The sequence below is a fragment of the Methylobrevis pamukkalensis genome (assembly GCF_001720135.1).
Classification (GTDB): Bacteria; Pseudomonadota; Alphaproteobacteria; order Rhizobiales; family Pleomorphomonadaceae; genus Methylobrevis; species Methylobrevis pamukkalensis.
In genome coordinates, this window is record NZ_MCRJ01000007.1 from 1 (window position 1) to 55,833 (window position 55,833).

At 69.1% G+C, this 55,833-nt stretch carries 46 protein-coding genes, 1 tRNA gene and 8 pseudogenes; 35 read left to right on the plus strand and 20 right to left on the minus strand.

Features of this window, described 5'->3' with window-relative positions:
- Positions 1-231: 231 nt before the first annotated feature.
- Positions 232-792, minus strand: a complete 561-nt coding sequence (locus tag A6302_RS02170; RefSeq protein ID WP_069305668.1) for an SH3 domain-containing protein — start codon at positions 790-792, stop codon at positions 232-234.
- 373 nt (positions 793-1,165) lie between these two features.
- Here A6302_RS02170 and A6302_RS02175 point away from each other — a divergent pair, with 373 nt between their 5' ends.
- The 4 genes from A6302_RS02175 (at position 1,166) to A6302_RS02190 (ending at position 5,153) form a co-directional block, all read left to right on the plus strand.
- Positions 1,166-2,152: a 2-hydroxyacid dehydrogenase gene (locus A6302_RS02175; protein ID WP_069305669.1), complete on the plus strand. Its 987-nt coding sequence runs from the start codon at positions 1,166-1,168 to the stop codon at positions 2,150-2,152.
- A 273-nt stretch (positions 2,153-2,425) separates the two neighbouring features.
- Positions 2,426-2,515 (plus strand) — tRNA-Ser (locus A6302_RS02180).
- A gap of 569 nt (positions 2,516-3,084) precedes the next feature.
- Positions 3,085-4,224 (plus strand): DUF3421 domain-containing protein, encoded by a 1,140-nt coding sequence (locus A6302_RS02185; protein WP_141703368.1) that lies wholly within the window; start codon positions 3,085-3,087, stop codon positions 4,222-4,224.
- A gap of 23 nt (positions 4,225-4,247) precedes the next feature.
- A complete protein-coding gene (locus A6302_RS02190) occupies positions 4,248-5,153 on the plus strand; it encodes a hypothetical protein (RefSeq protein WP_069305671.1) in 906 nt (301 codons plus the stop codon).
- Positions 5,154-5,250: 97 nt separating this feature from the next.
- On the opposite strand, the gene A6302_RS02195 is transcribed toward A6302_RS02190, so the two are convergent.
- Together A6302_RS02195 and A6302_RS02200 are read right to left on the minus strand one after the other, a co-directional pair.
- A complete protein-coding gene (locus A6302_RS02195; RefSeq protein WP_069305672.1) occupies positions 5,251-6,033 on the minus strand; it encodes an SDR family oxidoreductase in 783 nt (260 codons plus the stop codon).
- The gene (locus A6302_RS02200) at positions 6,030-6,353 is read right to left on the minus strand and encodes a nuclear transport factor 2 family protein (RefSeq protein WP_069305673.1); all 324 of its coding nucleotides are present in this window, start codon (positions 6,351-6,353) and stop codon (positions 6,030-6,032) included. Before A6302_RS02200 ends, A6302_RS02195 begins: the two co-directional genes overlap by 4 nt.
- Before the next feature lie 79 nt (positions 6,354-6,432).
- Between A6302_RS02200 and A6302_RS02205 the strand changes: the two genes are divergently transcribed.
- Positions 6,433-6,852 carry a winged helix-turn-helix transcriptional regulator gene (locus tag A6302_RS02205; protein WP_083255426.1) on the plus strand — a complete coding sequence of 140 codons (420 nt, stop codon included), beginning with the start codon at positions 6,433-6,435 and terminating at the stop codon, positions 6,850-6,852.
- Between the two features lie 27 nt (positions 6,853-6,879).
- Here A6302_RS02205 and A6302_RS02210 read toward each other — a convergent pair whose 3' ends face one another.
- The 4 genes and pseudogenes from A6302_RS02210 to A6302_RS02225 all read right to left on the minus strand — a co-directional run bounded on the left by A6302_RS02210 (position 6,880) and on the right by A6302_RS02225 (position 10,422).
- Entirely contained in the window at positions 6,880-7,779 is a 900-nt protein-coding gene (locus A6302_RS02210) for an HNH endonuclease (RefSeq protein ID WP_069305674.1), read from the minus strand.
- A 199-nt stretch (positions 7,780-7,978) separates the two neighbouring features.
- Positions 7,979-8,676, minus strand: a pseudogene (locus A6302_RS02215) (OmpW/AlkL family protein).
- A gap of 497 nt (positions 8,677-9,173) precedes the next feature.
- A complete protein-coding gene (locus A6302_RS02220) occupies positions 9,174-9,647 on the minus strand; it encodes a cyclic nucleotide-binding domain-containing protein (protein ID WP_069305676.1) in 474 nt (157 codons plus the stop codon).
- 92 nt (positions 9,648-9,739) lie between these two features.
- A pseudogene (locus tag A6302_RS02225) lies at positions 9,740-10,422 on the minus strand (response regulator transcription factor).
- 104 nt (positions 10,423-10,526) lie between these two features.
- On the opposite strand from A6302_RS02225, the gene A6302_RS02230 reads away from it, so the two are divergent.
- From A6302_RS02230 to A6302_RS02240, 3 genes and pseudogenes are all read left to right on the plus strand, one after another.
- Entirely contained in the window at positions 10,527-11,132 is a 606-nt protein-coding gene (locus tag A6302_RS02230; RefSeq protein ID WP_069305677.1) for a L,D-transpeptidase family protein, read from the plus strand.
- A pseudogene (locus A6302_RS02235) lies at positions 11,110-11,815 on the plus strand (SDR family NAD(P)-dependent oxidoreductase). The gene A6302_RS02230 and the pseudogene A6302_RS02235 overlap by 23 nt, the downstream one beginning before the upstream one ends.
- Positions 11,816-11,865: 50 nt before the next feature.
- On the plus strand, positions 11,866-13,389 hold the full coding sequence (locus A6302_RS02240; protein ID WP_069305708.1) for a cryptochrome/photolyase family protein: 1,524 nt from the start codon (positions 11,866-11,868) through the stop codon (positions 13,387-13,389).
- On the opposite strand, the gene A6302_RS02245 is transcribed toward A6302_RS02240, so the two are convergent.
- The gene (locus A6302_RS02245) at positions 13,377-14,048 is read right to left on the minus strand and encodes a YggS family pyridoxal phosphate-dependent enzyme (protein ID WP_069305678.1); all 672 of its coding nucleotides are present in this window, start codon (positions 14,046-14,048) and stop codon (positions 13,377-13,379) included. The two genes, A6302_RS02240 and A6302_RS02245, sit on opposite strands and share 13 nt — an antisense overlap.
- Positions 14,049-14,319: 271 nt before the next feature.
- Between A6302_RS02245 and leuS the strand changes: the two genes are divergently transcribed.
- Genes leuS through holA form a run of 3 tightly spaced genes read left to right on the plus strand, consistent with a single transcriptional unit; the run spans position 14,320 to position 18,546 of the window.
- On the plus strand, positions 14,320-16,941 hold the full coding sequence (leuS, locus tag A6302_RS02250) for a leucine--tRNA ligase (protein WP_069305679.1): 2,622 nt from the start codon (positions 14,320-14,322) through the stop codon (positions 16,939-16,941).
- A complete protein-coding gene (locus tag A6302_RS02255) occupies positions 16,928-17,497 on the plus strand; it encodes a hypothetical protein (protein ID WP_069305680.1) in 570 nt (189 codons plus the stop codon). The genes leuS and A6302_RS02255 overlap by 14 nt, the downstream gene beginning before the upstream one ends.
- A 23-nt stretch (positions 17,498-17,520) precedes the next feature.
- A complete protein-coding gene (holA, locus tag A6302_RS02260; protein ID WP_069305681.1) occupies positions 17,521-18,546 on the plus strand; it encodes a DNA polymerase III subunit delta in 1,026 nt (341 codons plus the stop codon).
- Positions 18,547-18,986: 440 nt separating this feature from the next.
- On the opposite strand, the gene A6302_RS02265 is transcribed toward holA, so the two are convergent.
- The 5 genes from A6302_RS02265 to mnmE form a co-directional block, all read right to left on the minus strand.
- Positions 18,987-19,868: a ParB/RepB/Spo0J family partition protein gene (locus tag A6302_RS02265; RefSeq protein WP_210183246.1), complete on the minus strand. Its 882-nt coding sequence runs from the start codon at positions 19,866-19,868 to the stop codon at positions 18,987-18,989.
- Between the two features lie 61 nt (positions 19,869-19,929).
- On the minus strand, positions 19,930-20,763 hold the full coding sequence (locus tag A6302_RS02270; protein WP_069305683.1) for a ParA family protein: 834 nt from the start codon (positions 20,761-20,763) through the stop codon (positions 19,930-19,932).
- Positions 20,764-20,877: 114 nt separating this feature from the next.
- Entirely contained in the window at positions 20,878-21,480 is a 603-nt protein-coding gene (rsmG, locus tag A6302_RS02275) for a 16S rRNA (guanine(527)-N(7))-methyltransferase RsmG (RefSeq protein WP_245293873.1), read from the minus strand.
- 46 nt (positions 21,481-21,526) lie between these two features.
- Positions 21,527-23,437, minus strand: a complete 1,911-nt coding sequence (gene mnmG, locus A6302_RS02280) for a tRNA uridine-5-carboxymethylaminomethyl(34) synthesis enzyme MnmG (RefSeq protein WP_069305684.1) — start codon at positions 23,435-23,437, stop codon at positions 21,527-21,529.
- A 320-nt stretch (positions 23,438-23,757) separates the two neighbouring features.
- A complete protein-coding gene (gene mnmE, locus A6302_RS02285; RefSeq protein ID WP_342586197.1) occupies positions 23,758-25,041 on the minus strand; it encodes a tRNA uridine-5-carboxymethylaminomethyl(34) synthesis GTPase MnmE in 1,284 nt (427 codons plus the stop codon).
- 170 nt (positions 25,042-25,211) lie between these two features.
- On the opposite strand from mnmE, the gene A6302_RS02290 reads away from it, so the two are divergent.
- Positions 25,212-27,239: a thioredoxin domain-containing protein gene (locus A6302_RS02290; RefSeq protein WP_210183244.1), complete on the plus strand. Its 2,028-nt coding sequence runs from the start codon at positions 25,212-25,214 to the stop codon at positions 27,237-27,239.
- 118 nt (positions 27,240-27,357) lie between these two features.
- Here A6302_RS02290 and rho read toward each other — a convergent pair whose 3' ends face one another.
- The 3 genes from rho to hemE form a co-directional block, all read right to left on the minus strand.
- The gene (rho, locus tag A6302_RS02295; protein ID WP_069305687.1) at positions 27,358-28,623 is read right to left on the minus strand and encodes a transcription termination factor Rho; all 1,266 of its coding nucleotides are present in this window, start codon (positions 28,621-28,623) and stop codon (positions 27,358-27,360) included.
- A gap of 357 nt (positions 28,624-28,980) precedes the next feature.
- Positions 28,981-29,403, minus strand: a complete 423-nt coding sequence (hemJ, locus tag A6302_RS02300) for a protoporphyrinogen oxidase HemJ (protein WP_069305688.1) — start codon at positions 29,401-29,403, stop codon at positions 28,981-28,983.
- Positions 29,404-29,469: 66 nt separating this feature from the next.
- Entirely contained in the window at positions 29,470-30,510 is a 1,041-nt protein-coding gene (gene hemE, locus A6302_RS02305; protein WP_069305689.1) for a uroporphyrinogen decarboxylase, read from the minus strand.
- A 569-nt stretch (positions 30,511-31,079) separates the two neighbouring features.
- On the opposite strand from hemE, the pseudogene A6302_RS02310 reads away from it, so the two are divergent.
- The 5 genes and pseudogenes from A6302_RS02310 (at position 31,080) to dnaQ (ending at position 34,854) form a co-directional block, all read left to right on the plus strand.
- Positions 31,080-31,927, plus strand: a pseudogene (locus tag A6302_RS02310) (pyruvate, water dikinase regulatory protein).
- A gap of 40 nt (positions 31,928-31,967) precedes the next feature.
- Positions 31,968-32,564: a Maf-like protein gene (locus tag A6302_RS02315; RefSeq protein ID WP_069305690.1), complete on the plus strand. Its 597-nt coding sequence runs from the start codon at positions 31,968-31,970 to the stop codon at positions 32,562-32,564.
- Positions 32,561-33,403, plus strand: a complete 843-nt coding sequence (locus A6302_RS02320; RefSeq protein WP_069305691.1) for a shikimate dehydrogenase — start codon at positions 32,561-32,563, stop codon at positions 33,401-33,403. The genes A6302_RS02315 and A6302_RS02320 overlap by 4 nt, the downstream gene beginning before the upstream one ends.
- Positions 33,400-34,038 (plus strand): dephospho-CoA kinase, encoded by a 639-nt coding sequence (gene coaE / locus A6302_RS02325; RefSeq protein WP_069305692.1) that lies wholly within the window; start codon positions 33,400-33,402, stop codon positions 34,036-34,038. The genes A6302_RS02320 and coaE overlap by 4 nt, the downstream gene beginning before the upstream one ends.
- A gap of 99 nt (positions 34,039-34,137) precedes the next feature.
- Positions 34,138-34,854 (plus strand): DNA polymerase III subunit epsilon, encoded by a 717-nt coding sequence (dnaQ, locus tag A6302_RS02330; RefSeq protein ID WP_069305693.1) that lies wholly within the window; start codon positions 34,138-34,140, stop codon positions 34,852-34,854.
- A gap of 87 nt (positions 34,855-34,941) precedes the next feature.
- Here dnaQ and secB read toward each other — a convergent pair whose 3' ends face one another.
- Positions 34,942-35,445, minus strand: a complete 504-nt coding sequence (secB, locus tag A6302_RS02335) for a protein-export chaperone SecB (RefSeq protein WP_069305710.1) — start codon at positions 35,443-35,445, stop codon at positions 34,942-34,944.
- 153 nt (positions 35,446-35,598) lie between these two features.
- Between secB and A6302_RS02340 the strand changes: the two genes are divergently transcribed.
- A complete protein-coding gene (locus tag A6302_RS02340) occupies positions 35,599-36,555 on the plus strand; it encodes a glutaminase (RefSeq protein WP_069305694.1) in 957 nt (318 codons plus the stop codon).
- A 7-nt stretch (positions 36,556-36,562) separates the two neighbouring features.
- Here the strand turns inward: A6302_RS02340 and A6302_RS02345 are convergent, their stop codons facing one another.
- From A6302_RS02345 to A6302_RS02355, 3 genes are all read right to left on the minus strand, one after another.
- Positions 36,563-37,753, minus strand: a complete 1,191-nt coding sequence (locus tag A6302_RS02345; RefSeq protein WP_069305695.1) for a low temperature requirement protein A — start codon at positions 37,751-37,753, stop codon at positions 36,563-36,565.
- Between the two features lie 157 nt (positions 37,754-37,910).
- Positions 37,911-38,738 carry a TrmH family RNA methyltransferase gene (locus tag A6302_RS02350; RefSeq protein ID WP_069305696.1) on the minus strand — a complete coding sequence of 276 codons (828 nt, stop codon included), beginning with the start codon at positions 38,736-38,738 and terminating at the stop codon, positions 37,911-37,913.
- On the minus strand, positions 38,735-39,574 hold the full coding sequence (locus tag A6302_RS02355) for a class I SAM-dependent methyltransferase (protein ID WP_069305697.1): 840 nt from the start codon (positions 39,572-39,574) through the stop codon (positions 38,735-38,737). Before A6302_RS02355 ends, A6302_RS02350 begins: the two co-directional genes overlap by 4 nt.
- Before the next feature lie 725 nt (positions 39,575-40,299).
- Between A6302_RS02355 and tsaB the strand changes: the two genes are divergently transcribed.
- From tsaB to A6302_RS02435, 17 genes and pseudogenes are all read left to right on the plus strand, one after another.
- Positions 40,300-40,989: a tRNA (adenosine(37)-N6)-threonylcarbamoyltransferase complex dimerization subunit type 1 TsaB gene (gene tsaB / locus A6302_RS02360; protein WP_069305698.1), complete on the plus strand. Its 690-nt coding sequence runs from the start codon at positions 40,300-40,302 to the stop codon at positions 40,987-40,989.
- On the plus strand, positions 40,989-41,477 hold the full coding sequence (locus A6302_RS02365; RefSeq protein ID WP_069305699.1) for a GNAT family N-acetyltransferase: 489 nt from the start codon (positions 40,989-40,991) through the stop codon (positions 41,475-41,477). Before tsaB ends, A6302_RS02365 begins: the two co-directional genes overlap by 1 nt.
- Positions 41,478-41,569: 92 nt before the next feature.
- On the plus strand, positions 41,570-42,031 hold the full coding sequence (locus A6302_RS02370; protein ID WP_069305700.1) for a Fur family transcriptional regulator: 462 nt from the start codon (positions 41,570-41,572) through the stop codon (positions 42,029-42,031).
- A complete protein-coding gene (olsA, locus tag A6302_RS02375; protein WP_069305701.1) occupies positions 42,028-42,894 on the plus strand; it encodes a lyso-ornithine lipid O-acyltransferase in 867 nt (288 codons plus the stop codon). Before A6302_RS02370 ends, olsA begins: the two co-directional genes overlap by 4 nt.
- A 45-nt stretch (positions 42,895-42,939) precedes the next feature.
- A complete protein-coding gene (miaB, locus tag A6302_RS02380) occupies positions 42,940-44,397 on the plus strand; it encodes a tRNA (N6-isopentenyl adenosine(37)-C2)-methylthiotransferase MiaB (RefSeq protein ID WP_425349105.1) in 1,458 nt (485 codons plus the stop codon).
- Positions 44,398-44,435: 38 nt separating this feature from the next.
- Positions 44,436-45,527, plus strand: coding sequence for a PhoH family protein (locus A6302_RS02385; RefSeq protein ID WP_210183245.1), 1,092 nt, complete (start codon positions 44,436-44,438; stop codon positions 45,525-45,527).
- Positions 45,524-46,048 (plus strand): rRNA maturation RNase YbeY, encoded by a 525-nt coding sequence (ybeY, locus tag A6302_RS02390; protein ID WP_069305702.1) that lies wholly within the window; start codon positions 45,524-45,526, stop codon positions 46,046-46,048. Before A6302_RS02385 ends, ybeY begins: the two co-directional genes overlap by 4 nt.
- 64 nt (positions 46,049-46,112) lie before the next feature.
- A complete protein-coding gene (locus A6302_RS02395) occupies positions 46,113-47,192 on the plus strand; it encodes a hemolysin family protein (RefSeq protein WP_069305703.1) in 1,080 nt (359 codons plus the stop codon).
- 272 nt (positions 47,193-47,464) lie between these two features.
- Positions 47,465-47,854: pseudogene (locus A6302_RS23975) on the plus strand (apolipoprotein N-acyltransferase); the annotation flags it as partial.
- Positions 47,785-48,954: an apolipoprotein N-acyltransferase gene (lnt, locus tag A6302_RS02400; protein ID WP_245293874.1), complete on the plus strand. Its 1,170-nt coding sequence runs from the start codon at positions 47,785-47,787 to the stop codon at positions 48,952-48,954. The pseudogene A6302_RS23975 and the gene lnt, both read left to right, overlap by 70 nt.
- Positions 48,955-49,276: 322 nt before the next feature.
- Positions 49,277-49,690 carry a helix-turn-helix domain-containing protein gene (locus tag A6302_RS02405; protein ID WP_069305704.1) on the plus strand — a complete coding sequence of 138 codons (414 nt, stop codon included), beginning with the start codon at positions 49,277-49,279 and terminating at the stop codon, positions 49,688-49,690.
- Between the two features lie 335 nt (positions 49,691-50,025).
- A pseudogene (metK, locus tag A6302_RS02410) lies at positions 50,026-51,194 on the plus strand (methionine adenosyltransferase).
- 244 nt (positions 51,195-51,438) lie between these two features.
- Positions 51,439-51,948: pseudogene (trmB, locus tag A6302_RS02415) on the plus strand (tRNA (guanosine(46)-N7)-methyltransferase TrmB); the annotation flags it as partial.
- 311 nt (positions 51,949-52,259) lie between these two features.
- Entirely contained in the window at positions 52,260-52,826 is a 567-nt protein-coding gene (gene rimP, locus A6302_RS02420; RefSeq protein ID WP_069305712.1) for a ribosome maturation factor RimP, read from the plus strand.
- A 134-nt stretch (positions 52,827-52,960) separates the two neighbouring features.
- A pseudogene (gene nusA / locus A6302_RS02425) lies at positions 52,961-54,675 on the plus strand (transcription termination factor NusA).
- A 39-nt stretch (positions 54,676-54,714) separates the two neighbouring features.
- Positions 54,715-55,401 carry an RNA-binding protein gene (locus tag A6302_RS02430; RefSeq protein WP_069305706.1) on the plus strand — a complete coding sequence of 229 codons (687 nt, stop codon included), beginning with the start codon at positions 54,715-54,717 and terminating at the stop codon, positions 55,399-55,401.
- 231 nt (positions 55,402-55,632) lie between these two features.
- On the plus strand, positions 55,633-55,833 hold a 201-nt coding region (locus tag A6302_RS02435), incomplete at its 3' end, for a translation initiation factor IF-2 associated domain-containing protein (protein ID WP_141703370.1).

The window sequence follows — 55,833 nt, forward strand, 5'->3', positions numbered from 1 at the left end:
TTGCGAGTCGAGTCATAAATTGGTTCGTAAACATTTAGTTTATTGTCACGACCGGTAGATGCCCCCGCCTGCATGCGCTTACAGGAACGCTTGACCATATTCTCATTAACATTCGTCGTATGAACTTCGTTCAAAATCACATTATGGAAAGTCCGTGGCGGTTCCGGGCCGACCCTGAATCGGCGTGCTCGTCTTGCCGTGCAATTGCTGTCGCCCGATCCCGGCGCCCGGTCAGTCGAAGATCTCGCCCGGATAGACGCCCCAGAGCGCGTCCTGCTCGATCCAGCCTTCGAACTGGTCGCCCTCCAGATGGCACCACTGGCCGTCGCAGGTGTCGACCCGGCCCTGCACGCCCGGCTCCAGCCGCGTGACCACGGGTGAGTCGAGACGGGCATCGCGGCGGATCGGCACCGGCGTGGCGTTGGTGTCCCACGGCGAGACCAGGGCGGAGCGCACGCCGGACAGCAGGCTGTGGAACACCCAGCCCTCGGCGCCTTCGAAATCGCGGATGCGGCGCCAGTTGTCGAATTCCTGGGTCACCTCCACCGGCATGCCCGAGCGCACGTAGCGCCAGACGATCGCATGCTGGCGGCTCGGCCCGACCCGCACGTTGACGGCGTCCGACTTGAGGCTGACGAAGCGCGGCACGCGCAGGCCCGTGCTGGAGCCCTTGCGCTGCGCCGCGCCCGGCGTGCCGCTGCCGTCCGTCTGCTGGGCGGCGGCCGGAATCGCCGCGGCCGGAAGGCCCCCGACAAGGGCGATGACAAGGGCGATGACGAGGCTGCGAAGCATGGGACTGTCGGGTTCCTGCGCTGGACGTCTCGGCCGGGCTGCGCGTCGTGGCCAGGGTTCGCGGTCTGCGGTCATCCGGACAATCCCGGGCGACACTGTGTCGCCGGGCCCCGGAACCGCCGCGATCGACGCGGCCGAACCGAGGCTTCAGTCTCGGAAACCGCGGATTTCCGCCGAATTTCCATGGACAAGGCGATGCGCAGATCCGTGACGAGAGTGGCCGAACAGGGTTAAGGAGCCGTCAACGCGTCGCTGTTTCCGCAAGGGCCGTTGAAGCGTCGGGCCGGGCACGGATATATGAACGGGACACCAGACCGGAAATGCCGCCCGCCGCGCTCGCCGGTGCCGTCGGCGAAAGGGGAGCCCCGGGGAAATGCCTCGCAAGAAGCCCGTCGTCTTCGTCACCCGCAAGCTGCCGGATGTGGTGGAGACCCGCATGCGCGAGCTGTTCGACACCCGCCTTTCGGCGGATGACCGGCCGCTGTCCCAGGCCGAGCTGGTCGCCGCCGTGCGCGAGGTCGATGTTCTCGTGCCCACGGTGACCGACCGGCTCGACGCCGGCGTGCTCTCCCAGGCCGGCCCCAACCTCAAGCTGATCGCCAACTTCGGCAACGGCGTCGACAACATCGACGTCGAGACCGCCACCAACCGCGGCATCGCCGTCACCAACACGCCGGGCGTCCTCACCGAAGACACCGCCGACATGACCATGGCGCTGATCCTCGCCGTGCCGCGGCGGATCGCCGAGGGCATCAAGGTGATGGAGGGCGGCGACTGGGCCGGCTGGTCGCCGACGTGGATGCTCGGGCGCCGCATCTGGGGCAAGCGGCTCGGCATCATCGGCATGGGCCGGATCGGCCAGGCGGTCGCCCGCCGCGCCCTCGCCTTCGGCATGTCGATCCACTACCACAATCGCCGCCGCCTGCCCGGTGAGGTCGAGGACCGGCTGGAGGCAACCTGGTGGGAGAGCCTCGACCAGATGCTCGCCCGCATGGACGTCGTCTCGGTCCACTGCCCGCACACCCCCGGCACCTACCACCTGCTGTCCGCCCGGCGCCTGCGCCTGATGAAGAAGGACGCCTATCTCGTCAACACCGCCCGCGGCGAGATCGTCGACGAGAACACGCTGGCCCGCATGCTGGAGGCCGGCGAACTGGCCGGCGCCGGCCTCGACGTGTTCGAGCAGGAGCCGGCGGTGAACCCGAAGCTGGTGAAGTCGGACCGGGTGGTGCTGCTGCCGCACATGGGTTCGGCCACCATCGAGGGCCGAATCGACATGGGCGAGAAGGTGATCATCAACATCAAGACCTTCATGGACGGCCACCGTCCGCCGGACCGCGTGCTGCCGTCGATGCTCTGAAAGCGGGCGTGCGCGGGATCGATCTCGCGGGTCGAGCCGAGGCGGGGCCGGCGCTCGCCGCGCGCCGGCGGCAGAGCCTCGCAGCCGGATCATGCGGCATGACCTTGCTGCATCTGGCTTTTTCACACGGGCAGGGCCGTCGGGCCGGCCCCCGCCCCTCCGCCGCCGCCCCCGTTCCCCGGCTCCATGACGCTCATGTGAAATTTAAACGGCGGGCGGCTTGAACGGCGGACGGCGATGGGTATAGTGCGCCGCGACCGGTCATGCCGGCATGGACAGGTGGCCGAGTGGTTGAAGGCGCACGCCTGGAACGCGTGTATAGGGGCAACTCTATCGAGGGTTCGAATCCCTCTCTGTCCGCCATTCTCTCGCTCACGGCAGTTCCGCTTCGCTCCACGCCTCCGCGGGGGCGGCCTTTCGGTCGGTCGCGCCGTCGCGCTCCTGGCTCCGGGTTCGGACTTCGTCCTCTCTTCTCCGCCATTTTTCCCACCTCATGCGGGTCCGCTCCGCTCACCGCCCCCATCAGGCGACCTGATCAGTGGGCGGTCATGCGCTCGCGGCCTGTTCCGGCCGTCGAACTGCCGTGCGAAGCGCCGCCGTTCCTTGCAGCCTTGCATCGCGTGGCATCTCTGCCTCGCACCTTGGCAAGGGCTGAACAGGCCTGTGGCCGCAATCGCGTCTGATCGCGATTTCTCCGGCTTTTCCTTGCTGTGATCAGGCCGAGATCGGGCCTCATATCCGGCATTCCGGGCCATCCCCCATCGAACCCGTCCGCGAAAGAGGCGGTGATCCGCGACTTACGGTCTGCGGCAAGAGCAGACACAGCGCGCTGCAGCAATGACCTGCCCCTTGTAACAGGCCGGTTACGTCACTGGAAAACGAGGCGTCGCAAAATTCCCGTGCATATGCTTGACGTTTCATGAACACAATGTATGTTTGCTTCGCCGCATTTCGCGTTGCTTGATATTCAAAGCATCAAAGCAGGATTACAGGTATTTGTATTGTCGGCTATTATTTTTACATTTGATATGCCTGCATACTCGCCTGTTACTTCGTTTTGGCAAAGTTATGCAGGGGTGGAAAAAATGGGGTGCTTTAAATTACTGCGCGGCCTTGGCTTGCTGGCTTTTGTCGTGGCCATGCCGTTGTCGGCGCAGGCACAGACCGCGGAATATGATCGGGCGGGGCCGTGGAAACTGTTCCGGACGGTCGAGGGCGGCAAGGTGGAGGCCTGCCATGCCGAGATGTTCACGGGCACCGAGCAGGGCCTGATCTTCGACCACAACCCGAACTATACGTCGATCGGGTTCATGGGAATTGGCAGCGCCGTCGACGGGGCGGACAGCAAGGTGGAGATCTGGTTCGACGAAGACCGCCTCGCGGCCGAGATCATCGAGATGCCTCTGGAGGGCATGTGGCGCGTCTACCGCTCCTCCAACGACATGCCAGACGGCCTTCACGACCTGTTCGCCAACCGCTCCCGGGTGAGCTTCCGATACCAGGTGCCCGGCGACGGCAACGAGACGATGAGTTTCCCGCTGAAGGGCACCAACGCGATGATGGAGCGGACCTTCGCCTGCGTGCAGACCGCACAGGCGGCCGCGGCGCCCGCCCAGGCCGCACCCGTCCAGCCTGCTCCCGTCCAGCGCGCCTATGACTGGGTCGCCTTCCGCCCCGGGATGCTGGGCCCGCGCCTGGTGTCCGCCGGCACCATGCCCGACGGCATGCCTGTCTACGTCTGTGCGGCGCAATACAATGGCGGATTTCACCCGGGCATGACCGGTGCCTGGTCCGAACGCTGCAGCTTCGGCTACGGCGGCATGGAGGTGGTGGGCGACGACTTCTTCGTCCTGACGGGCCAGGGGCGCTGGCGGGCTCTCGACGGGATCGAGGTGCCCGGCAATGCGGTGGAAGGCGGGCAGGAGGCCGACGGCCGAAAGCTCTACATCTGCCGCGTCAACCAGCAAGGGGCGATGCTGGCCGGCAAATACCGGCCAGGCCTCGGCGGCTGCAACATCGGCGACGGCGGGAGCGAGGTCACCCTCGGGCCGGTCGAGATCCTGACCTTCTGACGCGGCCACCGGGAGAAATTCTCATGCTCGATCAGCTTCGACCGCTTGCCCTGGTGGCCTCGCTCTGTCTCGCCGGACCGGCGCTGGCCCAGGCCCCCGAAATGGGCGACGAATTCTTCAACATCGCCGGCGATCCCGACGTGACGCTGCAGCCGGACTACGGCACGGTCCGGGACTGGACCGTCGTTTCCGGCTTTGCCGGCAACCGTTTTGCCTTCTGCGCGGCGCAGATGAGCGGGCCGGACGGCACATGGCGCTTCGGTTACGACTCCGGCGGGCAATGGCAGATTGCCATCCTCCACGAGTTCTCAGGCGAAACGGCCTACGGATCGCTCTCGTTCGATGGGCGGACTTCGGGAATCGCCGGCTGGGGCGATGGCTTGTGGGTGATCCTGTGGCCGATGCTCGGGGAATATGAGGCGATTGCCAAGAGTGACCTGATGGAGGTCCAACTCGGCGACATCCGACGCAGCATGCCCTTGCGCGGCACGGCCGCCGCCGCGCTGAAGGTTCAGGAATGCGTGGAGAACCGCGGCGTGGTCAAATCCGCCGCCGCCCCGCGCCCGCTCTCTGCCGCGCCGGCCTCGGCCGCGCCGCGGATGCCGGATCCGAAGCGCCGGGGGGAGACATTCGTCGGCGATTGCCAGACCCTCTATGAAAGCTACCGCTGCATGGCGACAACACTGACGCCGACCGGTCGATTCGGCGAGGCCATGGAGGTCGCCGATCCTCTCGGCACCGCGCCGACCTTCATCGTCCAGACCGACAAGGCGGATCTGTCGCAGGTGTGGGTGTCCTTCGACCGCCGCAGCTTTGCCTATGTCGGCCTCTGGGGCACCGACGGCACGTGCCGCACCCCGTTGCCGGACCAGACGCCCGAGGTCGTCGCCGCCCTCGGCCATGACGGCTGGTCGCTCTGCATCAAGTGAGCTCATACGAGGCCCGAAAGATCCCGACCCGTCGGGGTTTTCCGAGGTTGCCGTCGCACAGGACGTTTCGAACGGTCGAAACGTCCTGTGCTCGGGTTCACGCCGTCGGCACCGTCCCCCCGTCGATGACGACTTCCGTGCCGGTGATCGCGCTCGCCCGCGGCGAGACGAGGAAGGCGACGAGGTCGCCGACCTCGCGCGGGCTGGCCGGCCGGCCGAGGGGAATGCCGCCGAGGCCCTCCATGACGATCGCCCTGCCGCCCTCGTAGTCGGTGCCGGCCTCCGCGGCCAGCCGCTCGACGAAGCTCACCGCGGCCTCCGTCTCCACCCAGCCGGGGGAGACGCGCAGCACGCGGACGCCCTGCGGCGTGACCTCCTTCGACAGGCTCTTGCTGTAGGTGGACAGCGCTGCTTTCGCCGCCGCATAGGCGGTGGTGGATTGGGGCAGCGGCAACCGGTTCTGGATCGATGTCACGTGGACGATGACGCCGGTCCCCTGCGCGATCATCGACGGCAGCAGCGCCCGGTCGATCCGCACCGCCGGCATCAGGTTGAGATCGAGCTCCCGGTGCCAGACGGCGTCATCGAGTACGGCAAACCCGCCGGCCGGCGCCCCCGATCCGCCGACGACATGGACCACGATGTCCACCCCGCCGAACTGATCCAGCACCCGCCCGGCGACCTGCGCGCAGCCCTCGGCCGTGGTGAGATCGGCGGCCACGAAGGTGACGCCCGCCGGCGCCGTGTCCGGCACGGCCCGCGCGGTCGTGATCACCTCCGCGCCTCCCTGACGCAGTGCGTCCACGACCGCCGCGCCGACGCCTTTCGTACCGCCGGTGACCAAGGCCCGGCGTCCGCTCAATCCGAGATCGAAGCTCATGCGCCGATCTCCAGGCGGACGATCCCGTCCGCCGCGACGACGAAGCGATAGCGCAGATCCACCGGGCTGCCGGGGAAATTGCCGGTCACGCGGCTGGTGACGAGCACCTGCTCTCCGTTCTCCTCAACGGCAACGGGCTCGCTGACATAGTCATACTGGCTGGAGGCCTCGGCCTTCCAGCGGGCGATCGCCGCGCGGCCGACATGGGTCCGGCCCTCGTCCTTGACGGCACCGGTGGGTGCAAAGCAGTCGGCGACCCCGGCGCCGGCACTGTCGGCGGCAAAATAGGCGGCGATGGGGGGCGGCAGGGTGACAGACATGGACGATCCTCTTCTCGGGTGTCGTCGCCGTCAGGCTGACGGCGTTGCATGACCCGAGAATTTGTCCTAACCTGACAAAATGACAAGAACCGACGAAAAAGTAAGGTACGCACCTGACGGTAACCCAGCCGTCGCCTACACCCGCGAGAGCGCCGCCGAAGGCGTCGAGCAGGCACTGAAGCTGTTGGAGGGGCGCTGGAAGCTGATCATCCTGTTCCACCTGTTCGGCGGCCACGTGCTGCGCTTTTCGGAGCTGGAACGGGCGATCCCGGCCGTGTCGCAGAAGATGCTGATCCAGCAGCTCCGCCAGATGGAACAGGACGGCATCGTCCGCCGCATCGTCCACCACCAGGTCCCGCCCAAGGTCGAATACGCCCTGACCGACTGGGGCCAGGCCCTGTGCCCGGCGCTGGACGCGCTGCTGACATGGGCGGGGCAGAGGGAGGCGCCGGCTGGGGCGACGGAGGAAGAGCTGGAGGATGGTGCGGGTGGGCTGTGAGGCGGGCGTCTTCGGGAGCCTGTGCCGTCACGCCTTGAAGCAGTTCTCGCGATGCCAGTTCAGGAAACGAGGATGCGGCCGGTCGGTTGCGCGTGGTGGCACCAGCGCCCGCCCGGACGGATTGATCAGGCTACGCACGCCCTGTTCATCGTTGACGTGACGCGAGACGAGAATTTTCAGGTCGTCGTCGATGCTGATCAGACCCCGGTCGAACATCCAGTGGGCGGTCCCGGACAGCGCAAGTCCGTTGGAGAGGATGTCGGGACCGTTCGCTTCCACCGGACGGATATGCGCGGCGGCAACCTCGGCCCGGCCGCCGCCATTGATCAGTTGCAGGCCGGTGACGGCACAGCGCCGGTCGTAGGCCTTCAGGACGAGGCTGCGAAACAATCGATCTCGAACGAGGCGCGAGGAGAGGCTGGCCACACGGTCACGCGGAACTTCGAACTCGAAGGGCGCCTGCTCCTCGTGAAAGGCAGCGGCGACCGGAACATCGTCGACACGCGGCAGCAGACTCGCGTCCTCCACGAGACCTAGGTCGATGATCCGCTTGAAATCGGAATTCGACAACGGGCGCACCGCGGCCTGGGCCCGGCCTGACAGACGCCCGTGCTCGTTCAGCAACCCCGTCTCGACAACAGCATCGCCGTCCATGAATGCGACCGGAGTTGGAAAGTCGAGGTAGCTGCCGGGCTCGATCAGGGCGACGAACATGCCCGGCACCGATGGATCGGACACCACGGACTGAACCCGCGCCACGGCATGATAGCCTTTGGTGCCAGCAATCTTTGTCGGCTCGTAGTAGACGATCCAGTCGCCGAGGCAGCGCTCCACCCGCCCGCGATATTGCTTCGGGAACTGGTACCGCTCCGCAGGACTGTCGTCGTAGATCGAGTCCGAGCGATGGATGAAGACGCCGTGGGCCATGACACTGCACTGCGAGGAAGCGGCGCCCGGCACTATGCCTGAAGCCGATTCGCCCATGAGAGCGTGCCGATGCGAAGTCGTCCAGGCCCGTTCGGCGTTTCGACGCCCACCTTCCCCCGCGGCACGAAAGAAAACGCCCGGCCCCCTTTCGAGGACCGGGCGAGGCACCGCACCAGATTCTTTCGCCCGTCCCTTCCGCTCAGAAGCGATAGGTCAGGCCCGTGTGCACGATCGTCGGGTTGAGGTCGACGTCGGCCTTCACCGCGGCCTCGCCGAGGCGGCCGGTGGCTTCGGTGCTGAGGAAGACGTGCTTGACGTCGACGAACAGGCCAAGCTGGTCGGAGAGCATCACCTCGCGCCCGCCTGCACCACCGCGCCGAAGGCGTTGTCGACGTCGAAGTCGGAAAGCGCGCCGTCCTTCTCGTTGAAGAACATCGTGTAGTTCACGCCGCCGCCGATATAGGGCCGCACCATGCCGAACTGCGGCAGGTGATACTGGACCGCCAGAACGGGGGGCAGGTAGTTGACCTTGCCGAGGGTGCCGAGCGTCCCGGTCACGCCGCCGTCGCCGGCGACCGAGGCGAGCGGGGCATTGGCGAGCGTCAGCGACAGGGAGACGTCCGGCATCACGTACCAGCCGATGTCGAGGCCGAGGGCAAGGTCGTCGTCGATGGCCACCTCGCCGCTGACGCCGGCGCCGCCGGCCGACACGCTGGCGCCCTCGTCGAACAGCACGCCGGCCGGGCCGACGTGGACGAACCAGTCATATTCGGTCGCGAGAACGGCGGCCGGAACCTCCGGCATTCCCTCCGCCGCGACGTCGGCGCCAAGGGCGGCGGTGCAGGAGGCGATCAGGGCGGCGGCCACGACGGCGACCGATGCTTTGCCACGAACCATGTCTGTTGTCCTTCCGGGGGGCGGTCTCTCGGCGCCCCTGCTGGTTTCTCCTCGGCGCGATCTGACGCCGACGCGAGGCGGAAGGATTTGATCTGGATCAACAATTTCGGAACGCGGAGGCCCTGTTGCAGCGATGCAACAGTGGGCGGATACGGTCACCGCGACAGACGACAAAAAAGACCCGGCCGCGCGAGGGAGGCTCGCGGGCCGGGCCGAAGAAATTGCAAAAAACAATCAGAGCACAAGACATGAAATATGGGTGCCGCCTGTGGAGGGCGACACATGAAGGCTGACAGCCGAACCGGACTGAAATGAGGCGGGACACCCGCGCCGTCAGAGTCGCTTTGCGGCGGGAGTGGTTTTGAAGGTTCGAGGGCCGTGCGGCGACGCTCCGGCCCTTTTTGTTGCAAGGTGTGAGTGAGGGCTTGATGGGGCCAGATTGAAGCGGTGCCCGCGGGCACGGCAGCCAATGGCCGCGCGAGACAGCTCCCGCGCCGTCAGCCCGTGCCGTCGTCGTCCAGCGCCTCGAGCCGCGCCCGGACGCCGACCAGCGAGTCGCTGAGCGCGATCAGCCGGGCCGCAAAATGCGGGCGCAGCCGATCGGCGATCTCGGGATATTCGTCGAGCATGCGGCGGAACAGCTGGCGGCGGATCTGGATCACCTGGGTGTCGCCGACCGCGATGCCGTCGGCGAGCCGCCGGCTTTCCACCAGCAGCGCCCGCTCGTCGATCATGCGGCCGGGGCCGCAGCGCTCGACGAAACGCGGGACCGCGCCGCCGGTGTAGATGTCCACGGCCCCGCCTGCGACCACGAAGGCGGCGTCCGCCTTGTCGCCGGCCGCAAACAGCCGGGTCCCGTCGGCAAACGACCGGTTGTCGGCCGAGAAGGCGACGAGCCGAAGCCTGTCCTCGCCGAATTCGGCGAGGAGCGGCACCCGGCCGAGCATCTTGACGTCCGATTCGAGGCTCATGCCAGCGGTTTCAGCCAATCATCCGTGCCGGCGTCCGCACCATTCGTCGCCGCAGCCTTCGACGATTGCCAAAATTTGCCGCAGCACACAAGTCAGGGCACCAGCTTATACCCGCCTCCTTCCGTCACCAGAAGTTGCGCGTTGGACGGATCGCGCTCGATCTTCTGGCGAAGGCGGTAGATGTGCGTTTCCAGCGTGTGGGTGGTGATCCCGGCGTTGTAGCCCCAGACCTCGTGTAGCAGCACCTCGCGGGTGATCACCTTCTCGCCGGCGCGGTAGAGGAATTTCAGGATCGACGTCTCCTTTTCGGTAAGACGGATCTTGCTCCCCTTGCCGTCGACCAGCAGCTTGGCGCTCGGCCGGAAGGTGTAGGGGCCGATGGTGAACACCGCCTCCTCGGACTGCTCGTGCTGGCGCAGCTGCGCCCGGAGCCGGGCAAGCAGCACCGCGAACTTGAAGGCTTCGCCACATAGTCGTTGGCGCCCGCCTCGAGCCCGAGGATGGTGTCGGAATCGGAATCATGGCCGGTGAGCATGATCACCGGCGCCGAGAAGCCACCCTTGCGCAGGAGCTTCACCGCCTCGCGCCCGTCCATGTCCGGCAGGCCGACGTCCATCAGCACCAGATCGATATGGCCGCCGCGCGCGGTCTGGATCGCCTTGGTGGCGGTGTCCGCCTCGATCGGTTCGAATTCCTCGTAGAGCGACAGCTGTTCGACCAGCGCATCGCGCAGGTCGTTGTCGTCATCGACGATGAGGATTTTCCGGGCTGTCATGGACGATTATACCTTGTCGAATATCGGCCGGCGCCGGCAAAGTCCTGCGGCGCATCTGTGCTGAAACAGACCATTGTTTGACCGGAGAGGCAAGTCACGCCGACATGAGGCTTTCGCGATCCCCGCGCGCGCCGCGTTCCCGAAAACGTGATCGCCGGGCGGCGCCGGTTGGCGGCGATCTGACGGTCCGGCTGCTGTCGCCCTCCGCCACCCGCGGCCGCCTCACCGGCCTCGGCCTCGACCTGCCCTGCGCCATCGGCCGCAGCGGCATGCGCGCACCGAAACGCGAAGGCGACGGCGCCAGTCCCGCCGGGCGATTCGCGCTGCTCCACGGCTATTACCGCGCCGACCGCGGCCTCAAGCCGGCGTCCCGCCTGCCGTTGCGGCCGATCCGCCCCGGTGACGGCTGGTGCGACGCGCCCGGCGACCGCAACTACAACCGCCCAGTCCGCCTGCCCTATCCGGCAAGCACCGAGACGATGCGGCGCGGCGACCACCTCTACGACATCGTGCTCGTGATGGACGCCAACGTGACGCGGCGGGTGCGCGGCCGGGGCAGCGCCATCTTCCTGCATCTGGCCCGCGACGGCTTCCGGCCGACCGAAGGCTGCGTCGCGCTGCGCCGGGGCGACATGCTGCGCCTGCTGTCGAAGATCCGGACGGGCACGCGGATCGTAATCGGCAGGCATGAGCGACCTCACCAATCTTGAACCCGGCTTCACCGCCCTCGTCATCGGCGCCTCCGGCGGCATCGGCCGCGCCCTCCACGCCCGCCTCGCCGCAGATCCCCGCTGCGGCGCGGCCCTTGCCCTGTCGCGCGATGCGGGCGACTTCGATCTCACCGACGAGGCCTCCATCGCCGCGGCGGCGGAGCGGATCCGCGTCGCCGCCGGCACGCTCGATCTGGTGTTCAACGCCACCGGCGCGCTGACCCTCGACGGCATCGGGCCGGAGAAGACGATCCGCGCCCTCGATCCGGCGGCAATGGCGCGGCAGTTCGCGGTCAACGCCATCGGCCCGGCGCTTCTCCTCAAGCATCTTTCGCCGCTGCTGCCGAAGGACCGTCCGTCGATCTTCGCCAGCCTCACCGCGCGGGTCGGCTCGATCGGCGACAACCGGCTCGGCGGATGGATCTCCTACCGCGCCGCCAAGCGCCCAGAACCAGATCCTCCGCACCGCGGCGATCGAGATCGCGCGGACGCGGCCCAAAGCCGTGGTCGTCGCGCTGCATCCTGGCACGGTGGCCACCCGGCTCAGCGATCCGTTCAGCGCCGGTCACGACCGGCTCGACCCCGCCGAGGCCGCCGGCCGGCTGCTCGCCGTGCTGGGGCGCCTGACGCCGGCCGACAGCGGCGGCTTCTTCGCCCATGACGGGGCGCCGATCCCGTGGTGAGCCAGTCGCCGGCCCTCGTCCTCCTTCTCGGCGACCAGCTGTCGCCGGCAATGTCGAGCCTGCGCGCCGCCGACCGCGACCGCGATGTGGTCCTGATGTGCGAGGTCGCCGACGAGACGACCTATGTGCCGCATCACCGCCAGAAGATCGTCTTCCTCCTGTCGGCCATGCGCCATTTCGCCGAGGCGCTGCGCGCGGACGGCTGGACGGTCGACTATGTCCGCCTCGACGATCCGGCCAACACCGGCAGCTTCACCGGCGAAGTCGGCCGGGCGCTCGCCCGCCACGGCGCCGACCGGCTGCTCGTGACCGAGGCCGGCGAATGGCGGGTGAAGGCGATGATCGACGGCTGGGCGGCCCGCTTCGGCACCGAGGTCCAGGTCCTGCCCGACCGGCGTTTCGTCTGCCCCCTGCCCGCTTTCGAGGACTGGGCGCGCGACCGCAAGAGCCTGCGGATGGAATATTTCTACCGCGAGATGCGCCGGAAGACGGGCCTGCTGATGGACGGCGACAAGCCGGCTGGCGGGCGCTGGAACTTCGACGCCGAAAACCGCAAGCCGCTGACGGACGACCTGTTCCTGCCCGAGCGGCGGCGTTTTGCGCCGGATGCGGTCACGCAGGAGGTCATCGACCTCATTGCCGCCCGCTTTCCCGAGGGATTCGGCGATCTGGAGGGATTCGGCTGGGCGGTGACGCGCGCGGATGCGGAGGCTGCCTTCGAGGAGTTCCTCGGCCGCGCGCTCGCCCGCTTCGGCGACCATCAGGACGCCATGCTCGCCGGCCGGCCGTTCCTTTATCACGGGCTGATCTCGGCCTATCTCAACGTCGGCCTGCTCGATGCCCTCGATGTCTGCCGCCGCGTGGAGGCGGAATGGCGCGCCGGCCGGGTGCCGCTCAACGCCGCCGAGGGCTTCATCCGCCAGATCATCGGCTGGCGGGAGTATGTGCGCGGCATCTACTGGCTGAAGATGCCCGGCTACCGCGACGAGAACGCCCTCGGCGCGACCCGCCCCCTGCCATGGTTCTACTGGTCCGGCGACACCGACATGGCCTGCATGGCCGAGGCGATCGGCCAGACCAGGCGCCACGCCTATGCCCACCACATCCAGCGCCTGATGGTGACGGGCACCTTCGCGCTGCTCGCCGGCATCGATCCGAAGGCGCTGCACGAATGGTATCTCGCCGTCTACATCGACGCCTTCGAATGGGTGGAGCTGCCCAACACCCTCGGCATGAGCCAGTTCGCCGACGGCGGCCTGCTCGGCTCCAAGCCCTATGCGGCGAGCGGCGCCTATATCGACCGGATGTCGGACTACTGCGCCGGTTGCCGCTATGACGTGACGGAGAAGACGGGCGCGATCGCCTGCCCGTTCAACGCGCTCTACTGGGATTTTCTCGCCCGCAACGCGGACAGGCTGCGCGGCAATCCACGGCTCGGCACGGTCTATGCGACCTGGGACAGGATGGCCGAGGGCAAGCGCGACGCGCTCCGGGAGAGCGCCGGCGCCTTTCTGGACCGGCTCGACCGGGACGACGCCGGACCTGCTCGGTCACCTCCCTCTCAGGCCGGATAGTCACGATGCCCGAAGATGGCGCTGCCGACGCGCACGTGGGTGGCGCCCTGGCCGATCGCCGTCTCGAAGTCCGACGACATGCCCATCGACCGCCAGAGAACGCCGGCGTCCTTTGCCAGATCGTCGAGCAGAGCGAAATGCGGGGCCGGATTCTCGTCGGCCGGCGGAATGCACATCAGCCCGGCGATCTCCAGCCCGTGGACCTCGCGGCAGCGCGCCACGAAGGCCACCGCGTCCGTGGGCGCGACCCCGGCCTTCTGCGGCTCCTCGCCGGTGTTGACCTGGACCAGCAGCTTCGGCCGCCGGTCCTGCCGCGCCATCTCGCCGGCCAGTGCCGCGGCGATCTTCTCCCGGTCCACCGTGTGGATGACGTCGAACAGGGCGACCGCCTCCTTGGCCTTGTTCGACTGCAGCGGGCCGATCAGATGCAATTCCACACCGGGAAATTCCGCGCGCAGCGCCGGCCATTTCTCCTGCGCCTCCTGCACCCGGTTCTCGCCGAAGACCCGCTGACCGGCGTTCAGCACCGGGCGGATGTCCTCCGCCCCGAAGGTCTTCGACACGGCGACGAGCGTGACGGCGGCCGGATCGCGGCCCGTCTCGCGGGCGGCGCGCGCCAGACGATCGCGGATTTCGGCGAGGCGGTCGGCAGCAGGCATCGGATCTCCGGTCGTGTCAGGGGTACGGGCGGCTCACGGTTGGGTGCGACGGGCAGGCCGCGTTGTCAAGCGGCCGGCCCTCTTGCCGTCCCGTTGCCCGCCCGCACTGCGGGCGGCGGGACACCCGGCCGAATCGATGTCTGTTGACCGGGCTGCCCGTTTCTGGTGAAGGTCGCACCACCCGTTCGGCCACTTTCCCCCGGAATCCTTCTCCGGCAGGACGACGCCCGTTCCCCGAATTCAGACACGATCAGACGGCAGTATCCACACCATGGCTTCCGAGCGCTACAATGCCCGCGTGACCGAGACCCGATGGCAGAAGGCCTGGGACGAGGCGAAGGTCTTTGCGACCGCCAACGACGATCCGCGCCCGAAATATTACGTGCTCGAGATGTTCCCCTATCCGTCGGGGCGGATCCACATGGGCCATGTGCGCAACTACGCCATGGGCGACGTGGTGGCCCGCTACAAGCGCGCCAGGGGCTTCAACGTGCTGCATCCGATGGGCTGGGACGCCTTCGGCATGCCGGCCGAGAATGCCGCCATGCAGAACAAGGTCCACCCGAAGAGCTGGACCTATTCGAACATCGCCACCATGCGCGACCAGCTGAAGTCCATGGGTCTCTCCCTCGACTGGGCCCGGGAGTTCGCCACCTGCGACGTCGCCTACTATTCGCGCCAGCAGCGCCTGTTCCTCGACTTCCTCGACAAGGGCCTCGTCACCCGCCGCAAGTCCAAGGTCAACTGGGACCCGGTGGACATGACCGTGCTCGCCAACGAGCAGGTGATCGACGGCAAGGGCTGGCGCTCCGGCGCCACGGTCGAGCAGCGCGAACTGGTGCAGTGGTTCTTCAAGATCTCCGATTTCTCCGAAGACCTGCTGACGGCCCTCGACGGGCTCGATCGCTGGCCGGAGAAGGTGCGCACCATGCAGCGCAACTGGATCGGCCGGTCCGAAGGTCTGCGCGTGCGCTTCCAGCTCGACGGCGCCGTGCCCGAGGGTCAGGATTTCGTCGAGGTGTTCACCACCCGCCCCGATACCCTGTTCGGCATGAGCTTCCTCGCCCTGTCGGCCGACCATCCGCTCACCACCGCACTGGCGGCCACCTCGCCGGAAATCGCCGCCTTCGTCGAGGAATGCCACCGCATGGGCACCTCGGCCGCGGCGGTGGAGACGGCCGAGAAGCGCGGCTACAACACCGGCCTCGTCGTCCGCCATCCGTTCCTTGATGCGGTCTTCCCGGTCTATGTCGCCAATTTCGTGCTGATGGACTACGGCACCGGCGCGATCTTCGGCTGCCCGGCCCATGACCAGCGCGACCTCGATTTCGCCCGCCGCTACCACCTGACCGTCACCCCGGTCGTCCTGCCCGAGGGTGCCGATCCGACGACCTTCGCGGTTGCCGACGAGGCCTACACCGGCGAAGGCCGGATCTTCAATTCGGCCTTCCTCGACGGCCATTCCGTGGCCGAGGCCAAGGAGATGGTTGCCCACCGCCTCGAGACCGCGACCCTCGGCCAGGCGCCGCAGGGCACGCGCCAGGTGAACTACCGCCTGCGCGACTGGGGCATCTCGCGCCAGCGCTACTGGGGCTGCCCGATCCCGGTGATCCACTGCGACAGCTGCGGCGTCGTCCCGGTGCCGCGCAAGGACCTGCCGGTCGCCCTGCCCGAGGACGTCGACTTCGACCGTCCGGGCAACCCGCTCGATCGCCACCCGACGTGGAAGCACGTGTCTTGCCCGGTCTGTGCCGCCCCGGCCCGGCGCGAGACGGACACGATGGACACCTTCGTCGACAGCTCCTGGTATTTCGCCCGCTTCACCGCGCCGGACGCCGACGACCCGACGATCCCCGAGGTGGCCGACGCCTGGCTGCCGGTCGACCAGTATATCGGCGGCATCGAGCACGCGATCCTGCACCTGCTCTATTCGCGCTTCTTCACCCGCGCGATGAAGGTGGCCGGCCATGTCGGCCTCGACGAGCCGTTCCGCGGCCTGTTCACCCAGGGCATGGTGATCCACGAGACCTACCGCGCGGCCGACGGCAGCTGGGTCTCGCCCGCCGAGATCCGCATCGAGGCCGGTGAGACGGGCCGCCGCGCCTATCGTCTCGACACCGCCGAGGAAGTGACGATCGGCGCCATCGAGAAGATGTCGAAGTCGAAGCGCAACACGGTCGATCCGACCGAGATCATCGAGAGCTTCGGCGCCGACACCGCCCGCTGGTTCATGCTGTCGGATTCCCCGCCCGAACGCGACGTCGAGTGGACCGACCAGGGCGCACAGGGCTCCTCGCGCTTCCTGCAGCGGGTCTGGCGACTCGTCGGCGAAACCGCCGAGATCGCCCCGCCGCCGGGGACCCCGGTGCCGGACGTGCTGGCCCCGGCCGCGCTCACCCTGCGCAAGGCCGCGCATCGCACGCTCGCCGCCGTCGGCGAGGCGATCGAGACCCTGCGCTTCAATGTGGCCCTCGCCAAGATCTACGAACTCGTCAACGCGCTGGGCTCGGCGATCGCCAACGAACGCGCCGCCTTCGCCGCCCCGGGCGAGGCCGCCGCCCTGCGCGAGACCGCCGAGATCCTCGTCAAGCTGATGGCGCCGATGACGCCGCATCTGGCCGAGGAATGCTGGCACGTCCTCGGCAACGGCGAGATGCTGGCGATGAGTCCCTGGCCCGAGCTGGTCCCGGCCCTCCTGGTCGAGGACGAGGTGACCATGCCGGTCCAGATCAACGGCAAGAAGCGGGCGGACGTCACCGTGCCCCGCGACGCCGATGCCGCCACCGTGGAAAAGGCTGCGCTTGCCCTCGAGGCGGTGCAGCGCGCGCTGGAGGGCAAGGCGCCGAAGAAGGTGATCGTCGTGCCGCAGAGGATCGTCAATGTCGTCGCCTGACCGAAGCCGCTCTCCCCGCCATCCGGGCCGCCGCACCGTCCTCTCGCTGATGCTGCTCGGCGGCGCCGCCGTCGTGGCAGGCTGTCAGGTGCGGCCGCTCTACGCCGACCGGGCGGACGGCGTCTCCACCAACGACGACATGCGCGCGATCGCGGTCAAGTATGACCGCCCAAGCGACGACGACATCACCCGCATCCTCCAGAAGCTGCGCAACGAACTGGCCTTCGACTTCAGCGGCGGCGGCGAGGCACTGCCACCGCGCTTCGAGTTGCGGCTGTTCCTGTCCGAGCGCGAATCCGAGGTCGGCATCGAGGAGGACCAGGACGTTCCGGCCGCGCGCCTCGTCTCGATCACCGCGACCTTCACCCTGACGGATCTGGAGAGCCGGACCGTGGTGATCAGCGGCACCAGCTTCGCCACCGCCTCCTACGATTTCTCCTCGCAGCGCTTTGCCAACATCCGGGCGCTGCGCGACGCCGAGGACCGGGCCGCCGTGTCGCTTGCCGCCAACATCCGCACCCGCGTCGCCGCCGCCCTCGCCACCCGCGGCACCTGAGGACGCGCGGGAGGAGCTTCAGAATGGTCGCCGCGAAAGCCGCCGATGCCGATCGCCTCGTCGCCGACCCGCCGCGCGCGTCGACCTTCTTCCTCGTCTACGGACCGGACACCGGCCTCGTCGCCGAACGGGTCACGGCGCTGGCGACCCGCCGGCGCGACCCGGCCGATCCCTTCTCCCTGATCCGGATCGAGGGCGGCGAGATTTCCACCAATCCGGCGCGCCTTGCCGACGAGGCCTATGCGGTGTCGATGTTCGGCGGCCAGCGCGCGATCATCGTCCGCGACGGCGGCGGGCGCAGCAACATCGTCCCGGCGCTGACCCAGCTGCTGAAGTCACCGCCGCCCGAGACCACCGTGGTGGTCGAGGCGGGCGACCTCAAGAAGTCGAGCCCGCTGCGCACCCTGTTCGAGAAGGACCGGAACGCCTACGCGATCGCCTGCTACGTCGACGACGACGCCTCCATCGGCCGGCTGGTCGACCAGGAGGTGAAGGCCGCCGGCCTGACCCTCGCGCCCGACGCCCGCACCCTTCTGGTCTCCCTGCTTGGCGGCGACCGCCTGGCCAGCCGCGGCGAGGTGACGAAACTCTGCCTCTATGCCCACGGGAGGGGCCGGATCGAGATCGCCGACGTCGAGGCCGTCACGGGCGATGCGGCCAGCGTCACCCTCGACGAGATCGTGGATGCCACCGCCCTTGGCGACCTCGACGCCCTGTCGATCGCCCTTGGCCGGGCCGCCGCCGAAGGCATTCGCGCCGACGTGCTCGCCGGCGTCGTGCTGCGGCATTTCCAGATGCTGGATCTTGCCCGGGTCGATGTCGACGGCGGCGCCAAGCCGGCCGCCGTCGTCGCGACGATCCGCCCGCCGGTGTTCTTCAAGCGCGCCGACCGCATCGCCCGCATGCTGAGCCTCTGGACTGCGCCGCGCCTCGTCCGCGCTCTCGACATCCTCTCCAAGGCCATGCGCGACAGCCGCCTCGACGCCGATCTCGCCGACGAGATCCTCGCCAACGCCCTGTTCACCCTCGCCCGCGCCGCCCGCCGCTGATCCTTTCGGGCGCGAATCGACAGGGTGTTGATTTGACTCCGAAATCGGATCGGAGGCGAAGCGGGAGCGCAATGATTGGGTTGTTGCGGAGTCGAATCGAAGTGGGGTGACGTTCTCCCGGCATGCTCCGTTACGGCGACGCCGTGCCCGCAGCCCGCCCCACCCTGTCCCTCTCCCCGATGGGGAGAGGGGAAGATGAAGGCGAGGACGGATCTGCCGACAGCCTCTCGCCGAAACGAAACGCTGATGGGAGCGAGGCCCTGAAGTCCTGCGTCCCCTCTCCCCGTCGGGGAGAGGGACAGGGTGAGGGGTCTCCAGGCACCGCCTCCGAACCAAGGCACCCGGCTCCTCCGCCGCCCGAAAGCACCCCGACCACTCGCCCAACAAAAAGGGCCGGAGCGTCGCCGCCCGGCCCTTCAACCTTCAAAGCCGATCTCGCCTCAGAGCGATCCGCCCAGACGCCGCACCAGATGGTCCAGCTGATCGAGCGACTTGTAGCGCAGCTTCAGTTCGCCCGAGCCGTTCGCCTTGTGGCCGATCACCACCTCGACGCCGAGGAGATCCGCCAGCTGCCGCTCCAGCGCCTTGGTGTCCGCATCCTTCTCGGGGCGCGGCGGCCGCGCCTCCGCCACCGGACGCTCGGCCACCTGCTGCACCAGCGCTTCCGTGGCACGCACGCTGAGGCCTTCGTCGACGATCTTCTTCGCAAGGCCCACCGGATCGGCCGAGGTGATCAGCGCCCTCGCGTGGCCGGCGGTCAGCTGGCCCTCGTTGAGGTAGCCCTTGATCGGGTCGGGCAGCTTCAAGAGGCGCAGGGTGTTGGCCACATGGCTGCGGCTCTTGGCAATCACGGTGGCAAGGTCGGCCTGGGAATACTGGAATTCCTCGATCAGCTGCTCGTAGCCCATCGCCTCTTCCAGCGGATTGAGATCCTGCCGCTGGACGTTCTCGATGATCGCGATCTCGAGCGCCTCACGGTCGGTGACATCCTGGATCACCACCGGAATGTCATGCACGCCGGCCCGCTGCGCCGCGCGCCAGCGGCGCTCGCCGGCGATCAGCTCGAAGCTGCCGGGGATGGTCGGATTGGCGCGCACCAGGATCGGCTGGATCACGCCGTGGCGGCGGATCGAGGCCGTCAGGTCTTCCAGCTCGTCCTCGCGAAAGATCCGCCGCGGATTGCGCGGGTTGGCCTTGATCAGGTCCAGCGCCACCTTGCGGGTGCCGCGCGCCCGCTCCACCACCTCGAAATCGTTGCTTGCATCGCCGATCAGGGCGGCAAGACCGCGCCCGAGCCGCCGGCGTCCGCTGTCGTCCGTCATCGCCATCCTCGCCTCCCGATCCTGTCCGCCTGCCCGCCCGTCACGCCGTCCGCCCGATCTGTCACGCCACCGCCTTCAGCCGCCGCTCGCGCTGGATGATCTCCGAGGCGAGCTTGAGATAGGCCTGGCTGCCCGAGCACTTCAGGTCGTAGAGCAGCGCCGGCTTGCCGTAGGACGGTGCCTCGGAGACCCGGACGTTGCGCGGGATGATCGTGTCGTAGACCGCGTCGCCCATGTGCGAGCGCACGTCGGCGACCACCTGGTTGGAGAGGTTGTTGCGGCTGTCGAACATGGTGAGCACGATGCCGTGGATCGTCAGGTCCGGATTGAGGCTGGTCTTCACCTGCTCGACCGTCTGCAGAAGCTGCGACAGGCCTTCGAGCGCGAAGAATTCGCACTGCAGCGGCACCAGGATCGAATGGGCCGCGCTCATGGCGTTGATGGTGAGGAGGTTCAGCGACGGCGGGCAGTCGACCAGCACATAGGAGAAGCGCTTGACCTTCCCGTCGCGGTCGCGCTCGCAGGCGGTGACGTGATCGGCAATGGCATGGCGCAGCCGGAAGGCGCGATCCGCCTCGCGGGCGATCTCCAGCTCGACGCCGAGATTGTCGAGGGTCGAGGGCGCGACCGACAGCCGCGGCACGGCCGTCTCGATCAGGCATTCGCCGAGTTCCGCCTCGCCGACGAGGAGATCATAGGTCGAGACCCGCCGCGACGAGCGGTCGATGCCGAGCCCTGTCGAGGCGTTGCCCTGCGGATCGAGATCGACGATCAGCACCTCCTCGCCGATGGCGGCGAGCGCGGTGCCGAGGTTGATGGCGGTCGTGGTCTTGCCGACGCCGCCCTTCTGGTTGGCGAGGGCCAGTACCCGGGGATGCTCAGGCAGCTGATTCATCGAAGCCTCTCGTTGAGACACGGCCAACCTTCAAAATTCGGAATGCGTCGCAGCACCTGGCCCGATCTGCAGCGGGGCCGGTCCGGGAGTTCGCCGTTGATCGACGCGGCGAGTCTAGCACCGGAAGGCAACGTTGCGCAGAACGACGATGCGACCGGCCGGATCGATCCTGCTTCGATGTTCTACCAGATCGAAAGCCCAAGATTGAGTGGTCTCGGCAAGTTCGGACGCAAAATCTTGTCCTTTGTGGAAAACACCGGCGGCACCGGCCTCCAGCAGAGGTCGGGTCAGGGCCAGCAGTTTCGGCAACGGGGCCAGCGCCCGGGCCGACACGGCCTCGATTCGGACGAGCCCCGGCGCGGTTCGTTGCATGAACGATTCGATCCGGTCGTCGTGGACGGTGACCGGCAAGGCCAGTTCCCGCGCGACCGTACGCAGGAAGGCCGCCTTGCGGCCGTTGCTCTCGACGAGATGCACCGCGGCGCCGTCCTCGTCGGCGATCAGCGTAGCAGTGACGAGCCCGGGGAAGCCAGCGCCGGACCCGACATCGACCCAGCGCCGCGCGTCGGGCAGGGCGGCGAGTGCCTGGGCGCTGTCGGCCACATGCCGGCTCCACAACTCGCCGAGGGCCGCAGGGGCCACCAGATTCTTGGCGGTCTGCCATTTGCGCACGAGGGCGACATAGGCGTGCAGCCGTTCCTCGGCCCGCGGCGTCAATGGCCAGATGCGGCGAGAGCGGCCGGGCTGTCGGGAAGACCGGGGCTCACGCGGCCCCCTTGGCGGCGATCGCCGCCGCATCCGCCGGGACCTTCGGGCGCTTGCGTGCGTGGGCGAGCAGCAGGGTCAGAGCCGCCGGCGTCATGCCGTCGATCCGCGACGCCTGCCCGAGGGTCGCCGGCCGCACGGCCTCCAGCCGCTGGCGCGCCTCGTTGGAGAGGCCGTTGACGGCGCCATAGTCGAGATCCGGATCGAGCCCGAGGTCCTCGTCGCGGCGGAAGGCGGCGATGTCGGCCTCCTGGCGGTGCAGGTAGACCGCATAGAGCGCCTCGGTCTCCAGTTGCTCGGCGGTGCGCGCCGGCAGCGCACCAAGCTCCGGCCAGATCGCCGCCAGACGCGCAAGCGCGATGTCCGGATAGGAGAGGAGATCGTAGGCCGAGCGGCGCACGCCGTCCTGATTGAGCGCGAGCCCCTTCGACGCCGCCTCGGAGGGCGTCAGCTGCCGGCCGCGGGCGATCTCCCGCGCCGCATCGAGGGCGACCATGTCGGCCTCGAAGGCGGCGGCCCGCGCGGAGCCGACGAGCCCCCAGGCCACGCCCTGCCGGGTCAACCGCTGATCGGCGTTGTCGGCGCGCAGCGACAGCCGGTATTCGGCGCGCGAGGTGAACATGCGGTAGGGCTCGCTCACGCCGCGGGTGACGAGGTCGTCGATCATCACCCCGAGATAGGCCGCCGACCGGTCGACGATGACCGGCTCGGCCGCGCCGGCGCGGCGGGCGGCGTTCAGACCCGCAAGGAGGCCCTGCGCGGCCGCCTCCTCGTAGCCGGTCGTGCCGTTGATCTGGCCGGCGAGAAACAGGCCGGGCATCTTCTTGGCTTCCAGCGTCGCGAACAGCTCGCGGGGGTCGATGTGGTCGTATTCGATCGCATAGCCCGGCTGCAGGATCTCGACCCGCTCCAGACCCGGAATGGTGGCGAGCAGCGCCCGCTGCGCATCCTCGGGCAGCGAGGTGGAGATGCCGTTGGGATAGACGGTGGCATCGTCCAGCCCCTCGGGCTCCAGGAAGATCTGGTGCCCGTCGCGGTCGCCGAAGCGGACGATCTTGTCCTCGATCGAGGGACAGTAGCGCGGGCCCCGGCTTTCGATCCGGCCGGAGTACATCGCCGAGCGCGACAGGTTGTCCCGGATCACCCGGTGGGTCTCCGGCGTCGTCCGGGTGATGTGGCAGGGCACCTGACGCGTGGTGATCGCGGTGGTCAGCGTCGAGAAGGGCGTCGGCGGATCGTCGCCCTCCTGCACCTCCAGCGCCGCCCAGTCGATGGTCCGGCCGTCGAGGCGCGGCGGCGTGCCGGTCTTGAGCCGGCCGAGGCCGAGGCCGAGTCGCGCCAGCGTCGCCGACAGCCCGAGCGCCGGCGCCTCGCCGACGCGGCCGGCCGGCGTGGTAACGTCGCCGATGTGGATCAGGCCGCGCAGGAAGGTGCCGGTGGTCAGCACCGCCGCGCCGCAGCCGATCCGCCGTCCGTCGGAGAGCCGCACAGCGGTGATCCGGCCCTCGACGATCTCGATGTCGTCGACCTCGCCTTCGACCACGGACAGCCCGTCGATCGCGGCGATCTCCGCCTGCATTGCCTCCCGGTAAAGCCGGCGGTCGGCCTGGGCGCGGGGGCCGCGCACGGCCGGTCCCTTGCGCCGGTTGAGCAGGCGAAACTGGATGCCGGCCCGGTCCGCGACGCGGCCCATCAGCCCGTCGAGCGCATCGACCTCACGGACAAGGTGACCCTTGCCGAGACCGCCGATCGCCGGATTGCAGGACATCACGCCGATGGTCGCAGAACGGTGGGTGACGAGAAGTGTCCGCGCCCCCACGCGGGCGGCGGCTGCGGCCGCCTCGCAGCCGGCATGGCCGCCGCCGATGACGACGACGTCGCAGGAAGAAGGGGAGGGACGATCGGCCATGAAATCACGCTTGCGAAGAGGATGCCGTGATGGGGGCGGAGCGAGGCTCCGGTGCGCCGCGTCGGCTTGCGCACGTTCTAGCCGATCGACGCCAGGCGGTCAAAAGACCGCGCCGCACAGGCAGGCGCAGGCGGTTTCAGCCGGGGGCGATTCGATGCCTGCTTCACGTGAAACATTCCGCCTCCGAATCGGAGGTTGAACTTGCGACTCATTCCGGCACGCTCCGGTTATCCCCAGCCTGTGGAGTGTTTCACGTGAAACATCCACAGGCCAGATCCGCCGTTGCGGTCCCGAAAGGGCACAGGCAGCCTGACATCCGTTCACTTGCCGATGCAGAAGCTCGAAAAGATTTCCCCCAGGATATCCTCAACCCCGACGCGCCCGGTCAGGCTGGCCAGAGCATCCGTGCCCCGGCGCAGATGCTCGGCCCGGATCTCCAGGGGGAGGTCGTCGCCCCCGGCGCTGACAAGGGCCGCTTGCAGTCGCTCCAGGCAGAGGCGCTGCCGCGCGCGTGTGACGAGGGCGGGCGTGGTCGGGGCCAGCGAAAGGAGATGCGCGGTCAGCGCACCGAGCAGCGTGTCGATACCGGCCCCTGTGGCGGCCGAAAGCTGGAACGCCGGCCCGGATGTGCCGTCCGGGCTCCCGGCGGCCTGCGACGCAGACGCCGCGATCCGGTCGATCTTGGTCTGGACGCACCACACCGGCGGCCCGGCACTCACAATATCGTCGGGCGGGGCGCGGCCCGTCTCGTCGAGCCACAGCACGAGATCGGCCGTCCCGGCCCGCCGCCGGGTGCGGCGGATGCCTTCCGCTTCCACGACCTCGTCGGTCTCGCGCAGGCCCGCCGTGTCTATCAGCGTCAGCGGCAGGCCGCCGAGATCGAGATGGACCTCCAGGGTGTCGCGGGTCGTGCCCGGCACGTCGGTGACGATCGCCACGTCGCGGCGGCTCAGCGTGTTGAGCAGGGTCGACTTGCCGGCGTTGGGCGGCCCCAGCAGCGCCACCTCGAAGCCGTCGCGGATCCGTTCGCCATGGGCGGACGCCGCAAGCACCTCGGACACCTGCCGTTCGACGGCGGCAACGAGATCGCCGACCTCGGCCGCGACGCTGTCCGGCACATCGTCCTCGTCGGCAAAGTCGAGATCCGCCTCGACCAGCGCCCGCGCCCGCAGCAACTGGTCCCGCCAGCCGGCGGCGCGCTCTGACAGACCGCCGTCCATCTGGCGCAGCGCCTGGCGGCGCTGCGCATCGGTCTCGGCGGAGATGAGATCGGCGACGCCTTCCACCTCGGTCAGGTCCAGCCGGCCGTTGTCGAAGGCGCGGCGGGTAAATTCGCCCGGCTCCGCCATGCGCCAGCCGGGCAAGGCATCGAGGCAGCGCAGCAGCGCGGCGACCACCGCCCGGCTGCCGTGACACTGGAACTCGGCGCAGTCCTCGCCGGTGTAGCTCGCGGGACCGGGCAGGAAGATCACGATCGCCTGGTCGATCAGGCTGCCGTCCGCCGGATCGCGCAGCGACCGCAGGCTGGCGCGACGCGGCGCAGGCAGACCACCCGCGATGCTTTCGAGGCCGAATCGAATGCCGGGGCCACTGGCCCGGATCACCGCCACGCCGGCCGCGGCCGCCCGGAGGAGAGGGCATGGATCGTGTGGTGCAGGGTGTCTGGGAACATCAACTCTTCCCGGTGGCTTCTATCCTCGGAGGGTCGAAGGGCTTAGCCTTCGGCCGACCTTCGATGCCACGCCCGCCCGCGAAAGAAAACAGGACGCCGCCAATGACCAATCGCCTTCGCGACGAGACGAGCCCCTACCTGCTGCAGCATGCCGACAATCCGGTCGACTGGTGGCCCTGGGGGCCGGAGGCGCTCGCCCATGCGTCGGAGACGGGAAAGCCGATCCTGCTCTCCGTCGGTTATGCCGCCTGCCACTGGTGCCACGTGATGGCACACGAGAGTTTCGAGGATGACGAGATCGCCGCGCTGATGAACCGGCTGTTCGTCAATGTGAAGGTCGACCGCGAGGAGCGGCCGGACATCGACCAGATCTACATGTCGGCCCTGCAGGCGCTGGGCGTCCATGGCGGCTGGCCGATGACCATGTTCCTGACCCCCGACGGCGTGCCCTTCTGGGGTGGCACCTATTTTCCGAAGACCTCCCGCTACGGCCAGCCGGCCTTCGCCGACATTCTCAACGGCGTGGCGGCGAGCCTGGCGCAGCGGCCGGACCAGGTGGCCGAGAACCGCAAGGCGCTGATGGCCCATCTGTCGCGCCGCGACGACAAGGGTCCGCTCGGACTCGACGGCTCCGTGCTGGATCTCGCAACCGACAAGCTGCTGTCGATCATGGACCCGATCAACGGCGGCTTCCGCGGCGCGCCGAAGTTCCCGCAGGCGCCGGTCCTCGACCTGATGCTGCGCAGCTTCGCCCGGCGCCGCGATCCCGGCTTCCTCGACACCGTGCTTCTCACGCTGGAGCGGATCGCCAACGGCGGCATCTACGACCATCTCGGCGGCGGCTTCTCCCGCTACTCGGTCGACGACCGCTGGCTGGTGCCGCATTTCGAGAAGATGCTCTACGACAATGGCCAGTTGCTCGGCCTCTTCGCCCGCGCCTATGCGGCGACGGGATCCAGTCTGTTTCGCCGCCGAATCGAGGAGACGGTGACCTGGCTGGGCCGCGAGATGCTGCTGCCCGAGGGCGCGTTTGCCGCCAGCCTCGACGCCGACACCGAGGGCGAGGAAGGCCGTGTCTATGTCTGGAGCCGCGCCGAGATCGTGACCGAACTCGGCCCCCAGGCCGATCAGTTCGCCGCCGTCTACGACGTGACCGAGGCCGGCAACTGGGAAGGGGTCAACGTCCTCAACCGGCTGCAGCCGTCGACGATCCCCGTCGACGAGGACCAGCTGGCGCGCCTGCGCATGGCGCTGCTGACCGCGCGGATGCGGCGCGTTCAGCCCGGCCGCGACGACAAGATCCTCGCCGACTGGAACGCGCTGGCGATCTCCGGGCTTGCCATCGCCGCCATCGCCCTGCGCCGCGACGACTGGCTCGACCTGGCAATCACCGCCTATCGCGGCATCACCGCCACGATGGCGCGGGACGGAAGGCTCGGCCACAGCGCCCGCGGCGGCCGTCTCGTCTTCCCCGGCATGGCCACCGACCATGCCGCCATGGCGGTTGCCGCGCTCGATCTCCACCAGGCGACCTTCGATCCGCTGTGGCTGGAAGAGGCAGCGCGCTGGCTCGACGCGCTCGATCGCCATCACCGCGACGAGAACGGGCTCTACTTCATGTCGGCCGACGATGCGCCGGGGCTGATCGTCCGGCCGCGGTCGATCCTCGACGAGGCGACGCCCAATGCCAATGGCCTTGCCGCCGACGCCTCGGTGCGGCTCCATCTCCTCACCGGCGAGGCGCGGCATCTGGATCGGGCCGACGCCATCTTCACCGCCTGCGGCGGGGCGGTGGCCCGCAATGTCGTCGGCACCGCCAGCCTGATGGCCGCCTTCACCCGTAGGCTCGATCTCGCCTCGGTGGTGATCGTCGGCGAAGCGGGACCGGACAGGGAGGCGTTGCTGACAACCGCACGCACGCTCTTTCCCGAAGCGGTTCCTTTCGTCGCCGAATCGACCGAGGCGCTCGGCGCCGGGCATCCCGCCCATGGCAAGACCGCGATCGACGGCCGGCCTGCGGCCTATCTCTGCCGCAGCAGCACCTGCTCGCTGCCGGTGACCACCCCGGAAGACCTGGCGGCGCTCGACGAGGGGCAGGCCGCCGAGGACGCGATCGACGACGCGTCCTGAGGGCTCATCTCCGTCCAGACGGATCGGCATGAAAAGGCCGCCGTCCCTTCCGGGGCGGCGGCTCGTTTCAGGACCGATTCGATGGACCGAGCCGGGCGCGCAGGCGCCCCGACGCCGATCAGGTGTTCATGGAATCGAAGAAGTCGCCGTTGGTCCGGGTCTGCCGCAGCTTGTCGAGCAGGAACTCGGTCGCGTCGGTGGTGCCCATCGGATTGAGGATCCGGCGCAGGACGAAGGTCTTCTTGAGCTTGTCCGGCGGAACCAGCAGGTCTTCCTTGCGGGTGCCCGAGCGCTGAATGTCGATCGAGGGGAACACGCGCTTGTCGGAGATCTTGCGGTCGAGAATGATCTCGGAGTTGCCGGTGCCCTTGAACTCTTCGAAGATCACCTCGTCCATGCGGCTGCCGGTGTCGATCAGCGCGGTGGCGATGATGGTCAGCGAGCCGCCCTGTTCGATGTTGCGCGCCGCGCCGAAGAAGCGCTTGGGCCGCTGCAGGGCGTTGGCGTCGACGCCGCCGGTCAGCACCTTGCCGGACGACGGCACCACCGTGTTGTAGGCGCGGCCGAGGCGGGTGATCGAATCGAGCAGGATGACCACGTCGCGGCCATGCTCGACGAGGCGCTTGGCCTTCTCGATCACCATCTCGGCGACCTGCACGTGCCGGGTGGCCGGCTCGTCGAAGGTGGAGGAGACGACCTCGCCCTTCACCGAGCGCTGCATGTCGGTCACTTCCTCGGGACGTTCGTCGATGAGGAGGACGATCAGGTAGCAGTCGGGATGATTGGTCGTGATCGAATGGGCGATGTTCTGGAGGAGGACGGTCTTGCCGGTGCGCGGCGGGGCGACGATCAGCGCGCGCTGGCCCTTGCCGAGCGGCGCGACGAGATCGATGACCCGCGCCGACATGTCCTTCTGGGTGACGCCCTCGATCTCCATCCGGAAGCGTTCGTCCGGGTAGAGCGGCGTCAGGTTGTCGAAGTGGACCTTGTGGCGCGCCTTGTCCGGGTCCTCGAAATTGACGGTGTTGACCTTCAGCAGCGCGAAATAGCGCTCGCCTTCCTTCGGACTGCGGATCTGGCCCTCGACCGTGTCGCCGGTGCGCAGCGAGAAGCGCCGGATCTGGGAGGGCGAGACGTAGATGTCGTCCGGGCCGGGGAGGTAGTTGGCGTCGGGAGAGCGCAGGAAGCCGAAACCGTCCTGCAGCACCTCGACCACGCCTTCGCCGATGATGTCGACGTCCTGGGCGGCATACTGCTTGAGGATGGCGAACATGAGCTCCTGCTTGCGCATGGTCGAGGCATTCTCGACCTCGAGCTCTTCGGCCACGGTCAGCAGTTCGGTCGGTGTCTTGGATTTGAGATCCTGGAGTTTCATCTCCGGCATAGAAGCGTCGCTCGCGTTTATGTGAAAGGCTGCGGCCGCTCGCGGCCGCACATGATCGGGGGGAAATCTGAAAAGGCCCGGCGGGGAGCCGGTGCAGGGAGCTGGTTTCGCGTCGAACCCGCTACGAGAGGGGAGGCATGAGACCTGGGTCCGACATCCTGCCGGCCGTGGCGCTCCGGATCCGTTTCGCGACCCGGCCGTCTTCGGCTCCGGATGCGAATCGGGTGGCGACCCGTCCGATGTTGAACAGGAACGCTCCTGATATAGTCGTTTCGCCCGACAATCACAAGAGTGCCGCCGAGCCCAGCGATTCCGCGCGGTGTCGCGTCGTCTTCGCCGCGCCTGGCACGACCAGGCTCAGAAGGGTTTCAGCACCACGAGCAGGACGATGGCGATCAGGATCAGCGTCGGCACCTCGTTGGCGATCCGGAAGAAGCGCGCCGGACGCGTGTTGCGGTCGGCGGCGAAATCCTTGAGCCAGCGGCCGCATTTCTCGTGGAAGACGCTCATCGCCACCACCAGCGCCAGCTTGGCATGGAGCCAGCCGGAGGAGAAGAAGCCGGCCTCGAAGGCCACCCACAGGCCGAAGATCCAGGTGGCGATCATCGCCGGCCGCATGATCGCCTTGAACAGCCGCCGCTCCATCACCTTGAAGGTTTCCGACAGCTCGGACCCCGCCGCCGCATCGGCATGGTAGACGAACAGCCGCGGCAGGTAGAACAGCCCCGCCATCCAGGCGATCACCGACAGGATGTGCAACGCCTTCAGCCATTCGTACATGATCGGATCTCGCGGTTCGGCAGGCGGGGAGGGGTGGAGGCGTTACGGTGTCACGGCGTTCGGAAATCAGGCGCCGCCGGTGCGCTCCCGCACGCGGCGGATCATCCGCGCGACATTCTCGACCGGGGCTTCGGGCGTGATGCCGTGGCCGAGGTTGAACACGAACGGCCCGCCGGCCAGCGCGTCCACGACGAGATCCACCGCCCGGTCGAGCGCCTCGCCGCCGATCACCACCCGCAGCGGATCGACGTTGCCCTGCACCGCGCAGAGCGGCTGCACCGCGTCACGGGCAAAATCGAGCGGCACCGACCAGTCCATGCCGACGGCGGTCACCCCCGTCGCCCTCACATAGGCCGGCAGCCGGGCGCCGGCGCCCTTGGGAAAGCCGATGATCCGCGCGCCGGGCACCTTCGCGCGCACGCCCTCGACGATGCGCCGCATCGGCTCCACGGCAAAGGCGGCAAAGCCCTCCTCGTCGAGGGGGCCGGCCCAGCTGTCGAACACCTGCACCGCGTCGGCGCCCGCCTCGAACTGCGCGACGAGATAGAGGATCGAGGCTTCGGTCAGCCGGTCGATCAGGGTGGTGAAATTCTCGCGCTCCAGCAGCGCCGCCCGTCGCGCCGGGCCCTGGTCGGGCGTACCCCGTCCCGCCACCATGTAGGTCGCCACGGTCCAGGGCGCCCCGCAGAAGCCGAGCAGCGTGGTCTCGGCGGGCAGGGCCGCCCGGATGCGCGACACCGCCTCGAAGACCGGCTGCAGGCCCGGGACGACCTGTGCGGAATCGAGATCGGCCGCCTCTTCCAGGGCCATCGGATCGAGCCGCGGGCCTTCGCCCTCCACGAAGCGCACCTTGCGGCCGAGCGCATCGGGAATGACGAGGATGTCGGAGAACAGGATCGCTGCATCAAAGCCGAAACGGCGGATCGGCTGGAGCGTGACCTCGGTGGCGAGCTCCGGATTGTAGCAGAGATCGAGAAAGCCACCGGCCTTCGCCCGGGTTGCCCGATACTCCGGGAGATAGCGTCCCGCCTGACGCATCATCCAGATCGGAGGGACGGTGCTCGTTCGTCCGTCGAGAACCTCGAGCATCTTGCGTGTCGGTGCCATCGTCGCGCTCCGTCCTCCCTCACTTCAAAAAGAGAGAATCTTATTTGAAAGAGATCTGTAGTTTCTGTTAGGGGGCTGGATATCAGGGATTGCCGTCCGTCCACAATGGCCGCGCCCGCCGCCGGCCCGGCAGGGACGTGGTGGAGAAAAAGGCGGGACTTGTCGACAGACGGGGATGCGGGGACCGCTTTCGCAGCGATTCCAACGACCTGACGCCGCCGCGCATCGGTGAGTGCCTGTGGATGATCCGGGGAGAAGTCCGGCGCCGGCCACGGGTTTACGAAGTCTTCATCTTTTCCACCGGGGGTCCGGGGACGGAAGGCCGTCGTCTGCCCTGTGGACGGAATCCGGGGTTTCCCACAGGGCGATCGGGGGCCGGGTCCGGGGTCCGAAGTTATCGACTCCCCGGCCGCCGCTGTGGACAAACGGCGGGAGAGCCGCCCGCCTCGACATCCAACCCGTTGCCGGTGATACTCTTTTCGGCCGGCTCCGCGCGGGGAGGCCACCGCCTTCCGGCGACCATCCGGTCGGCGGGGACATCGGCGGCGACGTCGATAGGGGCAGGACGCATGGCGGACGGAAAGACCTATTTCCACATCCATCTCATCTCCGACTCCACCGGCGAGACCCTGCTCACGGTGGCCCGCGCCGTGGCGGCGCGCTACGACGACATCGCCGCGATCGAGCATGTCTATCCGCTGGTGCGCACGCCCGGCATCTGGAGCGGGTGATCGAGGACATCGAGGCGGCGCCCGGCATCGTGCTCTACACCATCGTCGACCGCGAGCTCTGCGCCCGGCTGGAGACCGCCTGCAAGGCCGCGGCGCTGCCGGTGGTCTCGGTGCTCGATCCGGTGGTGGAGGTGTTCCACGGCTATCTCAACCTGCCGGCCACCATGCGCGTCGGCGGCCAGCATGTGCTCGACGCCGGCTACTTCGACCGGATCGAGGCGCTGAACTACACCATGGCCCATGACGACGGCCAGCTGCCCGAGGACATCGAGACCGCCGACGTGGTGATCATCGGCATCAGCCGCACCTCGAAGACGCCGACCAGCATGTATCTGGCGATCCGCGGCCTGAAGGTCACCAATCTGCCGCTGGTGCCGGGCATGGCCTTGCCCGACGCGGTGACGAAGGCGCGCCGGCCGCTGATCGTCGGCCTGATCGCCAGCGCCGAGAGCATCCTCCACATCCGCCAGAACCGGCTTCTGGCGCTTGGCGCCGCCAGCCAGCCCTCGACCTATGTCGACCGGGCCGCGATCGCGCGCGAGGTGGCGCAGTCGCGGCGGCTGTTCGTGGAGCAGGGCTGGCCGGTGATCGACGTGACGCGGCGTTCGATCGAGGAAACCGCCGCGGCGATCCTTGCGCTTCACCATCAACACCGCTACGGCAAGGACACCGTGCCGATCTCCTGACGCCGCCCTCAATGACGCGCCGCGACCGGACCCTGAACCCATGACCCGACTGATTCTCGCCTCCGGCAGCGCCACCCGCGCCTCGCTCCTGACGCAAGCCGGCCTGATCTTCGAGCGGCGCGCGCCGGATGTGGACGAGCGCACCATCGAGGCGACGCTGGAAGGAACCGGCGCCGGGCCCGACGACGTGGCCCAGGTGCTCGCCGACGTGAAGGCCAGCGAGGTCAGCCGCCTTCATCCCGAGGCGCTGGTGATCGGCGCCGACCAGACCCTGTCGCTGGACGGCGTGCGTTTCCACAAGCCGGCCGATCTTGCCGCCGCCCGCCAGCAGCTGCTCGACCTGTCGGGGCGGATCCACACCCTGAGTTCGGCGGTGGCCTGCGCCCGCGGCGGCGAGGTGGTCTGGCGCCATGTCTCGCAGGCCCATCTCACCATGCGGCCGTTCGGTCCGGCCTTCGTGCGCCACTATCTGTCGATCGTGGGCGAACGGGCGCTGACCAGCGTCGGTGCCTACCAGCTGGAAGGCATGGGCATCCAGCTGTTCGAGGAGATCGACGGCGACTATTTCACGATCCTCGGCCTGCCGCTGCTGCCGCTGCTCGGCCGGCTGCGCGAGGAAGGGATCCTCGAACCATGACCGGACCGCTCCGCGCCGGGGTGGTCGGCTGGCCCGTCGCCCATTCCCGCTCGCCGCTGATCCACGGCCACTGGCTGGCCCGCCACGGCATCGACGGCCGCTACGACCGGATTCCGGTCGCCCCCGACGCGATCGGCACCTTCCTTGCCGGCCTCAAGGCCTCCGGCCTGCGCGGCGCCAACGTCACCATTCCGCACAAGGAGGCAGCCTTCCTTGCTGCCGAGGTGGCCGATCCGGTCGCGAGCTTCCTCCGGGCCGCCAACACGCTGTGGCTGGAGGACGGCCGGCTTCACGCCGCCAATACCGACGTCCACGGCTTCCTCGCCAATCTCGACGACCGCGCGCCCGGCTGGGACGCAGCCGGCGGCGCGGCGCTGGTGCTCGGCGCCGGCGGCGCGGCGCGGGCGATCGTCTACGGTCTTGCCCGGCGGGGGTTCGCGCCGATCCGTCTCGTCAACCGCACCCGCGACCGCGCCGAGGCGATCGCCGGGCTGTTCCCGGGCAAGGTAACGGTGCATGGCTGGGACGAGGTGTCGCAGCTCGTCGGCGAGGCCCGCCTCGTCGTCAACACCACCTCGCTCGGCATGAAGGGCGAACCGCCGCTCGACATCGATTTCTCCGGGGCCCGCGCTGATCTGCTCGTCACCGATGCGGTCTACGTGCCGCTGGATACGCCGCTGATCCTCGCCGCAAGGGCGCAGGGCCTCGCCACCGTCGACGGTCTCGGCATGCTGCTGCATCAGGCGGTGCCGGGCTTCGAGCGCTGGTTCGGCGTGCGTCCGGAGGTGACCCCGGAGCTTCGAGAAATGATTCTCGCCGATCTCGGGGCGGCACCGTGATCGTGCTCGGCCTCACCGGCTCGATCGGCATGGGCAAGACCACCACGGCCGACATGTTCCGCGCCGCCGGCGTGCCGGTCCACGACGCGGATGCCGCGGTGCACCGGCTCTACGCCGGTCCGCTCGCCGCCGCGATCGAGGCGCGCTTTCCCGGAACGACGGTGGACGGCGCCGTCGACCGGGCGCGTCTTTCGGCCGCCGTGGTCGGAAATCCGGCGGCGCTCGCCGACCTGGAGGCCCTGGTCCACCCGGCCGTGCGGGCGGAGGAGGCGGCCTTTCTCGACGCGGCAAGGGTCCGGGGCGAAACGGTGGTCGTCCTCGATGTGCCGCTGCTGTTCGAGACCGGACGGGCCGGCGATGTCGACGCGGTGGTGGTGGTCAGCGCGCCGGCCGAGGTCCAGCGCCAGCGCGTGCTGGCCCGCCCCGGCATGACCGAGGAAAAATTCTCGGCGATCCTCGCCCGCCAGCTTCCCGATGCCGACAAGCGCGCGGCCGCCGACTTCCTCGTCGAGAGCGGCGACGGCCTCGAGCGCGCCCGCGCCGATGTCCTGCGCGTGCTGCAGGCGGTGCGGTCCGGCGCGGTGCGCCCGAAGCGCACGCCGGCGGGGAATGTGGGGACAGCGGACGGGCACTGACCTGCCGCCGTTGCCGGCGCTGGCCGCGGCTGGCAAGGTCGGCCCGAAATCCGTTTGCCGGCAAGGACGCGGGCACACGTCAGGCAGGACCGGGATCCGATGCAGCGCGAAATCGTCCTCGACACCGAGACCACCGGCCTCGACCCGAAGACCGGCGACCGGCTGGTCGAGATCGGCGCGGTCGAGATCGTCAACCGCTTCCCGACCGGCAAGACCTTCCACGTCTACATCAACCCGGATCGCTCGGTGCCGGTCGAGGCCTTCAACGTCCACGGCCTGTCCGACGAGTTCCTCGCCGACAAGCCGCGGTTCGAGGACATCGCCGACGACTTCGTCGCCTTCATCGCCGGCGCGCAGCTGGTGATCCACAACGCCCAGTTCGACATGGGCTTCATCAACATGGAGCTGAAGCGCTCGGGCCGGCCGACGGTGGCGCCGGACCTGGTGCTCGACACGCTGGCGCTCGCCCGCCGCAAGCATCCGGGCTCGCCGGCCAGCCTCGACGCGCTCTGCGCGCGCTACGGCATCGACAACTCCCGCCGCACCCGCCACGGCGCGCTGCTCGACAGCGAGCTTCTGGCCGAGGTCTACATCGAGCTGCTCGGCGGCCGGCAGGCCGATCTCGGACTTTCCACCGCCGCGGCCACCGCCGCACGGGCCGCCGCCGCCAGCGGCATTGCCCGCCCCCGCCCGGTCCCGCTCGCCCCCCGCCTCACCGCGGTGGACCTTGCCGCCCACGCCGGCTTCGTGGCGACCCTTGGTGACAAGGCGCTGTGGAACCAGTGGCTTGCGCCGGACACCCCGGCGGCCGAGTGATTGTTTCCCGCAGGCGGAACGCAAAAAAGGCGGCGGCTCATCGGGAGCCGCCGCCTGTTGCATGTCATCCACCCGTGACGGCTGGGATCAGTTGGCCGGGCCCTGCTGCTGCTGGGCCTGAGCCTGGGCGGCCATCCGCTGGATATACTGCTGGTAGAGCGCCACGAAATCGATCGGATCGATCATCAGCGGCATGAAGCCGCCGTTGCGGGTGGCGTCGGCGATGATCTGCCGGGCGAAGGGGAACAGCAGGCGCGGGCATTCGATCATCACGAAGGCATGCAGGTGCTGCTCGGGCACGTTCTGGATGCGGAACACGCCGCCATAGGTGAGGTCGGCGACGAAGACGACCTCCTCGCCATGGCTGGCCCTGGCCTCGAGCTTGAGGTCGACCTCGAACTCCCCGGCAGCGCGCGCCCGCGGGATCACGTTGACGTTGACGTTGATCGAGGGCGCCTTGTCGCGGGCGACGAGGCTCTGCGGCGCGCGCGGGTTCTCGAAGGAGAAGTCCTTGATATACTGCGCGGCGACGTTGAGGGACGGCTGGGCCTGCGGCGTGGACGGCGTGGAGTCTGGCGCGACGGAGCTCATCTGGTCATTCATCCTGAAGCGACGATAGGGATCGGGTCGCCCCCACATCTGGTCAACGCGGCGACGGTCGGTCGGATGACGGGGCTAACACGGGGCGCGCGTGCTATCAAGACAAGGGTCTTGTGCACCTGCGGGGAGGGGGAAAGGGACACGATGCCGGACGGGTCGAAACAGGCGGGAACGGCGGATCTCGGCCAGGTGGTGGCGGACATTGCCGCGGAGATGGCGGCGCGGACCGATCGAGGCGAGGTCGCCACCTACATTCCGCAGCTGGCGCGGGTCGATCCCGCGCGCTTCGGCCTGTGCGTGACCACCCGCGACGGCACCGTCCACACCGGCGGCGACGCGGACGTGCCCTTCTCGATCCAGAGCATCTCCAAGGTGTTCACGCTGACGATCGCCCTCGGCCTCGTCGGCGACGCCCTGTGGCGCAAGGTCGGGCGCGAGCCGTCCGGCGATCCGTTCAACTCGATCGTCCAGCTCGAGCACGAGCACGGCAAGCCGCGCAATCCCTTCATCAACGCCGGGGCGATCGCCGTCACCGACGCGATCCTTGCCGGCCACCAGCCACGCGAGACCCTCGGCGAGATCCTGCGCTTCATGCGCCATCTGGCCGACGACGAGACGATCTCGATCGACGAGGATGTCGCCCGCTCCGAGAAGGCGACGGGCTTCCGCAATGCCGCGCTCGCCAATTTCATGCGCGCCCACGGCGTCGTCGAGAATCCGGTCGAGCACACGCTCGGCGTCTATTTCCACCACTGCGCCATCGCCATGACCTGCCGCCAGCTGGCCATGGCCAGCCGGTTCCTCGCCTTCGGCGGCCGCGACCCGGCGAGCGGCCATTCGATCGTCTCGGCCGAGCGCGCCCGGCGCATCAACGCATTGATGCTGACCTGCGGCCACTATGACGGCTCGGGCGACTTCGCCTTCCGCGTCGGCCTTCCGGGCAAGAGCGGCGTCGGCGGCGGCATCATCGCGGTCGTGCCGAATGTCGCTTCGATCGCGGTCTGGTCGCCGGGCCTCGACAAGGTCGGCAACTCGCGGCTCGGCACGATCGCGCTGGAGCGGCTGGCGCGGGCGATGGGCTGGTCGATCTTCGGCTCCTGACGCCGGATCACGTCTCTTCCAGCGGCGGCGCCCGCCCGAGGGCAACCTGTTCCCAGATCGCGACGACGCCGAGCACGGCGACGCTGAGCGCGGCGAGCGCCAGCGTCGGCAGGACGAGCGCGAGGGGAACGAGCCCCAGCATCAGCGCGAGACCCACCACGTGGGAGCGCGGCAGCCGGTCGGTCGTCACCCGCTTGAACAGGGTCACGCCGGTGAGGAACAGCAACGGACCGCCGATCACCGCCGCGGCGATCGCCGTGTCGCCCGGCTGGTCCGGATGGGTCAGCAGGAACTCGTCGGCTGCGGCCGTCAGCACCAGGCCGGCGACGATGATGATGTGGTCGTAGGTGTAGGCGAGGCGGGCGATCTGCCCGGTGTCGCGCGTCTGGGCAAGGATGCGGCTCGCCTGGCCGGAGCCGACATTGAAATACACCGCCCACATGGCGACGCTGCCGAGGAAGGCGACGAGGAAGCTCGTGGCGTTGGCGAGGGTCCAGTCCATGTCGGAAAAGTTGGTGCCGGTGACGAGGATCGATTCGCCGAGCGCGATGATCAGGAACAGGCCGCAGCGCTCGGCCATGTGCCCGCCTTCCACGTCCCAGTCGCTGGTCTCCGAGCGCCCGAGGCCCGGCACGGGGAAGCCGATCGCGGGCGAGAGATATTCGGTGGCGATCGCCGCGATCCACAAGCCGAGGCGTACCTCGCCCTCCGCGACGCCGCCGGCGATCCACAGGCCGCCGGAAAAGGCGAGCCACCAGGTCATCCGTCGGAAATTGCGGTGGTTGACCGGGTGGTCGCGGCGCATCGACCAGGCGGTGAACAGCGAGCGACCGACCTGCATCGCCGCGTAGGCGATGGCAAACGCGAGCCCCTTCTCGCCGAAGGCGTCCGGGATCGAGGTGGAAAGCACCAGCCCGGCGAGCATCAGCAGGAACAGCATGGCCCGGACCGGGCCGCTGTCGGGGTCGAGCCAGTTGGTGACCCAGGTGGTGTAGACCCAGACCCACCAGACCGCGAGCAGCAGGATCGCCGTTTCCAGCGCGCCCAGAAGCGTGAAATGCGCCAGGAGGCGGTGCGAGAGCTGGGTGAGGGCGAAGACGAAGACGAGATCGAAGAACAGCTCGACGAAGCTGACCTTGTGATGCTTGTGCGCCACCCGCGCCCGCAGCCAGTAGGCCTTGTGCTTCTGCTCACCCATCCCCGCCTCCCGATCTCCGCCGCGGAAGGAGACGCCTTCGTCAGCGGAATGTTCCCTCAGGCGGGCCGATCGGGCAGATTGAAGGCGTTTTGTCGCCGAAAACGTCAAGATCGGCGGCGTCGGGAGACCGTGCCGGCGCGCGCGGGGGCCCCTGGCCTCACACGGTCAGGACATCGCGGCGCAACTCGTAGAGCATGATGCCGGTGGCGATGGCGAGGTTGAGGCTGTCGGCGCGCCCGGCCATCGGGATCTTCGCCCGCACGTCGCAGGCCTCCGCCAGCCGGGGGGGCAGGCCCGACTGCTCGTTGCCCATCAGCAGGATCGTCGGCTCGGACGAGGCGAGGGTGCGGTAGTCGTGGGTGGCGGAAAGATGGGTCCCGACCAGCCGGGCCGGGGAGCGGGCCGCAAAGCCGAGGAAGGCCTCCACCGAGGCGCGCACCAGCGGCACATGGAACAGCGAGCCCATGGTGGCGCGCACCGTCTCGAAGGAAAACGGGTCGCAGGTGTCGCCGACGAGGATCACGCCGCGGGCGCCGACCGAATCGACGGTGCGGATCACCGTGCCGAGATTGCCGGGATCCTTCACGCCTTCAAGCGCCACCCAGACGTCGTTGGCCGCCAGGGTCACCTTGTCGAGCGGCATCAGCTTCTGGCGGAACACGCCGACCACCATCTGCGGATTCTCCCGCTTCGTGATCTTGCCGAGGATCGCCTCGGTGACCTCCAGCACCGTGCCGCCGCGCGCCTTGACCGAGGCCGCCGCCCGCAGCACCCGCTCCTGGTCGCGCGCCGCGCCGGCGTAGCAGATCGTGTCGACCGGCCAGTGCTCCTCCAGCGCGTCGGTGACGAGCTTCAGCCCCTCGCCGATGAACAGGCCGGTCTCGTCGCGGTGCTTCTTCATCTGCAGCGCGCGCAGGTTCTTGACCTGCGGATTGGACAGGCTCGTCACCTGGTGGACGGTGCCGGCGGCGACGGGGTCGGTCATGGGGCACTCCAGCGGGTGAACATCGAGGTGGAGAGGGCGCGGCCGGTGCCGCCGTCGGCCAGGGTCTCGCGCAGCACCAGTTCGCCGGACTCGAGCCTGCCGGGCAGGTCGCCGAACAGATCGCCCATCAGTTCGTGGCCGGCGAGGAACGAGGCACGGATCGAATAGGCGGTCAGGATCACGAAGGACGGGTCGGGCGACAGCAGGCTGCGGCAGAGGTCCAGCATGTGCGGCAGGTCGTCGAACAGGTTCCACACCTCGCCGTCCGGCCCGCGGCCGAATTTCGGCGGATCGAGGAAGATGCCGTCATAGACGCTGCCGCGGCGGATCTCGCGCTCGCAGAATTTCACCGCGTCATCGCAGATCCATCGGATCGGTGCCGAATCGAGCCCGGACAAGAGCTGGTTCTCCCGCGCCCAGGCGATCGCCTTCTTCGAGGCATCCACATGGGTGACCTCGGCGCCGGCCTTCGCCGCCAGCAGCGAGGCAAGGCCGGTGTAGCCGAAGAGGTTCAGCACCCGCAGCGGCCGGCGGGCCGCGGCGATCCGTTCGGCCGCCCAGTCCCAGTGGACCTTCTGCTCGGGAAAGATGCCGACATGGCGGAAGGCCGTGAGGCGGCACAGGAAGTCGGTGCCGGAGACGGACATCTGCCAGCTCTCGCCGAGGCTCGGCGCGTGGCGCCAGCGGCCCGGGCCCTCCTCGTCGACGTCGCCGGTGAAGACGGCGCCGGCCGCCGCCCACTCGGCCGCCGGCCGGCGCCGGGCCCCCATCGCCTGCGGTTCGGGCCGCACGGTGACGAGGTCGCCGTAGCGCTCCAGCTTCTCGCCCTCGCCCATGTCGAGCAGCGCATACTGGTCCCAGCCGGAGGTCTCCAGCAGGGTGCCGAGTGTTTCACGTGAAATGCGCGGCCCGCGCGGCCGGGGCGGCGGACGCTTCGGCGCCGGGGCGGCCGACGCTTCATCAGCCCGCGCGGCCGGCCGGCCTCCGGTTTAGAAGCCGGAGATTTTCCCGTGTCGGATCGAGGTCCCGCCTTCGGGATGCGGGGACCGCCGCCACGGGAGGCGCCGCCCCGCGGCGCGTCGTCGGCCCGGCGGGTGTCGCCATGGGACTCAGCGCCGGACGGTCTGGCACCGAACGGCTTGCCGCCGGAGGGCCTTGCGTCAGAGGATTTGCCACCGGAGGATTTTCCGACGGGCGACTTGCCACCAGTTGACCTGCCAGCGGACGGCTTGCCGGCAGACGGCTTGCCCCCGGTCTTCCGGCCGGAGGGCGACGTGTCGGACGGCGGCGGGCGGCGGGCCAAGGGCGTCTCCGGACGGGATGCGGGTGGACAGGACGGCGGGCAACGGGCCCCATCCGCTGCGGCCGATCGCCCGCACCCTATAGCGTGCGGCCGGCGCGAGGAAAAGCGCGCCGCCGGCCCCGGCGCAGAATGCTGCGCGCAACGGCGCCTTTTTGCCCGATCAGGCCATCGTCGCGGACATGGGCCGGCGACTGTTTCGCCGCCGATTCGATCGGCTGCGCTCTCGACAGCCGGCGCCGGTGGAAGTATTGCCGAAGAATGCGGATTCTTGCTCTCGATACGTCGCTCGATCTCTGTCAGGTCGCCTTCGTCGCCGCCTCCGGACGGGCGGTGCTGCGCTCCGAACCGCTGGCGCGCGGCCACGGCGAGCGACTGTTCGCGATGATCGCCGAGGTGCTGGACGAGGCGGGGGTCACGCTGGCCGACGTCGACCGATTCGCCGTCACCACCGGCCCCGGCAGCTTCACCGGCATCCGCATCGGCCTTGCCGCCGCCCGCGGCTTCGGCCTCGCCCTCAAGCGTCCCGTGGTCGGCATCGGCACGCTGGCGGCGCTGGCGCGCTCCTTCGAGGACCGCCCGTCCGGTCCGGTCGTCTCCGTGGTCGATGCGCGCAAGGGCGAGGTCTACATGGCGGTCCACGCCGCGGGGGGCATGGAAATGGTCGCGCCCTTCGTTGCGACCGCGGAGGTGGCGCTGGCGCATGTGCCGCCGGACACCGCGCTGCTGATCGGCAGCGGCGCGCCGCTGCTGGTGCATGCGGCCACCTGCGCCGGCCAGCGCGTGCCCCCGCATCTGGCACGGTCCGGACCGGACGTTCTGGCGCTCGCCCGGCTCGGCCTTGCCGCGCCGGCGCCGGCCCGCCCGCCGGCGCCGGTCTACGTCCGTCCGCCCGACGCAAAGCCGTCCCGCCGCCCGTCACTGCTCGCCGCCCTGGAGTTCGACCGCTGATGTTTCCCTGGTACGACCCCTTCCCGGTCCTGATCGAGCCGGCCGACCTTGGCGAGGCCGACGAACTTGCCGAGATCCACGCGACCGGCTTTCACCGCGGCTGGAGCCCGCCCGAGGTGGAGGCGCTGCTGGTGCAGGACCGGATGATCGCGCTCGTCGGCCGGCGCGGCTCGCTGTTCGGCTCGCGCCGCCCGGTCGGCTTCGTGCTGGTGCGCAAGGCCGGCGACGAGGCGGAGGTGCTGACACTGGTGGTCTCGCCGCACCATCGCCGGCGCGGCATCGCCGCACGGCTGATGGACGAGGCGATGCGCCGGCTTTACGCCGAGCGGGTGCGCTCGCTGTTCCTGGAGGTCGATGAGGGCAATGCCGCCGCGATCGGCCTCTACCGCCGCCTCGGCTTTCGCGAGGTCGGCCGCCGCGACAACTACTACGCCCGCAGCGGCGGGCCGGCCGGCGGCGCGCTTGTCATGCGTGCCGACATAAGCTAACCGGGACCGGGTCCGGTCCCCCCGGAACCCATCCATGACTTTCTGTCCGGCGTCGGTCGCGCCGGCTGACCCAAGCCTCGGGACCCGTGGTGATGAACGAATTGGCGGGACGTCAGCTTGAGGAGCAATGCGCCGCCAAGGGCATGCGCATGACGGAACAGCGCCGTGTCATCGCCCGGGTTCTCGGCGCCGCCACCGACCATCCCGACGTGGAGGAGGTCTATCGCCGCGCCTCGGCGATCGACGGCAACATCTCGATCTCCACGGTCTACCGCACCGTCAAGCTGTTCGAGGACGCGGGCATCATCGCCCGCCATGATTTCCGCGACGGCCGCTCGCGCTACGAGACCGTGCCCGACGAGCACCACGACCATCTGATCGACCTGCGCAGCGGCGAGGTGATCGAATTCCGCAGCGAGGAGATCGAGGGCCTGCAGGAGCTGATCGCCCGCCGCCTGGGCTACCGCCTCGTCGACCATCGGCTCGAACTCTACGCCGTACCGCTCGACGCCGACGAGACCCCCTCGCCGGGCCGGGGCGCGCGCAGCGAATGAGCGGCCTGCGCGACCGGGGCAACCTGCTGCCGGCCGCCAAGCTCGCGCTGCTCGTCGTCGGCACCCTGCCGTTCGTGCCCTTGCAGATGCTGGCGGTGCGCCGCGGCTGGGCCCTCTCCCGCCGCCTGCCGCTCGTCTGGCACCGGGTCGCAGCCCGCCTGCTCGGGGTCCGGATCACGGTGCGCGGCGCCCCGGCGGCGGAGCGCCCGCTGCTGATCTGCGCCAACCATGTCTCCTGGCTCGACATCGTCGTGCTGGCCGCGCTGATGCCGGTCTCCTTCGTCGCCAAGTCCGAGGTCGGCACCTGGCCGGTGTTCGGCACGCTGGCGCGGCTGCAGCGCTCGGTCTTCGTCGACCGCCAGCGCCGGTCGGCCACCGCCAGCCAGGCCCGCGACATCGCCGGCCGGCTCGGCGCGGGCGACGCGATCGTGCTGTTTGCGGAAGGCACCTCCAGCGACGGCACGCTGGTGCTGCCCTTCCGCTCAGCCCTCGTTGGCGCCGCCCATGCGGCGCTGGAGGCCGGCGATCATCCCGAGGTGCTGGTCCAGCCGGTGGCGATCGCCTACACCCGCATCCACGGCCTGCCCGCCGGCCTTGCCGGGCGGCTGGAGGTGAGCTGGACCGGCGAGGTCGACCTCGTGCCCCATCTCCTGTTCGTGCTGCGCCAGGCGTCGATCGACGTGTCCGTGCTGTTCGGCACGCCCGTGGTCTTCGGCCGGGGCGGCGATCGCAAGGCGGTGACGCTGGCCGCCGAGCGCGCGGTGCGCCGGATGCTGGCCGGCGAGATCGCCGGTCACGACATTTCGGCGGAAACGTCGGATGGGGCCTCCGGGCCTATTCTCAAAGCGGCCGAAACCGGATAAACCGGACGAAGGTCGTCCCCCGAACGGGCGGCGGCCGAGGATGCCCTGGACGGCAATCCCTCGCGGCGTGAGCCCGCGGCGAGGCGCAGAGGAGAAAGCACCGCACTCGTGACGGCGCAGAAGTCAGTCTACATCAAGACCTACGGGTGTCAGATGAACGTCTACGATTCCGATCGTATGACCGACGCCCTGGTCCCGCTCGGCTACCGCGAGACCGACAGTCTCGACACCGCCGACCTTGTCATCCTCAACACCTGCCACATCCGCGAGAAGGCCGCCGAGAAGGTCTATTCCGAACTCGGGCGCCTGCGCGTGATGAAGGAAGAGCGTGCCCTCGAGGGCCGCGAGATGCTCGTCGGCGTGGCCGGCTGCGTAGCCCAGGCCGAAGGGCAGGAGATCCTGCGCCGCGCGCCCTCGGTCGACATGGTGTTCGGTCCGCAGTCCTATCACCGCCTGCCCGAGATCATGGAGCGCGCCCGCCTCGGCGTCGGCGTTGTCGAGACCGACTTCGACGGCGACGACAAGTTCGAGGTGGTGCCGGCCCCGGCGCGCCAGGCGATCCGCGCCCGCGGCGTCACCGCCTTCCTCACCGTGCAGGAAGGCTGCGACAAGTTCTGCACCTTCTGCGTCGTGCCCTACACCCGCGGCGCCGAGATCTCGCGCCCGGTGGGCAAGGTGCTGGCCGAGGCCGAACGGCTCGCCGCCGCCGGCGTGCGCGAGGTGACGCTGCTCGGCCAGAACGTCAACGGCTACCATGGCGAGGGTCCGGACGGCCGCCCGTGGGGCCTTGGCGACCTTCTGCGCCGCCTTGCCGAGGTGCCGGGTCTCGACCGCCTGCGCTACACCACCAGCCATCCGCGCGACATGGACGCCGACCTGCTCGCCGTCCACCGCGACCTGCCGCAGGTGATGCCCTATCTCCACCTGCCGGTGCAGTCGGGCTCCGACCGCATCCTCGACGCGATGAACCGGCGCCACACCCGCGACGACTACCTGAAGCTGGTCGCCCGCATCCGCGCCGCCCGCCCGGACATCGCCCTGACCAGCGACTTCATCGTCGGCTTCCCGGGCGAGACCGAGGCCGAGTTCGCCGAGACGCTGTCGCTCGTCGAGGAGGTCGGCTTTGCCGCCGCCTACACCTTCAAGTATTCGCCCCGCCCCGGCACCCCGGCGGCGAGCCTCGGCGACCAGGTCGACGAGGCCGTGGGCAGCGAACGGCTGCTTCGGCTCCAGGCGCTGGTCAACCGCCAGCAGCAGGCCTTTTCCGCGTCGATGGTCGGACGCACCCTCGAGGTGCTGTTCGAGAAGCCCGGCCGCTATCCCGGCCAGCTCATCGGCCGCTCTCCTTATCTGCAGTCGGTCGTCGTCGCCGCGGATGCGGCGCGGATCGGCACGATCGCGCGCGTGACGATCGAGGACATCAGGCCCAACAGCCTGATGGGTCATCTCGTCGATGCGCCGGCCGAGGCAGTCGATGTCGCCGGCGCCGGGGGATGGAGTTGACGGGCGAGACCCTGGTGCCTGCCGGACCTGGAGACGACATGACCCACGCTTCCGACATGACCCATGTTGTGCTTGCCTTCGATGACAACCGCCTGATCGGCGACCTCTACGGTCAGTTCGACCAGCATCTCGCTCTCATGGAACAACGCCTCGGGGTCGACGTCGTCGCCCGCGGCAATCAGGTCACGATCCGCGGCCCGCACGAGGCCTGCGCCCGTGCCCGCGACGTGCTGGAGGCGCTCTATGCCCGGCTGCAGGCGGGCGACGAGATCCAGCCCGGCGACGTGGAGGGCGCGCTGCGCATGGCGATCGCGGTCGGGGCGCAACTGCCGCTGCCGACGCTGGAGCCGAAGACGCGGCTGAAGCTCGCCCAGATCGCCACCCGTCGCAAGACCGTGGTCGCGCGCAATCCGGCGCAGGACGCCTACATCCGCGCCATGGACCGGGCGTCGCTGGTGTTCGGCCTCGGCCCGGCCGGCACCGGCAAGACCTATCTCGCCGTCGCCTATGCCGCGGCCCTTTTGGAGCGCGGCGAGGTCGCGCGCCTGATCCTGTCGCGGCCGGCGGTGGAGGCCGGCGAACGGCTCGGCTTCCTGCCCGGCGACATGCGCGAGAAGATCGACCCTTACCTGCGCCCGCTCTACGACGCGCTGCACGACATGATGCCGCCGGAAAAGGTCGAGCGCTGCCTCACCTCCGGCGCCATCGAGGTCGCCCCGCTCGCCTTCATGCGCGGCCGGACGCTCGCCAACGCGGCGGTGATCCTCGACGAGGCGCAGAACACCACCGCCGTGCAGATGAAGATGTTCCTGACCCGCCTCGGCGAGGGCTCCAAGATGTTCGTCACCGGCGACCCGACCCAGGTCGACCTGCCCGCCGGCCAGGTCTCCGGTCTCGTCGAATCGACGCGGATCCTGAAGGACGTGCCCGGGATCGTGCAGGTCCGCTTCTCGGAGACCGACGTGGTCCGCCACGAACTGGTCGGCCGCATCGTCACCGCCTATGATCAGGAAAGCCGCGAGCGGCTTGCCGCCCGCGAGGTGTCGCGCGCCCGCAGCCGGCCGGTCGAGCCGCAGATCGAGCCGCCGCTGGAGCCGGAGGTGTTCGTGCCGCGCGAGACCCTGTCGTGAGCCGACAACCTGCACCCTCGTCCCGGTCCGCGGTCCCGCCGCTCGTCGTCGACCTCGTGGTCGAGGCCGGCGACTGGGGTGCGGAGGAGGATCTGGAGGCGATGGCGGAGCGCACGAGCGCAGCCGTGCTCGCCCGGGCGCCGCAGAAGGTGCGTCCCGGCACCGAGGTGACGCTGCTGTTCGTGGACGACGCCGCGATCCGCGAGATCAACCGCGAGCATCGCGGCTTCGACAAGCCGACCAACGTGCTGTCCTTCCCGATGCAGCCGCCGGGCGCCGCGCTCTACGGGCCGATGCTCGGCGACATCGTGATCGCTCGCGAGACGGTGGTGCGCGAGGCCGACGAGGCGGGCATTCCCCTCGACCACCATCTTGCGCACATGATGGTCCACGGCCTTCTCCACCTGCTCGGCCATGACCATGTGGAGGCCGACGAGGCCGACGCCATGGAGGCGCTCGAGACGGCGATTCTCGGCGATCTTGCGATTCCCGATCCCTATTGCGGGACGGACCCCGTATGATGGCGCCGGCAGGCGAGCGCCCTGCCGCGGCCGCAACCGATGAAAGGACGATGGAAAGACTCCGATGAACGACACCGACGCACAGAGTAGCAGCGCGGTCCTCGCCGACGAGGCGAGGTCCGCGACCCGTGACGGACAGGGCGACGCCGAGACACGAAGTTCCGGCGGCTGGCTTGGCCGCCTGAGGGAAACCCTGGGACTTCGCGTCCCCGCCAATCTCCGCCAGGATCTCGAACAGGCCCTGTCGCGCGAGGACGCCCTCGACGCGGCCTTCTCGCCGGAAGAGCGGGCCATGCTGCGCAACATCCTGCGCATGCGCGAGACCCGCGTCGACGACATCATGGTGCCGCGCGCCGACATCAACGCCGTCGATCTCTCCATCTCGCTCGCCGATCTGGTGCTGGCCTTCGAGAGCTCTGGCCATTCGCGCATGCCGATCTTCCGCGAGACCCTCGATGATCCGGTCGGCATGGTCCACATCAAGGACCTGATGGCCCACATCACCATCGCTGCCAAGCGCATCCGCGACGACGCGGCCGGCCCCGCCGTGCCGGTGCTCGAGGTCGGCTCGGTCGATCTCGGCCTGCCGCTGTCGGCGACCGACCTGTTGCGGCCGATCCTGTTCGTCCCCCCCTCGATGCCCGCCTCCGATCTGCTTGCCAAGATGCAGGCGACCCGCATCCAGATCGCGCTGGTGATCGACGAATACGGCGGCACCGACGGTCTCGTCTCCATGGAGGACATCGTCGAGACCATCGTCGGCGACATTTCCGACGAGCATGACGAGCTCGAGGGCCCGTCGATCGTCCCGACCGCCAACGGCGGCTTCATCGCCGACGCGCGGGCGTCGCTGGAGGACGTGGTGGCGGCCGTGGGCCCCGAATTCGAGGTGGCCGACTACGGCGACGACGTCGACACCATCGGCGGCATGCTGTTCAGCCTGCTCGGGCGCATCCCGGTGCGCGGCGAGATCGTCACCTCGCCGGAACTGGCCGCCTTCGAGATCGAGGTGCTCGAGGCCGATCCCCGCCGCATCCGCAAGGTCCGCATCTCGCCCCGCGGCGCGGCCCAGCCGGCGGTTCCCGACCGGCGCAAGCGGCGTCCGGACAGCGAGGCCCCCGAACAGGAGTCGGCGGCCGAATAGTCCGGCCGAAGAGCGCGGAGGAACCGGGGCAAGCCTGCAGCCGGCGCTTGACCCCATGGCAGGCGACGGCTCAGCTTGGCCGGCGGCATGGCTGATTCGCCGCCGCGTCCGGCCGGGCCCGTGGCCGCCGGTCAGGCTCCAGGCAGGGACACCGGATGCGGGCGATCGAGAACGCGGTTCTGCTGCTGTGGGGCTGGAAGCGCCTGGCCCTTGCCTTCATCGCCGGCGCCGTCTCGGCGCTGGCGCTGGCTCCGGTCGATGCCCTGCCGGTGATGTTCCTGACCTTTCCGCTGTTGGTCTGGCTGATCGACGGCGCGGCGACCCCCTCGCGCGGCGGGGTCGCGCGGCTGCGCCCCGCGCTCGCCGTCGGCTGGTGGTTCGGCTTCGGCTGGTTTCTCGCCGGCCTCTGGTGGGTCGGCGCGGCCTTCCTCGTCGAGCCGGAGGTGTTCGGCTGGCTGATGCCCGTCGCGGTGGTGGCCCTGCCGGCCGGGCTCGCCCTGTTCTGGGCCTTCGGCGTCGGGCTTGCCCGGCTGTTCTGGATCGAGGGCGCCTTCCGCATTCCGGTGCTTGCCGCAGCGCTCACCGTCGCCGAATGGCTGCGCGGCCACATCCTCACCGGCTTTCCGTGGAATCTCGTCGGCCAGGTGCTCGGCGGCACCGACGTCACCGCCCAGTCGGCCAGCCTCGTCGGAGTCTACGGCCTGACCTTTCTCGCAGTCTCGTCTTCGCCGCGCCGGCGCTTCTGTCCGGCAACGCCCGCGGTATCGCCGGACGGGGCACGGTGCTGGCCCTCGCCGGCCTGCTGGTCGTGGGCAATCTCGGCTATGGCGCCTGGCGCCTCGCCGGTGCCGATGCGGGAACGGTGGAAGGCATCCGCCTGCGCATCGTCCAGCCGGCGATCGACCAGAGCGAGAAGTGGACGCCGGAGGCGCGCCGCGCGGCGCTCGCCACCTATCTCGACCTCTCCGACAGCCGCCGTTCGCCCGAGGATCTCGGCATCCTCGGCGCGACCCACCTCGTCTGGCCGGAAACGGCGCTGCCCTTCTTCCTCACCGAAAGCCCCGAGGCCCTGTCGGCGATCGCCGACGCCCTGCCGCCCGGCACGACGCTGATCACCGGCGCGCCGCGCGTCGACGGCAGCGGCGGCGAGCGGCGCTATTTCAACAGCGTCTATGCCGTCGACGACGGCGGGCGGATCGTCGCGGCCTACGACAAGGCCCACCTCGTTCCCTTCGGCGAATACCTGCCCTTTGCGCCGCTCATGGAAAGGATCGGCCTGCGCCAGATCGTCCAGTCCGTGGGCGGCTTCTCCGAGGGACCGGGCCGCGGTGTGGTGTCGCTGCCCGGCACCCCGCCCTTCGGCGTGCTGATCTGCTACGAGATCATCTTCCCCGATGCCGCGATCGACCGCGCCCGGCGCCCGGACTGGATCGTCAACGTCACCAACGACGGCTGGTTCGGCCACACCTCCGGCCCTTACCAGCATCTGGCGGAGGCGCGGCTGCGGGCGATCGAGGAGGGATTGCCGGTTGTGCGCGCCGCCAACACCGGCGTCTCGGCGATCATCGACGCCCACGGGCGAATCACCGCCAGCGTCGGCCTCGGCGAGACCGGCGTCGTCGACGGCGGGCTGCCGGTCGCGTTGCCGCCGACGGTCTATGCCCGCCATGGCCGTCTTCTCCTCGGCGGCCTGTTGTTCACGACATTCACCCTTGCAGCGGTTTTCCGTGCACGTTCACGTCGAGCCGTTGACAACGGCTAAACCGGGGCGCCAGAATTTGCCGCCCTGCCGGGTGCTGGCACTTTGCCGGCCACTGCAGGACGTCGGATCATCGAACCCTCGAGTCCGGCAGCACGGAACGCCCGACTGCCCGCCGTCAAATTTCCGGCAAGGTTGTGCGTTCGAAGATCATGAACAAGCCCCGCGGTCGCGCGTCGACCGTATGGGACGTTGATCGCTGCCGGTTCGGGACAAGACGGTAGAAGCAAGATCGTCCTCATCCAAGAGGCGACAAGACCGGGACCGCACCTGTCCGACACCGGAACCGCCCCCGCAACGGGTCGCAACTTACGAGTAACCCCCAATGGCCAGCAAGAAATCTCCAAACCCGATCGACATTCATGTCGGCAGCCGGATCCGGCTCAGGCGCATGATGCTCGGGATGAGCCAGGAAAAGCTGGGCGATGCCCTCGGCATCACCTTCCAGCAGATCCAGAAATACGAAAAGGGCACCAACCGCGTCGGCGCCAGCCGGCTCTCGCACATCTCCACCGTGCTCAAGGTTCCGGTGGCCTTCTTCTTCGAGGACGCCCCCGGACAGGGCGAGGAAGCGGCCGGCTTTGCCGAGCAGCCCCGCTCCTATGTGGTGGATTTCCTGTCGAGCTCGGAAGGCCTTGCGCTGAACAAGGCCTTCGTGCGGATCGAGGATGCCAAGGTGCGCCGCAAGGTCATCGACCTCGTGCAGGCCCTCGCCAGCGACGTGGCCGAGGCGGGCTGAACGGCCGCGCCGCCGGGCCGGCTTCCGGCCCGGCGGCGCCCTTCCCGTCGCGTCCGGACATGCGCCGGACGGTGTCTCTGGCCCCCGTTCGGTCCCCATCAGCCAGGGCCCGATTTTTTCGGCAGAAACGTATTTCTCCCGTTCACGCCTCTGACGGGCTCCCTGAACCAGGGTCGGCGCCCGACCGGCAAATCCGTTCTCGTCCAGCGCACGTAACCCCGGGGCAGCGCGCATGACGCCGCGCCGGGGGCGCTTGATTATTCCCCGAAGCCTTGCCAGAAGGGTGCGCGCGCAGCCGAGGGCGGCGCACCGGCGTTTCATAGAGGGGTTTCCCGATGTCCCGGCAGAACTACCTGTTCACCAGCGAATCCGTGTCCGAAGGCCACCCGGACAAGGTCTGCGACCGCATCTCCGACACGATCGTCGACGCCTATCTTGCCGCCATGCCCGAGGCGCGCGTCGCCTGCGAGACGCTGGCGACGACCAACCGCGTGGTGATCGCCGGCGAGGTCCGCGGTCCCGACGAGATCATCGGCCGGATCGAGGGCCTGACCCGCGAGGCGATCCGCGACATCGGCTACGAGCAGGACGGCTTCCACTGGGAGACCGCGAAGATCGAGGTCCTGCTCCACGAGCAGTCCGCCCACATCGCCCAGGGCGTCGATGCCAACGGCGAGAAGGACGAGGGCGCCGGCGACCAGGGCATCATGTTCGGCTACGCCTGCACCGAGACGCCCGAGTTGATGCCGGCGCCGCTCTACTATGCCCACGGCATCCTCAAGCGGCTCGCCGACGTGCGCAAGTCGGGCCAGGAAAAGGCCCTCGGCCCCGACGCCAAGAGCCAGGTGACGCTGGCCTACGAGAATGGCCGGCCGGTGCGAGCGACCCAGATCGTGCTCTCGACCCAGCATCTCGACGAGAGCCTGACCTCGGAGGACATCCGCGCCCTCGTCACGCCCTACATCATCGCGACCCTGCCGGACGGCTGGGTCGACGACGCCACGATCTGGCACGTCAACCCGACCGGCAAGTTCGTGATCGGCGGTCCCGACGGCGACGCGGGCCTCACCGGCCGCAAGATCATCGTCGACACCTACGGCGGGGCGGCGCCCCACGGCGGCGGCGCCTTCTCCGGCAAGGACCCGACCAAGGTCGACCGCTCGGCCGCCTATGCGGCGCGCTATCTCGCCAAGAACGTGGTCGCCGCCGGCTTCTCGTCGCGCTGCACCATCCAGATCGCCTATGCGATCGGCGTGGCCGAGCCGCTGGCGCTCTACGTCGACCTGCACGACGGCGGCACGGTCGATCCGGCCCGGGTCGAAACCGTGCTGAGAGATGTGATGAGCCTCACCCCGCGCGCATCCGCACCCATCTCGGCCTCAACCGGCCGATCTACGCCCGCACCGCCGCCTACGGCCACTTCGGCCGGGCGCCGGACGCCGACGGCGGCTTCTCGTGGGAGCGGACCGACCTCGTCGAGGCGCTCCGGGCCGCGATCGGCTGACGGCGGGAGCGGTCCGATGGGCGAGGGGGACAACGGCGACGCGGCGCATCCCGCATCCGCCGCGGCCGAAGACGGCGCGGCGCGCGCGGCCGCCTTCTTCGGGCGGCGCAAGGGCCGGCCGCTGCGCGAGCAGCAGGCCGCGCGCTTCGACGACCTCTATCCCGCGCTCGGCCTGGATCTCTCCGCTCCGATCCCGGATCTCGCCGCGCTGTTTCCGCACCGGCCGTCCACCGTGCGCCTCGAGATCGGCTTTGGCGGCGGCGAGCATCTGATCCATCGGGCGCTGGAGGCGCCCGACGTCGGCTTCATCGGCGTCGAGCCCTTCGTCAACGGCATGGCCAAGACCCTGATGGAGATCGGCCGCCACGGGATCGGCAACATCCGCCTGTCCGACGCCGATGCGATGCGGGTGCTGGACGTGCTGCCGGACGCCTCCCTCGACCGGATCAGCCTGCTCTATCCGGACCCCTGGCCGAAGAAGCGCCACTGGAAGCGTCGCTTCGTCGGCCCGGACACGGTCGCCCGCTTCGCCCGGGTCCTGAAACCGGGCGGCCAGTTCCAGTTTGCCTCCGACATTGCGAGCTATGTGGACTGGACGCTGCGCCACGTCCGGGCCCATCCGGCGTTTGCCTGGACGGCGACGCGCGCCTCTGACTGGGCAACGCCCTTTGCCGGATGGCCGGGCACGCGCTACGAGGCCAAGGCCCTGCGCGAGGGCCGCACCCCCGCCTACCTGACCTTTCGCCGGGCCTGACACCCAACCGGCGACGTGCTGAACCGCGGTTGCGCGCCCCGCCTTGATTTTCGCGGCCCGATGCGTATATTGCGGTCATTCATCAGAGCTTGATGCGCTTCAAAGAGCGGATTGAGAGTGGGCTCCCCCGGGACCCGCTCTTTTCGGCTTAGGCAAACCGGATCGGCTCACAGGGTGTCCGGCAAGGCGCGAAGGCGATGCCGGCAGATCGAACGAGCGACGGAACGACGGGCGGCATGACCGACAGCGGCGACAACGACAACAGCGGGATCGAGCCCGGCGACGACGAGACCCTCGACGGTCTGGCCGACATGCCGCGCACGGCGGCAAGCTTCGAAGCTCCGCTCGACGAACCGCGTCTCGTCCGCGAGACCGGTCCGGAGGCGCGCGTCGCCGACATCATCGACCCGATCCTGATCGACCTCGGCTACCGCCTGGTGCGGGTCCGCCTGTCCGGCCTCAACGGCAAGACGCTGCAGATCATGGCCGAGAAGCCCGATGGCACCATGACGGTGGAGGATTGCGAGGCGGTGAGCCGCGCGATCTCGCCGGCGCTCGACGTCGAGGATCCGATCGACCGCGCCTATCATCTGGAAGTGTCCTCGCCGGGCATGGACCGCATCCTCGTGCGCGAGAGCGACTTCGTGCGCTGGTTCGACCACGAGGTCCGGGTCGAGCTCGCGGTGCCGCTCAACGGCCGCAAGCGCTTCCGCGGCTGGCTGCTTCCCGTCGAGAACGGCATCGGCGGCGTGCGCATGCTCCAGCCGCTGGAAGACGGCACGCAGGAAGTCCGCTTCCCGCTGAACACCATCGACGAGGTCCGCCTCGTCCTGAACGACGCCCTGATCCGCGCCTCGCTGAAGGCCGGCAAGAGCTGACCTGCCGGCCGGCGACGCCGCATCCGCGGCGCGGCAGCCGCGCAGGACCTGCAAGACGAGAGACCTGGACGACGCCCGTGGCCGTTCCGCCCTGAACACGCCGGAACCCGCGAGCCACAAGGAGAAGAAGTGTCATGGCTGTGAGTGCGAACCGGCTGGAACTGCTGCAGATCGCCGACGCTGTCGCCCGCGAGAAGTCGATCGACCGGCAGATCGTGATCGCCGCGATGGAGGACGCCATCCAGAAGGCGGCCCGCTCGCGCTACGGCCAGGAAACCGACGTGCGTGCCGAGATCCACAGCCGCACCGGCGAGATCAAGCTGCAGCGTCTGCTCCAGGTCGTCGAGACGGTCGAGAACATCGCCACCGAGATCGATCTGGCCGAGGCCCAGCACCGCAACCCCGGCGCCCGCATCGGCGACTTCATCGCCGAGGCGCTGCCGCCGATCGACTTCGGCCGCATCGCCGCCCAGTCGGCCAAGCAGGTGATCGTGCAGAAGGTGCGCGAGGCCGAGCGCGACCACCAGTACGACGAGTTCAAGGACCGGATCGGCGAAGTCATCAACGGCGTCGTCAAGCGCGTCGAATACGGCAACGTCATCGTCGACCTCGGCCGCGGCGAGGCGATCTGCCGCCGCGACGAGCTGATCCCGCGCGAGGCCTTCCGCTACGGCGACCGCATCCGGGCGCTGATCCACGACGTGCGCCGCGAGCAGCGCGGGCCGCAGGTGTTCCTGTCGCGCACCCATCCGCAGTTCATGGCCAAGCTGTTCGCCCAGGAAGTGCCGGAGATCTACGACGGCATCATCGAGATCAAGTCGGTCGCCCGCGACCCGGGCTCGCGCGCCAAGATCGCGGTGATCTCCCGGGATTCCTCGATCGACCCGGTCGGCGCCTGCGTCGGCATGCGCGGCAGCCGCGTCCAGGCGGTGGTCCAGGAGCTGCAGGGCGAGAAGATCGACATCATTCCGTGGAACCCGGATGCGGCGACCTTCATCGTCAACGCGCTGCAGCCGGCGGAAGTCGCCAAGGTGGTGCTCGACGAGGACGCCGAACGCATCGAGGTGGTGGTGCCCGACGAGCAGCTGTCGCTGGCGATCGGCCGTCGCGGCCAGAACGTGCGCCTCGCCTCGCAGCTCACCGGCTGGGACATCGACATCCTGACCGAGCAGGAAGAGAGCGAGCGCCGCCAGAAGGAATTCCAGGAGCGCACCGAACTGTTCATGGAGCGCTCAACGTCGACGAGGTGGTCGGCCAGCTGCTTGCCACCGAAGGCTTCGGCTCGGTCGAGGAACTCGCCTATGTCGACACCGGCGAGATCGCGACCATCGAGGGCTTCGACGCCGAGACCGCCGAGGAAATCCAGGCCCGCGCCACGGAATTCCTCGATGCCCAGGAACAGGCCCGCGACGAGGAGCGCCGCGCGCTCGGCGTCGCCGACGAGCTGCGCGAGATCCCCGGCATCACCACGGCGATGATGGTCGCCCTCGGCAAGGACGGCGTGCTGACGGTCGAGGATCTGGCCGGCTGCGCCACCGACGATCTCGTCGGCTGGTCGGAGCGCAAGAACGGCGAGACCCAGCGCTTCAAGGGCGCGCTGTCCGACTTCGAGATCTCGCGCACCGACGCCGAGGCGATGGTGCTGGCGGCCCGTGTCGCCGCCGGATGGATCGAGGCCGACGCCGAGGAGGTGTCGGAGGACGAGACGTCCGGGGATGACGTTGCGGACGACGAGACGGAAACCGACGGCGAGGCCGAAGTCGAGATCGAAGCCGAGGCTGACGCGGACGCCGGGGAAGAGGTGTCCGAGGATGCCGAGACCGGGCAGGAGCCCGCGACCCGCGCCTGATGGCGCGGTGTCGGCCGGTGGCAAGGGGATGCGGGACGGATGGCGCGTGAGCGAGATGACGGCGAGCGCACCTGCCTCGTCACGCGGGAGGCGCAGCCGCCCGAGGGGCTGATCCGCTTCGTGGCCGATCCGGCCGGGCGGGTGATGCCCGACCTGCGCGAGCGGCTTCCGGGCCGCGGCGCCTGGGTCGGCTGCCGCCGCGACCTCGTGGAGACGGCGGTCAGGAAGCGCCTGTTCGCGCGGGCGCTACGCACCGAGGTCGAGATCGATCCGGATCTGCCGGCGACCCTCGACCGGATGCTGGAGGAGGCGGCGCTGTCGTCCCTGTCCATGGCCCGCAAGGCCGGACAGGCGATCGCCGGCTTCGGCAAGGTGACGACGGCGCTGGCCGGCGGCGGTGTTCTGGCGGTGATCCATGCCGCCGAGGCCGCCGACGACGGGCGCCGCAAGGTCGGCCAGGCGATCCGGCGGCGCGCCGCGATGGTTGCGGAGATGGGGCCGGAGGGCGCCGTTGCCCCGCACGTTGTCGTGATCGAGGGAATCTTCGGCCTGCCGCAATTGGATTTGGCATTCGGCGGGGCAAATGTGATACATGCTGCACTGCTTGCCGGCGGTGCGAGCAAGAGTTTCCTGACCCGAGCTGAAATGCTGGCCCGTTATCGCGGCCGGCATCTTGATGCATCGGAAGGGTCGCCCGACAGCGGGGACGACCGGGAGCCGGTCTGACCGGACATGACGGCCGTTCGCCCACGGGTGGTTTGACCACCGGCGGCAGAACGGCAAGGCCGACCGGGCGTGACGCCCGGCGCCAGGACGGCCCGGCCCTTGCCGGCCGATGACGGGATCACAGCGCGTCACGACCCCTCGCGGCCGGTTCGCGCACGAGACGAAGTGTGGCGGCGGCAACAGGTCATGACGGACCCCTTGCCGGCTCGCCACCGCAGGATATGAGACGGTATGAGCGACACGAAGAACACAGACGACAAGACGCTGGGCGTGAACACGAAGAAGACCCTTACTCTTCGGCGCACGGTCGAGCAGGGCACCGTCCGGCAGAGCTTCAGCCACGGGCGGACCAAGTCTGTCGTCGTGGAAAAGAAGAAGACCCGGGGTGTTCGTGACGAGCCGGCGGCGGCACCCGCCGCAGCTGCGCCCCGT

Coding starts and splice junctions, on each gene's coding strand:
- A6302_RS02170 (WP_069305668.1), bottom strand. CDS start 792: ATGCTTCGCAGCCTCGTCATCGCCCTTGTCATCGCCCTTGTCGGGGGC.
- A6302_RS02175 (WP_069305669.1), top strand. CDS start 1,166: ATGCCTCGCAAGAAGCCCGTCGTCTTCGTCACCCGCAAGCTGCCGGAT.
- A6302_RS02185 (WP_141703368.1), top strand. CDS start 3,085: ATGTTTGCTTCGCCGCATTTCGCGTTGCTTGATATTCAAAGCATCAAA.
- A6302_RS02190 (WP_069305671.1), top strand. CDS start 4,248: ATGCTCGATCAGCTTCGACCGCTTGCCCTGGTGGCCTCGCTCTGTCTC.
- A6302_RS02195 (WP_069305672.1), bottom strand. CDS start 6,033: ATGAGCTTCGATCTCGGATTGAGCGGACGCCGGGCCTTGGTCACCGGC.
- A6302_RS02200 (WP_069305673.1), bottom strand. CDS start 6,353: ATGTCTGTCACCCTGCCGCCCCCCATCGCCGCCTATTTTGCCGCCGAC.
- A6302_RS02205 (WP_083255426.1), top strand. CDS start 6,433: ATGACAAGAACCGACGAAAAAGTAAGGTACGCACCTGACGGTAACCCA.
- A6302_RS02210 (WP_069305674.1), bottom strand. CDS start 7,779: ATGGCCCACGGCGTCTTCATCCATCGCTCGGACTCGATCTACGACGAC.
- A6302_RS02220 (WP_069305676.1), bottom strand. CDS start 9,647: ATGAGCCTCGAATCGGACGTCAAGATGCTCGGCCGGGTGCCGCTCCTC.
- A6302_RS02230 (WP_069305677.1), top strand. CDS start 10,527: ATGAGGCTTTCGCGATCCCCGCGCGCGCCGCGTTCCCGAAAACGTGAT.
- A6302_RS02240 (WP_069305708.1), top strand. CDS start 11,866: ATGTCGAGCCTGCGCGCCGCCGACCGCGACCGCGATGTGGTCCTGATG.
- A6302_RS02245 (WP_069305678.1), bottom strand. CDS start 14,048: ATGCCTGCTGCCGACCGCCTCGCCGAAATCCGCGATCGTCTGGCGCGC.
- leuS (WP_069305679.1), top strand. CDS start 14,320: ATGGCTTCCGAGCGCTACAATGCCCGCGTGACCGAGACCCGATGGCAG.
- A6302_RS02255 (WP_069305680.1), top strand. CDS start 16,928: ATGTCGTCGCCTGACCGAAGCCGCTCTCCCCGCCATCCGGGCCGCCGC.
- holA (WP_069305681.1), top strand. CDS start 17,521: ATGGTCGCCGCGAAAGCCGCCGATGCCGATCGCCTCGTCGCCGACCCG.
- A6302_RS02265 (WP_210183246.1), bottom strand. CDS start 19,868: ATGACGGACGACAGCGGACGCCGGCGGCTCGGGCGCGGTCTTGCCGCC.
- A6302_RS02270 (WP_069305683.1), bottom strand. CDS start 20,763: ATGAATCAGCTGCCTGAGCATCCCCGGGTACTGGCCCTCGCCAACCAG.
- mnmG (WP_069305684.1), bottom strand. CDS start 23,437: ATGGCCGATCGTCCCTCCCCTTCTTCCTGCGACGTCGTCGTCATCGGC.
- A6302_RS02290 (WP_210183244.1), top strand. CDS start 25,212: ATGACCAATCGCCTTCGCGACGAGACGAGCCCCTACCTGCTGCAGCAT.
- rho (WP_069305687.1), bottom strand. CDS start 28,623: ATGCCGGAGATGAAACTCCAGGATCTCAAATCCAAGACACCGACCGAA.
- hemJ (WP_069305688.1), bottom strand. CDS start 29,403: ATGTACGAATGGCTGAAGGCGTTGCACATCCTGTCGGTGATCGCCTGG.
- hemE (WP_069305689.1), bottom strand. CDS start 30,510: ATGGCACCGACACGCAAGATGCTCGAGGTTCTCGACGGACGAACGAGC.
- A6302_RS02315 (WP_069305690.1), top strand. CDS start 31,968: ATGACCCGACTGATTCTCGCCTCCGGCAGCGCCACCCGCGCCTCGCTC.
- A6302_RS02320 (WP_069305691.1), top strand. CDS start 32,561: ATGACCGGACCGCTCCGCGCCGGGGTGGTCGGCTGGCCCGTCGCCCAT.
- dnaQ (WP_069305693.1), top strand. CDS start 34,138: ATGCAGCGCGAAATCGTCCTCGACACCGAGACCACCGGCCTCGACCCG.
- secB (WP_069305710.1), bottom strand. CDS start 35,445: ATGAGCTCCGTCGCGCCAGACTCCACGCCGTCCACGCCGCAGGCCCAG.
- A6302_RS02340 (WP_069305694.1), top strand. CDS start 35,599: ATGCCGGACGGGTCGAAACAGGCGGGAACGGCGGATCTCGGCCAGGTG.
- A6302_RS02345 (WP_069305695.1), bottom strand. CDS start 37,753: ATGGGTGAGCAGAAGCACAAGGCCTACTGGCTGCGGGCGCGGGTGGCG.
- A6302_RS02350 (WP_069305696.1), bottom strand. CDS start 38,738: ATGACCGACCCCGTCGCCGCCGGCACCGTCCACCAGGTGACGAGCCTG.
- A6302_RS02355 (WP_069305697.1), bottom strand. CDS start 39,574: ATGGGCGAGGGCGAGAAGCTGGAGCGCTACGGCGACCTCGTCACCGTG.
- tsaB (WP_069305698.1), top strand. CDS start 40,300: ATGCGGATTCTTGCTCTCGATACGTCGCTCGATCTCTGTCAGGTCGCC.
- A6302_RS02365 (WP_069305699.1), top strand. CDS start 40,989: ATGTTTCCCTGGTACGACCCCTTCCCGGTCCTGATCGAGCCGGCCGAC.
- A6302_RS02370 (WP_069305700.1), top strand. CDS start 41,570: ATGAACGAATTGGCGGGACGTCAGCTTGAGGAGCAATGCGCCGCCAAG.
- olsA (WP_069305701.1), top strand. CDS start 42,028: ATGAGCGGCCTGCGCGACCGGGGCAACCTGCTGCCGGCCGCCAAGCTC.
- A6302_RS02385 (WP_210183245.1), top strand. CDS start 44,436: ATGACCCACGCTTCCGACATGACCCATGTTGTGCTTGCCTTCGATGAC.
- A6302_RS02395 (WP_069305703.1), top strand. CDS start 46,113: ATGAACGACACCGACGCACAGAGTAGCAGCGCGGTCCTCGCCGACGAG.
- lnt (WP_245293874.1), top strand. CDS start 47,785: ATGGCTGCGCGGCCACATCCTCACCGGCTTTCCGTGGAATCTCGTCGG.
- A6302_RS02405 (WP_069305704.1), top strand. CDS start 49,277: ATGGCCAGCAAGAAATCTCCAAACCCGATCGACATTCATGTCGGCAGC.
- rimP (WP_069305712.1), top strand. CDS start 52,260: ATGCCGCGCACGGCGGCAAGCTTCGAAGCTCCGCTCGACGAACCGCGT.
- A6302_RS02430 (WP_069305706.1), top strand. CDS start 54,715: ATGGCGCGTGAGCGAGATGACGGCGAGCGCACCTGCCTCGTCACGCGG.